Origin of the sequence: Porphyromonas endodontalis (assembly GCF_052173515.1) — a bacterium.
Classification (GTDB): domain Bacteria; phylum Bacteroidota; class Bacteroidia; order Bacteroidales; family Porphyromonadaceae; genus Porphyromonas; species Porphyromonas endodontalis_A.
The window spans coordinates 1-57,671 of the sequence record NZ_JBQMYL010000006.1 but is presented as its reverse complement, the minus strand read 5'-3'; the positions used below and the strand labels follow the sequence as shown (position 1 = coordinate 57,671).

Annotated in this window: 50 protein-coding genes, 2 tRNA genes and 1 pseudogene; 20 read left to right on the top strand and 33 right to left on the bottom strand. The window is 47.0% G+C overall.

Going from position 1 to position 57,671, the window contains the following annotated elements; genetic code table 11:
- Positions 1-42: 42 nt before the first annotated feature.
- The 11 genes from secG to ACTTHR_RS04250 form a co-directional block, all read right to left on the bottom strand.
- Complete coding sequence (gene secG / locus ACTTHR_RS04300) at positions 43-393, bottom strand: preprotein translocase subunit SecG (RefSeq protein ID WP_004332216.1); 351 nt, start codon at positions 391-393, stop codon at positions 43-45.
- A 24-nt stretch (positions 394-417) separates the two neighbouring features.
- Entirely contained in the window at positions 418-1,089 is a 672-nt protein-coding gene (locus ACTTHR_RS04295; RefSeq protein WP_281676649.1) for a hypothetical protein, read from the bottom strand.
- Positions 1,090-1,120: 31 nt separating this feature from the next.
- Positions 1,121-1,654, bottom strand: a complete 534-nt coding sequence (locus ACTTHR_RS04290) for an LptE family protein (RefSeq protein WP_004332058.1) — start codon at positions 1,652-1,654, stop codon at positions 1,121-1,123.
- Positions 1,641-2,930 (bottom strand): sigma-54 interaction domain-containing protein, encoded by a 1,290-nt coding sequence (locus tag ACTTHR_RS04285; RefSeq protein ID WP_442605310.1) that lies wholly within the window; start codon positions 2,928-2,930, stop codon positions 1,641-1,643. The genes ACTTHR_RS04290 and ACTTHR_RS04285 overlap by 14 nt, the downstream gene beginning before the upstream one ends.
- A 251-nt stretch (positions 2,931-3,181) precedes the next feature.
- Positions 3,182-4,063 carry a nucleoside phosphorylase gene (locus ACTTHR_RS04280; protein ID WP_314942149.1) on the bottom strand — a complete coding sequence of 294 codons (882 nt, stop codon included), beginning with the start codon at positions 4,061-4,063 and terminating at the stop codon, positions 3,182-3,184.
- A 27-nt stretch (positions 4,064-4,090) separates the two neighbouring features.
- Positions 4,091-5,167 carry a hypothetical protein gene (locus ACTTHR_RS04275; RefSeq protein WP_442605309.1) on the bottom strand — a complete coding sequence of 359 codons (1,077 nt, stop codon included), beginning with the start codon at positions 5,165-5,167 and terminating at the stop codon, positions 4,091-4,093.
- Complete coding sequence (locus ACTTHR_RS04270; protein ID WP_004332139.1) at positions 5,167-5,901, bottom strand: SIMPL domain-containing protein; 735 nt, start codon at positions 5,899-5,901, stop codon at positions 5,167-5,169. Before ACTTHR_RS04270 ends, ACTTHR_RS04275 begins: the two co-directional genes overlap by 1 nt.
- Before the next feature lie 104 nt (positions 5,902-6,005).
- Complete coding sequence (gene trxB, locus ACTTHR_RS04265) at positions 6,006-6,950, bottom strand: thioredoxin-disulfide reductase (protein ID WP_281676653.1); 945 nt, start codon at positions 6,948-6,950, stop codon at positions 6,006-6,008.
- 14 nt (positions 6,951-6,964) lie between these two features.
- Positions 6,965-7,852 carry an ACP S-malonyltransferase gene (gene fabD / locus ACTTHR_RS04260; RefSeq protein ID WP_442605308.1) on the bottom strand — a complete coding sequence of 296 codons (888 nt, stop codon included), beginning with the start codon at positions 7,850-7,852 and terminating at the stop codon, positions 6,965-6,967.
- A gap of 22 nt (positions 7,853-7,874) precedes the next feature.
- Entirely contained in the window at positions 7,875-9,329 is a 1,455-nt protein-coding gene (locus ACTTHR_RS04255) for an aminoacyl-histidine dipeptidase (protein WP_442605307.1), read from the bottom strand.
- Between the two features lie 26 nt (positions 9,330-9,355).
- Positions 9,356-10,429, bottom strand: coding sequence for a lysylphosphatidylglycerol synthase transmembrane domain-containing protein (locus ACTTHR_RS04250; protein ID WP_442605306.1), 1,074 nt, complete (start codon positions 10,427-10,429; stop codon positions 9,356-9,358).
- A gap of 91 nt (positions 10,430-10,520) precedes the next feature.
- On the opposite strand from ACTTHR_RS04250, the gene rsmA reads away from it, so the two are divergent.
- Positions 10,521-11,318 carry a 16S rRNA (adenine(1518)-N(6)/adenine(1519)-N(6))-dimethyltransferase RsmA gene (rsmA, locus tag ACTTHR_RS04245; protein ID WP_442605305.1) on the top strand — a complete coding sequence of 266 codons (798 nt, stop codon included), beginning with the start codon at positions 10,521-10,523 and terminating at the stop codon, positions 11,316-11,318.
- A gap of 350 nt (positions 11,319-11,668) precedes the next feature.
- On the opposite strand, the gene ACTTHR_RS04240 is transcribed toward rsmA, so the two are convergent.
- The 19 genes from ACTTHR_RS04240 to ACTTHR_RS04150 all read right to left on the bottom strand — a co-directional run bounded on the left by ACTTHR_RS04240 (position 11,669) and on the right by ACTTHR_RS04150 (position 33,270).
- Positions 11,669-13,708 (bottom strand): transketolase family protein, encoded by a 2,040-nt coding sequence (locus ACTTHR_RS04240; protein ID WP_442605304.1) that lies wholly within the window; start codon positions 13,706-13,708, stop codon positions 11,669-11,671.
- A 38-nt stretch (positions 13,709-13,746) separates the two neighbouring features.
- Positions 13,747-15,129, bottom strand: a complete 1,383-nt coding sequence (locus ACTTHR_RS04235; protein WP_315076044.1) for an MFS transporter — start codon at positions 15,127-15,129, stop codon at positions 13,747-13,749.
- A gap of 11 nt (positions 15,130-15,140) precedes the next feature.
- Positions 15,141-16,466, bottom strand: coding sequence for a bifunctional folylpolyglutamate synthase/dihydrofolate synthase (locus ACTTHR_RS04230; RefSeq protein ID WP_442605303.1), 1,326 nt, complete (start codon positions 16,464-16,466; stop codon positions 15,141-15,143).
- 18 nt (positions 16,467-16,484) lie between these two features.
- Positions 16,485-17,753 carry an adenylosuccinate synthase gene (locus ACTTHR_RS04225; RefSeq protein ID WP_442605302.1) on the bottom strand — a complete coding sequence of 423 codons (1,269 nt, stop codon included), beginning with the start codon at positions 17,751-17,753 and terminating at the stop codon, positions 16,485-16,487.
- Positions 17,754-17,782: 29 nt separating this feature from the next.
- On the bottom strand, positions 17,783-18,328 hold the full coding sequence (locus tag ACTTHR_RS04220; protein WP_115321252.1) for a Fur family transcriptional regulator: 546 nt from the start codon (positions 18,326-18,328) through the stop codon (positions 17,783-17,785).
- 347 nt (positions 18,329-18,675) lie between these two features.
- Complete coding sequence (locus ACTTHR_RS04215) at positions 18,676-19,329, bottom strand: YiiX/YebB-like N1pC/P60 family cysteine hydrolase (protein ID WP_442605301.1); 654 nt, start codon at positions 19,327-19,329, stop codon at positions 18,676-18,678.
- A 173-nt stretch (positions 19,330-19,502) separates the two neighbouring features.
- Positions 19,503-20,018 carry a hypothetical protein gene (locus ACTTHR_RS04210; protein WP_276774042.1) on the bottom strand — a complete coding sequence of 172 codons (516 nt, stop codon included), beginning with the start codon at positions 20,016-20,018 and terminating at the stop codon, positions 19,503-19,505.
- Between the two features lie 261 nt (positions 20,019-20,279).
- Complete coding sequence (locus ACTTHR_RS04205) at positions 20,280-20,882, bottom strand: manganese efflux pump MntP (protein WP_442605300.1); 603 nt, start codon at positions 20,880-20,882, stop codon at positions 20,280-20,282.
- Positions 20,883-21,013: 131 nt separating this feature from the next.
- On the bottom strand, positions 21,014-22,552 hold the full coding sequence (locus ACTTHR_RS04200; protein WP_442605299.1) for a PepSY domain-containing protein: 1,539 nt from the start codon (positions 22,550-22,552) through the stop codon (positions 21,014-21,016).
- Between the two features lie 23 nt (positions 22,553-22,575).
- A complete protein-coding gene (locus tag ACTTHR_RS04195) occupies positions 22,576-23,271 on the bottom strand; it encodes a YjjG family noncanonical pyrimidine nucleotidase (protein WP_442605298.1) in 696 nt (231 codons plus the stop codon).
- Between the two features lie 195 nt (positions 23,272-23,466).
- A complete protein-coding gene (locus ACTTHR_RS04190; protein ID WP_276774050.1) occupies positions 23,467-24,321 on the bottom strand; it encodes a hypothetical protein in 855 nt (284 codons plus the stop codon).
- Between the two features lie 12 nt (positions 24,322-24,333).
- Positions 24,334-25,092: a 16S rRNA (cytidine(1402)-2'-O)-methyltransferase gene (gene rsmI, locus ACTTHR_RS04185; protein ID WP_276774052.1), complete on the bottom strand. Its 759-nt coding sequence runs from the start codon at positions 25,090-25,092 to the stop codon at positions 24,334-24,336.
- Positions 25,093-25,331: 239 nt separating this feature from the next.
- Positions 25,332-26,531 (bottom strand): methionine gamma-lyase, encoded by a 1,200-nt coding sequence (gene megL, locus ACTTHR_RS04180; protein WP_004331988.1) that lies wholly within the window; start codon positions 26,529-26,531, stop codon positions 25,332-25,334.
- A gap of 264 nt (positions 26,532-26,795) precedes the next feature.
- On the bottom strand, positions 26,796-28,982 hold the full coding sequence (locus ACTTHR_RS04175) for a heavy metal translocating P-type ATPase (protein ID WP_442605297.1): 2,187 nt from the start codon (positions 28,980-28,982) through the stop codon (positions 26,796-26,798).
- Positions 28,983-29,051: 69 nt separating this feature from the next.
- The gene (locus ACTTHR_RS04170) at positions 29,052-30,020 is read right to left on the bottom strand and encodes a ketopantoate reductase family protein (protein WP_442605296.1); all 969 of its coding nucleotides are present in this window, start codon (positions 30,018-30,020) and stop codon (positions 29,052-29,054) included.
- 12 nt (positions 30,021-30,032) lie between these two features.
- Positions 30,033-31,376, bottom strand: coding sequence for a PhoH family protein (locus tag ACTTHR_RS04165; protein WP_004332162.1), 1,344 nt, complete (start codon positions 31,374-31,376; stop codon positions 30,033-30,035).
- Between the two features lie 213 nt (positions 31,377-31,589).
- Positions 31,590-32,393: a nitrilase family protein gene (locus ACTTHR_RS04160; protein ID WP_442605295.1), complete on the bottom strand. Its 804-nt coding sequence runs from the start codon at positions 32,391-32,393 to the stop codon at positions 31,590-31,592.
- Between the two features lie 22 nt (positions 32,394-32,415).
- Positions 32,416-32,958, bottom strand: a complete 543-nt coding sequence (locus ACTTHR_RS04155; protein ID WP_442605294.1) for a lysophospholipid acyltransferase family protein — start codon at positions 32,956-32,958, stop codon at positions 32,416-32,418.
- Positions 32,959-32,976: 18 nt separating this feature from the next.
- Positions 32,977-33,270, bottom strand: coding sequence for a hypothetical protein (locus ACTTHR_RS04150; RefSeq protein ID WP_276774062.1), 294 nt, complete (start codon positions 33,268-33,270; stop codon positions 32,977-32,979).
- 828 nt (positions 33,271-34,098) lie between these two features.
- Between ACTTHR_RS04150 and ACTTHR_RS04145 the strand changes: the two genes are divergently transcribed.
- From ACTTHR_RS04145 to ACTTHR_RS04135, 3 genes are all read left to right on the top strand, one after another.
- Positions 34,099-34,185, top strand: a tRNA-Ser gene (locus ACTTHR_RS04145).
- A gap of 238 nt (positions 34,186-34,423) precedes the next feature.
- Positions 34,424-35,014, top strand: coding sequence for a hypothetical protein (locus tag ACTTHR_RS04140; RefSeq protein ID WP_276774064.1), 591 nt, complete (start codon positions 34,424-34,426; stop codon positions 35,012-35,014).
- A gap of 288 nt (positions 35,015-35,302) precedes the next feature.
- On the top strand, positions 35,303-36,616 hold the full coding sequence (locus ACTTHR_RS04135; protein WP_442605293.1) for a HEPN domain-containing protein: 1,314 nt from the start codon (positions 35,303-35,305) through the stop codon (positions 36,614-36,616).
- Positions 36,617-36,881: 265 nt separating this feature from the next.
- On the opposite strand, the gene ACTTHR_RS04130 is transcribed toward ACTTHR_RS04135, so the two are convergent.
- Positions 36,882-37,226: a hypothetical protein gene (locus tag ACTTHR_RS04130; RefSeq protein ID WP_442605292.1), complete on the bottom strand. Its 345-nt coding sequence runs from the start codon at positions 37,224-37,226 to the stop codon at positions 36,882-36,884.
- A gap of 37 nt (positions 37,227-37,263) precedes the next feature.
- Here ACTTHR_RS04130 and ACTTHR_RS04125 point away from each other — a divergent pair.
- Both ACTTHR_RS04125 and ACTTHR_RS04120 read left to right on the top strand, forming a co-directional pair.
- A pseudogene (locus ACTTHR_RS04125) lies at positions 37,264-37,877 on the top strand (IS30 family transposase); the annotation flags it as partial.
- Positions 37,878-38,019: 142 nt separating this feature from the next.
- A tRNA-Ser gene (locus ACTTHR_RS04120) sits at positions 38,020-38,106 on the top strand.
- 368 nt (positions 38,107-38,474) lie between these two features.
- On the opposite strand, the gene ACTTHR_RS04115 is transcribed toward ACTTHR_RS04120, so the two are convergent.
- Positions 38,475-39,257, bottom strand: a complete 783-nt coding sequence (locus ACTTHR_RS04115) for a hypothetical protein (RefSeq protein WP_442605291.1) — start codon at positions 39,255-39,257, stop codon at positions 38,475-38,477.
- 257 nt (positions 39,258-39,514) lie between these two features.
- Complete coding sequence (locus ACTTHR_RS04110; protein WP_004332192.1) at positions 39,515-39,775, bottom strand: SemiSWEET family transporter; 261 nt, start codon at positions 39,773-39,775, stop codon at positions 39,515-39,517.
- Positions 39,776-40,300: 525 nt separating this feature from the next.
- On the opposite strand from ACTTHR_RS04110, the gene ACTTHR_RS04105 reads away from it, so the two are divergent.
- From ACTTHR_RS04105 to ACTTHR_RS04040, 14 genes are all read left to right on the top strand, one after another.
- Positions 40,301-41,014: an outer membrane beta-barrel protein gene (locus ACTTHR_RS04105; RefSeq protein WP_442605290.1), complete on the top strand. Its 714-nt coding sequence runs from the start codon at positions 40,301-40,303 to the stop codon at positions 41,012-41,014.
- A gap of 175 nt (positions 41,015-41,189) precedes the next feature.
- Positions 41,190-42,317: a sensor histidine kinase gene (locus ACTTHR_RS04100; protein WP_442605289.1), complete on the top strand. Its 1,128-nt coding sequence runs from the start codon at positions 41,190-41,192 to the stop codon at positions 42,315-42,317.
- Positions 42,314-43,105 (top strand): LytR/AlgR family response regulator transcription factor, encoded by a 792-nt coding sequence (locus ACTTHR_RS04095; protein ID WP_304284471.1) that lies wholly within the window; start codon positions 42,314-42,316, stop codon positions 43,103-43,105. Before ACTTHR_RS04100 ends, ACTTHR_RS04095 begins: the two co-directional genes overlap by 4 nt.
- Before the next feature lie 24 nt (positions 43,106-43,129).
- The gene (locus ACTTHR_RS04090; RefSeq protein ID WP_442605288.1) at positions 43,130-44,539 is read left to right on the top strand and encodes a TolC family protein; all 1,410 of its coding nucleotides are present in this window, start codon (positions 43,130-43,132) and stop codon (positions 44,537-44,539) included.
- A 12-nt stretch (positions 44,540-44,551) separates the two neighbouring features.
- Positions 44,552-45,631 carry an efflux RND transporter periplasmic adaptor subunit gene (locus tag ACTTHR_RS04085; RefSeq protein ID WP_442605287.1) on the top strand — a complete coding sequence of 360 codons (1,080 nt, stop codon included), beginning with the start codon at positions 44,552-44,554 and terminating at the stop codon, positions 45,629-45,631.
- 4 nt (positions 45,632-45,635) lie between these two features.
- Positions 45,636-48,767 (top strand): efflux RND transporter permease subunit, encoded by a 3,132-nt coding sequence (locus ACTTHR_RS04080; protein ID WP_442605286.1) that lies wholly within the window; start codon positions 45,636-45,638, stop codon positions 48,765-48,767.
- A gap of 12 nt (positions 48,768-48,779) precedes the next feature.
- A complete protein-coding gene (locus ACTTHR_RS04075; protein ID WP_040579917.1) occupies positions 48,780-49,103 on the top strand; it encodes a PG0541 family transporter-associated protein in 324 nt (107 codons plus the stop codon).
- Positions 49,104-49,546: 443 nt separating this feature from the next.
- A complete protein-coding gene (locus ACTTHR_RS04070; RefSeq protein WP_442605285.1) occupies positions 49,547-50,308 on the top strand; it encodes an Ig-like domain-containing protein in 762 nt (253 codons plus the stop codon).
- Positions 50,309-50,324: 16 nt separating this feature from the next.
- Positions 50,325-50,816, top strand: a complete 492-nt coding sequence (locus tag ACTTHR_RS04065; RefSeq protein ID WP_442605284.1) for a TlpA family protein disulfide reductase — start codon at positions 50,325-50,327, stop codon at positions 50,814-50,816.
- A gap of 82 nt (positions 50,817-50,898) precedes the next feature.
- Positions 50,899-52,629: a DUF6029 family protein gene (locus tag ACTTHR_RS04060; protein ID WP_442605283.1), complete on the top strand. Its 1,731-nt coding sequence runs from the start codon at positions 50,899-50,901 to the stop codon at positions 52,627-52,629.
- Between the two features lie 42 nt (positions 52,630-52,671).
- Positions 52,672-53,511, top strand: coding sequence for an Omp28 family outer membrane lipoprotein (locus tag ACTTHR_RS04055; protein ID WP_442605282.1), 840 nt, complete (start codon positions 52,672-52,674; stop codon positions 53,509-53,511).
- A 58-nt stretch (positions 53,512-53,569) separates the two neighbouring features.
- Entirely contained in the window at positions 53,570-55,288 is a 1,719-nt protein-coding gene (locus ACTTHR_RS04050; RefSeq protein WP_442605281.1) for a T9SS type A sorting domain-containing protein, read from the top strand.
- Positions 55,289-55,840: 552 nt separating this feature from the next.
- Positions 55,841-57,100: an Ig-like domain-containing protein gene (locus ACTTHR_RS04045; protein WP_442605280.1), complete on the top strand. Its 1,260-nt coding sequence runs from the start codon at positions 55,841-55,843 to the stop codon at positions 57,098-57,100.
- Positions 57,101-57,213: 113 nt separating this feature from the next.
- A partial coding sequence (locus tag ACTTHR_RS04040; protein ID WP_442605279.1) for a hypothetical protein occupies positions 57,214-57,671 on the top strand: 458 nt, incomplete at its 3' end.

Here is a 57,671-nt window from a genome sequence, read left to right as displayed (position 1 = left end):
AAAGGGAGGAGGACTAATCCTCCTCTCTATGAAAAAAGTAGATTACTGCTGAGGAGCTTCGGGCGCAGGAGCGGCTGGCATTTCACCTCCCAAGTTGGGGAGCTGTTGCTCAGGAGTTTCTTCTACTTTCTGCTCTATAACACTATTGATCCCCTGATCTTCCTTGAGACTTGTATGGAGGAAATGGGTAGAAACGATGCTTAGAATGGCGATAGCTCCAGCCAACCACCAAGTAGCTTTTTCTAGAAAATCGGTCGTCTTACGAACCCCCATAATCTGATTGCTTGAGGCAAATCCGGAGGCAAGACCCCCTCCCTTTGAGTTTTGGATAACTACTACGAGTATAAGCAAAACAGCTGCTAAGAGGATGAGGATGGATAGGAAAACAAACATTGTACTTACGTGTCTTATTATATACTATTCTCTATTACTTATTTCTTGTAGGCGCTCTAAGAACCTAATCTGATCTGCAAAGTAAGCGTTTTTTTCTGGATTCTTGGTCATTATTGCCCGTAGAATATCAAGAGCACGGTCATAACGCTGCTGCTGAATGTAGATTTTGGCAAGCGTTTCTGTGAAAAGAGGGCCTCTATCCTCCTCTTCTACTTCCTCTTGAGTGGGCAAAGAAGAGGCTTGAGACTTGGGAAGCACCTTCTCCCTCTCCTCATAGTTCTCGGCGGTAGGAGCTATAATTCCACGCTCTAGGGCGTCAAAGTAGTCACCACCGGTACCAACGCCTTCGCCCAGCGAGACGAGTGTATCACCGGAGTGTGAGGAGCCTATTTCTTCTAGGAAACGATCTATGGAAGAAAAATCGCCCTTGTCCGATTCGGCAACAATGGGGCTCTGAGGGATATATCGCTTCTCCACAAGAGCGTATAACCTACTACGGGAGGGGAGAGAGATTGCCCATTTTTTTAGCTCGGAGAAGTAGCGAAGGTCTTCGAGAAGAGCCAGGTTGTATAGGTATAAAAAGATGAAAGTCTGTGCATAAGGATAGGCTTCTACCAGCTGTCTGAGCTCTGGTAGCGTCTCCTTATTCAGCGTATTGGGTGCATTGAGATAGGTTCGTAACTCTTGTGCTGTCATGTGTCAAGTCCCGAGGAGTAATAGTTGAGAATTACCAATCCTCTGCCGTAGCATTGAAGATTTGCTTGGTGATATCGTCGGTGAGCTGTCGCACCAAATCGTCTTGCACTTGCGAGAAGAGACTACTGCTATCAAACTCTGTATAGGCAGAGAAAGTTTTGTCGAAATTTTTCTTTGGATTCGCATTATTCTCGAAGTGTACAGAGACAGTCATCGTAAACCGGGTCATGGAAGCAAAGGCGTCGTCCTGCACCGCAACAGGGGTAAGTTCGTACCCAACGATAGCTCCCTCTATGCTAAAGTCTCCGGCTTGAGCCACCTCCTCCAGACGAGTTTGGCGGCGAAAGAGCTCGCGCAACGCCTCTGTGAAGGTCTGACTAAGGGGCGGATAAACAAGGGGAGCTTGGTTTATAAACTCCGAGATGGAGACCGTTTTAGTCTGGTCGTAGTCGATGGATGTACCCGTAAACTTATACGAAATCCTACAAGAAGAGAGGGCGAGTAGCAAAGAGAACACTCCTAGCACTCTTGTTGCATGCCGGCGCATAAGACTATTCCAAACCATATTCTTTTATCTTGCGAGATAGTGTGCGAACAGAAATCCCGAGCATGTCGGCAATTTGCTGCCGTGTGTGGGACGACTTCTGCAACTCAAGAGCTTGTGTAATAAGTTGCCGCTCTGCCTCTTCTAATGTAATAATCCCCTTAATGGGGGGCTGAGAAGGAGGGAGAGTCTCTTCTGCCTCTTCCGGCTCCACCACTTCGTCGTAATCGATAGCGTGCTCTTGGCTGTGCGTGGAGTATGGGGGGAGCAATGTATGCGAAGCGTCCTCGTGCCTGGGAGAACAAGCCTCGGTGTGCTCCACCATTTGTATAGTTCGATTCGTCTCCGAAAGGGGCGCGCCTTTCATCTCGTTTACCGTCTGTTTGAGCTCGTTGAAGTCTCGACGGAGATCAAAAAGTACTTGATATAGTATCTCTCGCTCATTGGCAAACGTTTGCTGATCCACACTCTGCTGCACTCCCGATACTACAGGATGGAGATCTTGTAGCCCTGCTGCCGAGAGGTAATTGCGCAGTACCTCCGGCTCCACAAGTCGATTTTGCTCAAGGATACTCATACGCTCGGTAATATTGCGCAACTCGCGGATATTACCCGGCCAGCGATATGTAATAAGGATATGCTTGGCATCTGCGGATAGCTCCAAGGGCGGCACCTGATACATAGAGGCGTAGTCCGAAGCAAATCGGCGGAACAAAAGAGCAATGTCGTCCCCTCTCTCCCGTAGAGGTGGCACTAAGATGGGGACTGTATTTAGACGATAGTAAAGATCCTCTCTGAAGCGACCATTGCGTATAGCATCTGCCATATTTACATTCGTAGCAGCTACAATGCGTACATTCGTCTTGATGGGTTGACTTGCCCCTACAGGGATAAATTCTCCGTTTTCTAGCACACGTAGCAAGCGAGCCTGAGTAGCTAGAGGCAACTCCCCGACCTCATCCAAAAAGATTGTCCCCTCGTTGGCTTCTTCAAAGTAGCCCTTACGATCCGCCAACGCTCCCGTAAAAGAACCCTTTCGATGCCCAAAAAGCTCCGAGTCGATCGTTCCCTCCGGAATGGCTCCACAGTTGATTGCAATGTAATTCTTGTGCTTACGGATGGAGTACTGATGCACGATTTTGGGGAAGAACTCCTTACCTACACCACTCTCCCCCGTGATGAGGACAGTCGCATCCGTAGGAGCAACCTGCACGGCTGTGCGGATGGCTTGGAGCAATTTTGGGGCGTTACCTATAATTCCTAGGCGTTGCTTTACTTGTTGTACGTCTACATCCATACTTCTACAAAGGTACAATATCTCTTGGCTAATCTAGCTATATTTCTTGGCATACGTTCAGGATTCCTACCCGACATTGCGGAGAAAAACGCACTCCATTCGGCGGAGAGAGCGGGGATACTCCTAGCCGCAAATTCTTCTTTTCTCATCAAAAAAGAAAGGGGAACGGGGGATAAAAGAAGGCTACCCCTCCTATCTGTCAAAAGAGGGATAGCCTTTAGTTCTCAGGGAGGGAAGCCCTAGTACAGAGCTTAGATGCGCTCGAGTACGAGTTGGATAAGGTCGTCGATACTCCCTTTATAGTCGGTATTCATGTTGAGATTTTGCCGCCCGGCAATAATGCAACATACCGTCATAGCCTTATGCCCTAGGAGGGAAGCAATGCCACTGAGAGCCGAACTTTCCATCTCAAAGTTGGTGATTTTATATCCCTCGTAGCGGAAGTCTTCTATTTTTTTGTTCAGATTTTCGTCTGCAAGCGGGAGGCGGAGCTTACGTCCCTGTGGAGCATAGAATCCATTACAAGCAATGGTACTCCCCTTGATAATGCGTCCGTCATTCCCTACAATGCGCTCTAGTAGCTCAGCATCGGCTGATACAACGTAGGGTTTAAGGCCCTCTATTTTCCAATCAAGCTGTTGGGTCAAAGCCTTTTCGTACGCAAGGTCTCGTACTCTTTCTGTCCCATCATAGAAGTAAATAACACCATCAAAACCAATGGCTTTTTCACTTGCCACATACGAACCGATTGGGCTCTCGGGTTGAAGCCCTCCTGAGGTACCAATGCGTACCATTGTGAGCTGACGGAACTCGTCGCGCACGCAACGCTTCTCAAGATCGAAGTTGGCAAGAGCATCCAATTCGCTCGCTACAATCTCAATATTATCACCCCCAATACCATGGCTTTGTACCGTAATACGCTTACCCTTGTAAGAGCCGGTTATGGTACGAAATTCGCGGTTTTGCACATCGCACTCTTGGCTATCAAAATAGTTGGCAATCATGCCCACCCTATCGGGGTCTCCGCAAAGGATGATTTTATCGGCAAGCTGCTCGGGTTTGAGATGAAGGTGAAATATCGAACCGTCTTGATTGACAATAAGCTCCGAAGAGGGTATAATACGTTTTTCCATAACCTAATGAGGATAAAATAAATGTAGCTATTGATTTTGTGCTGTTGCTCTCCAAGGGTTTAGAGAGGCGGCCGGCCGCTTCTCTTGGAGAGTATTAAAGGGGAGCAGGGTATGCTCTTCGTTGATACGGAATGTATAGAGGTTTACTTTCCCCGGAGGGCAAAAGCGAGTAGATGCGAGCACTCCTACCCCTCGTAAATCGTCGTAAATGAGAAAAAGATCGTCCTGGGGAGAGTTGAAAGGCATCCCCAAGAGAGAAGGTGCTTGATAGTTGCCCGTCTCCGGGTCTCGCCGTGAGAGATAGAGGTCATATCCCCCAATTCCCTCGCTGCTTTTGCGCGCAAATATGAGCGTTATGCCATCCTGACGTAGGATAGGATAGCACTCGTCATTGGGTGTATTGAGGGCCTCTAGAGCATTCTCTTCTGCCATACGCCCCTGCAATTTTAAGACAGAAAAAATATCAGAATCGCCTCGGTGTTCCAACTTTCGTGCGTAAAAAGACTCTAGTCCAAGCGCGGTTTCGTAGACCCATCCCTCGGCATTGAGCTGCCCTACCTCGCTTCTATAATCGGAGGCAAGGCGCAATTTTCCCCACTCCGTAGAGAAGTATTTTTGGGGCAAGACAGGCAGGGCATCGAGCGACATCTGCATGCTATCTACAATCTCTAGCCTCTCGCTCTTGTCGAGCATCTGCCGAGCACGTTGGGCTTGTTGCCTTAGAGTGGTTACCTCGGGCGTCTCCGCTTTAGGCGAAAGGCGGCCAAGAGTGGAAAGCGTCTCCTCAAAGAGATAGTTGGCATAATAGGCTTGAGCCAAAAGCGAAGCAGAAGGACGCGACTTCTTATTCGAGTGCGATAGCAACAGATCTAGAGCCTCTTGGTACTTTCCCACCTCCAAAAGCAAGTAGGCATATTCCTCTTTGAGCGCAGTATTGAGAGGGGATTGCTCCACAAGCACACCATAGGCACTATCAGCTTTTGCCCAATCTCCCATCTCTCGCAGTGCACGGGCTTCCTGCAGAGATTGTGCAGAAAGCCCCACGGCACTAGCTAGAGAAATACCTGCCCACAGCAAAAGGGCGGTTAGAGTCTTCGTCCGCATCAGCGAATTTTATAGGTATTCTTAACTGTAATAGAGGCTGTTTTGTACTTGCTTGAGGTATTGAAAGATCCGCCCCAACTGTAGTCTTCGTCACTGTATTGCCCTACAATCTGGAAGACGCCCATCTGCGAACGTTTCAGTTTTCCCACTTTGCAATTGCTCCCCTCAGCAATAACACCTGCGCGAGCAAGTGCATCTTCCGAAGATTCCTTGAGCATTTCCAGCTTGAGGTCGTTGAGATGCGTATAATAATAGCTTGGATCTCCCGAAGTTATCTCTATACCTTGGTTGATGAGTTCCGTGATATTGCGAGACAAAGCCTCTACTCGGTCAATATCTTGCGAGGTAATAGTAACCGTCTGAGAGAGGTTATATCCTGCAAATACCTGGCGATAGTAGTTATTGCCATCAGTCACTTGGTCATACATTTTGGAAATCGAAATCCCACTAAACAAGTAGGAAGAGTCTGGGATATCATTCTTCTTGATAAAATTCCGCACCTCTTTCCCTATCCGTTGCAAGTCTTGATACCCCTCAGAGGAGCTGTAGTCTTGTACAGAATAGGTAGCTGTCCACACAATAAGATCGGACTTAAAGTTGCGCTCGGCAATACCCGTAACCGAGATTTCACTGGGGACCTTGCGGATGCGTGATACTTGATAAGCTGCAAAAGACAATCCCAGAACAAAAGCAATCCCAAGGATACTAGCAATGATGATTTGTTTTTTTTCCATGGCGTTTACTAGTTTAATAATTAGAGTTTATATTCTGTTCTTTGTTAGGGGGAAGCCCTCCACCTTGAGTAAAACTCGTAGTGAAGGGGTTCCCTTTTAGGTTGTTACAGATTATTATCTATCAAATACTTCTCAGCCTCTAGAGCTGCTTTGCAACCCGAGCCTGCTGAGGTAATAGCTTGGCGATAGCGGGGGTCTGCCACGTCGCCTGCTGCAAACACTCCGGCTACGCTGGTCAATGGAGAACCATTGATTGTAGCTATATAGCCGGCATCGTCAAGGGCAAGTTGCCCTGCTAAGAAGTCCGTATTGGGTTTATGCCCGATGGCCAAGAAAAATCCATCAATGGCAATGTCTACCAATTCTTCGTCTGCTTCGCCCTTACGCTTAACGAGGTGTGCCCCTTCTACTCCGTCATCCCCGAATAGCCCCAACGTGTTATGTTCAAAAAGAACCGTAATCTTAGGGTTATTGAGAACGCGGTCTTGCATTACCTGCGATGCACGGAGATAGGGTTTGCGAACAATCAAATAGACCTGCTTAGCTAGCCCTGCGAGGTAGATAGCTTCTTCGCAAGCAGTATCTCCTCCTCCTACTACAGCCACGGACCTATTGCGGTAGAAAAATCCGTCGCACGTAGCGCAAGCGGAGACTCCCATACCGGCGTACTTCTCTTCATCGGCTAGCCCGAGGTACTTAGCAGCAGCCCCTGTGGCTATGATAAGAGTATCGCAAGTAAGGGTGGTCGCATCGTCTATTGTTACTTTATATGGCTTCTCAGAAAAATCTACCGAAGTAGCTACACCCGTACGTATGTCGGAGCCAAAGCGAAGAGCCTGTTGCTTGAGTTGCTCCATCATTTCGGGCCCCGTGATCCCCTCGGGATAGCCTGGGAAATTTTCTACTTCCGTAGTGGTGGTAAGCTGGCCTCCGGGCTGGAGCCCTGAATAAAGCACGGGATTGAGATTAGCACGAGAGGCGTATATGGCTGCTGTATATCCTGCAGGACCGGAGCCTAATATAAGACAGCGAACATGTTCGTTATTCATACACTCCTCCCTCTTTATTGGTCTCGTCCTTCGGTAACTACACTTGGAGCAATCTTCTTGATAAGCCCTTGCAATACACTACCGGGGCCTAATTCTACAAAGCGTTCCGCCCCATCGGCCACCATTTGTTGTACAGAAGCTGTCCAACGCACGGGCGAGGTAAGTTGCTTTACAAGGTTGCTCTTGATCTCTGCAGCGTCGCAAACAGCCTTGGCTACCACGTTTTGGTATACCGGAGCTTTGGGTGCTGCAAAAGTGGTTGCTTCGATAGCTTGAGCCAGCTCTTCGCGAGCGGGTTCCATCAGCGGAGAGTGGAATGCGCCACCCACCTTGAGGGGGAGAGCACGTTTAGCACCTGCGGCCTTGAGCAATTCACAAGCACGCTCAATACCCAGCATTGAACCGGAAATTACGATCTGACCGGGGCAGTTGAAGTTCGCAGCTACCACTACTTCGTCCGTGATGCTCTGGCATACCTCTTCTACTTTTTCGTCGGGTAGACCGAGGATTGCAGCCATAGTAGAGGGCGTCTTTTCACAGGCTTTTTGCATTGCCATAGCTCGTTTAGAGACTAGGGTAAGCCCATCTTCGAAAGAGAGTGCCCCTGCAGCCACAAGCGCGGAGAACTCTCCCAGCGAGTGACCTGCTACCATATCGGGTTGGAAGTCTGCTCCCAAAGCACGTGCCATTAGCACCGAGTGCAAGAAAACCGCAGGTTGCGTTACCTTGGTTTGCTTGAGCTCTTCGTCCGTACCTCGGAACATGATTTCTGTAATATCGAAACCTAAAATCTTATTGGCTTCATTGAATAAACGCTTGGCTTCGGCGTTGCCCTCATAAAGAGGGAGACCCATACCAACAAATTGTGCCCCCTGACCGGGGAATACGAATGCTGTTTTCATTTAATTATAAAGGGATGTGGGGTTATACAAGTTCTAGGGTTCTGACAATGACCTCGTACGTGCGAGCTACAGAGTCGATATGTACTTTTTCGTCGGGCGAATGGGGGTGACGGATCTCAGGTCCAAAGGAGATCATATCCATATCGGGCATAACACCCTGGATGATACCACACTCTAGCCCTGCGTGCATTACCTTAACATCGGGCTTCTCGTGGTAGATTTCCTCATATACCTTGCTCATTACCTCCATGATATGCGACTTTGCATTGGGTTGCCACCCTGTGTAAGGAGCAGCCAACTCCACCTTAGCCCCCATGAGTAGGAAGGCACTTTCGATGCTTGATGCCACCCACATCTTGCGGCTATCCGACGAGCTACGTACCAAGAACTTCACCTCCACAAGTCCATCACCTGCGCGCACAATGGCTAGGTTGGTAGAAGACTCTACCGTATCAGGGAAGCTCTGGAGCATCGAAATGGGGCCATTTTGGCAAGCCTCGAGAGCGTTGATAAGATTGTCTTGAATATCCTCGGGAAGAATATTGGTAGGCATATCGCACTTCTCTACCTTGAGCGAGATCTTATCTTCGATTCCATCAAATTCTTTGGTAAAGAGAGCTTCGAACTCAGCCACATACTTGCAGAATTCTTCAGCATCTTCAGGCGCGATGGTAAGCACCGCAAAGGCTTCGCGAGGGATAGCATTACGCATAGAACCGCCCTCTAGAGAGGCTACACGCACACCAAACTCTTCTACAGCACACTTGAGGAAGCGAGCCATCAGCTTATTAGCGTTGGCACGACCGATATGGATATCCACTCCGGAGTGACCACCCTTAAGCCCGGAAAGGGTAAGGCGTACTGCCTGATCTTCTTGACTTGTTGTCTCCTGATCTTTGTATTCGAGGCTTACGTTTACGTCAATCCCCCCGGCGCAACCGATGTAGAGATTTCCCTCTACTTCGGAGTCGATATTGAGGAGAATATCCCCCTTGCAGAAGCCGGATTTGAGGCCATTTGCCCCATCCATCCCTACCTCTTCGTTGATGGTAAAGAGGGCTTCTAGTGGACCATGCTTTAGGCTATTGTCCTCTAGAATAGCGAGAGCAAGAGCAACCCCAATACCGTTGTCGGCACCAAGCGTTGTACCTCTAGCCGTCACCCACTCCCCATCTATGTAGGCATCGATAGGATCTTTGGCGAAGTCGTGTTGTACATCACTATTCTTCTGAGGAACCATATCTACGTGCCCTTGTAGGGTAATAATAGGCTTCTTTTCCATACCGGGAGTGGCAGGTTTACGGATAAGCACGTTGCCAACCTCATCTTGTAAGGTCTCCAACCCGAGTTTTTTGCCTGCTTCAAATACATAACGTGTTACCTCATCCATCTGCCCTGTGGGGCGAGGAATCTGTGTAAGGTCGTAAAAGTATCTCCAGACAGCTTCAGGTTTAAGCGTTAGAATGTCTTTTGCCATAATCGTTTCTATATTATGTATTCTTACTATTGAGTTCTACTATAATTTCTATTGAGTAAAGGTATAACTAAAATTGCGATTAGCCCAATAAGGGCGTTACCTAATGTTTGTGAGGTGTGTACAACGAGGGCAAATGAACCGGCATCACTGCGCTCAACGCCCACAGCCGTGAGGGTTGTGATAACCATAAAATGCCAAGCTCCGATACCCGACTGTACGGGAGCCGCCACCCCCAAGCAGCCCATTACAAAGGCAAGTAGCCCTACATTGATCCCTAAGTCTTGAGTAAAAGGGAAAGCAAAGAAGGTGAGATAGAAGGCCACAAAGTAGCATCCCCAAATGCCAATGGTATAGAGGATAAAAAGACCCCGATGCGGCATAAAACGAATGGAAAGCAGCCCTTCCCACATATCTCGTAGCCCCTTGCAGATTTTTGCACCCCATCGGCTTCTCTTGGAGAGACGCCAAAAGAGGTAGCCGAATACCCCTACTGCCAACAAAGTCAAATAGAACAATGGAGAGGAAACGAGGTGCGACACCTTGAGAGAGAGATCGGGATGCTCTACAAAATAGCCCCTTAAGAAATCGGAGAATCCCCCAATGGCCATCAAGACAATAAGCCCCAGCACGATCATATCCATAAGGCGATCCATCAGCAGAGAGCCAATGAGCTTTGCCATAGAGAGGGATTCGTAGCGAGATAGGGCGGCACAACGCCAAACATCCCCGGCTCGAGGGAAAATGAGATTAACCGCATAACTCCCAAGTACCGATAGAATGGTATTCCTCAAACGAGGTGCCGGAGTGCTAAATGGGTGTACAAGCAACTTCCAGCGCACCCCACGAAAAACATTGCCTAAGGCCTCTATCAAGATGGATAAAGCGATAATTCCCCAACTAATGGAGTTGGAACGCAACTCCCTCAGAAGCTCCCCGAAGTCGAAGTTTCGGTAGACAACCACCATCAAGGCAATGCCCAAAGATAGAGACACCGCCAAGCGCACCCAACGCTTTCTGCTGCGATGGGCGGAGAGACCGAGGGCAACGCTCTCGGAGCCTTGAGCTAGGGGATGATCCACTCTTGTAGTCCTTTTATTCATCAGGTTGGTGCGTTTTACCCCCGTTCTACGGCAGAAAAACGCTACCTTCGTAGCTGCTAACACTACAAATATACTCTTTTTTCGCAGTACTATGAGTAAAGTTCGTGCCAAAAAGGCCCTGGGGCAGCACTTTCTAACCAACCCATCGGTGGCTCGTGCCATTGCCGAGAGTGTACTCTCGTGGCGTGATATTCCTATCCTAGAGATAGGGCCGGGTATGGGCATGCTCACAAGGGAACTTCTGGACCTTGGACTGGAAGTCTATGCGCTTGAGATTGACACCGAGTCGGTGGAGTACCTACAACGTAATTTTTCGTGGTTTGCCCATGGCGAGCACCTTACCGAAGGGGACGTACTCAAACTCCCTGCCGACGAATTGATACCGGGGCAACCTCAAACTCCATTCGTACTCATAGGCAACTATCCCTACAACATATCCTCCCAAATTTTCTTCCGTCTATTGGAGCTACGAGACCGCGTGCCCTGCTGTGCCGGGATGCTCCAAAAAGAGGTGGCAGAGCGGCTTACGGCCCCTCCCGGAGGACGCGATTATGGCATCTTATCAGTGCTTCTTCGTTGCTGGTATCACTGCGAATACCTCTTTACGGTCAGCGAATTGGACTTCGATCCCCCTCCAAAGGTCAAGGGCGGGGTGCTCCGATTGGTACGTAACGACAGGAAGGAACTACCCGTGGACGAAGAGATCTTTAAGAAGGTAGTAAAGGCGGCTTTCTCTCAACGAAGAAAGACACTCCGCAACTCGTTGCGGACACTTTTCCCCGAGGGGTACGACTTCTCCGACCCTATTTTCACGCTACGGGCTGAGCGGCTGGACGTAGAAGACTATATCCGTCTTACCCAAGACTACATAAAGACGCTACCCGAGTAGCCCCCTAAGGCGGCTTACAAGCGTCTCCTCCAGAATCCCTAGAACTTCTAACCCCTCTCCCCTAGGATCCGATTTGCATTCCATGGGAGAGGGCTCTTTTTATTCGGCAGGTGATGTTTCGTTTGCCCAGGGGTGATTTTTTCAGCACCCACATGTTCCCAAAAAGCTCAGCCGGAAAAAGAAAAAATTCCACCCAAAAAGGGAGTGGGAAACTGACTGAAAAATAAAAATTTTCTGCCCAGGAACGGAAAAATTTTCACCCAGCAACCGAGCAGGAAATCAGCCTAAAAAAGGGCTCTCCCACCCCATGGCAGAAGAGCCCCTACTTATTTTCGTTGGGAGAAAAATCCCTATCGTCTCTGCAACAACGTGCGGATCTTCTCGGCGACAGCCTCCGGAGTAAAGCCTAGCTTTTCGTCCAAGACCTTATAAGGAGCTGAATAACCGAAACTTTCCAATCCGTGGATTACGCCATTCGCACCCACCAAGCCCTCAAGGTTAATGGGCAAGCCTGCCGTAAGTCCAAAACGAGGCATCCCCTCGGGGAGCACCTCACGGCGATAGCTCTCAGGCTGATCCATAAAGAGCCCTTCGGATGGAATAGAAACGACACGTAGCTTGCGCCCTTCGGCACGGAGGATGGTAGCAGCAGCTTCGAGTGTAGCTACTTCGCTACCCGTTGCAACGAGAGCCATCTCTGCCCCCTCGTCGTCACTTACGATATATCCCCCACACATCATACGCACGGCACGTGCATAGGGAGTAAGCCCTTCGTTGGGTAGGTCGTCGATATTCTGGCGAGAAAGGATCAAACCCGTAGGAGTTTGGTCGTTTTCCATAGCCATCTGCCAAGCTACCGTAGTCTCATGCACATCGGCAGGACGGAGTACCAACATTGAGCGTTGTCCGGAGTGGTTGTGGAGTTTTTCCATCAAACGGATTTGTGCCTCCTGCTCTACAGGTTCGTGCGTTGGTCCATCTTCGCCTACACGGAATGCATCGTGCGTCCAAACGAACTTGACAGGCACCTGCATCAAGGCAGCCAAACGAATCACCGGCTTTTGGTAATCGGAGAAAACGAAGAACGTACCACAGGCCGCAATTACCCCTCCGTGGAGCATCATACCCACACAGAGAGCCGCCATCGTAAGCTCAGCAACACCGGCCTGCAAGAAGCGGCCGCCATAATTATTGCGGCTCATTGCCTCCGTTCCCTTGAGGAATCCATCAGTTTTGTCTGAATTGGAAAGGTCTGCCGAAGAGACGATCATATTAGGTACCCGAGCAGCAAGTTCTTTGAGCACCGTGGCCGAAGCCGAACGAGTAGCCTGTCCACTCTTTTGCTCAATGGCAGCCCAATCGATTACAGGAAGTTTGCCATCGAACCAATCCTTCATCAGAGCAGCATCTTCGGCATTAGCCTTCTGCCACTGAGAGAATGTAGCATCATATTGCTTCCAAACCTGACGCAACTCTTCGTCACGCTTGCGGTACAAAGCCTCTACTTCGGGAGCGATAACAAAAGGATTGGCAGCATCGAAGCCCATAGCTCCCAGTGTCTTTTCGATAGAGACACCGGCCTTGCTAAGGGGTTGCCCGTGCGTAGGAATGCGATCGACAATCTCACGGTCCTCTGCATCTAGCGCCTTGTAGGCCATGCAGGTCTTACCAATAATGAGGGTAGGACAGCCCTTTGTCGCCAACGCTTCGTCCAACGCCTTGCGGATTTCTGCCACATCATTTCCTTTGATGGTGAGCACCTTCCAACCCCACGCTTCGTATTTACGCGCCACGTCTTCGGTGTCTACCTCATCCACCATCGTAGAGAGTTGTACATCGTTGGCATCGTAAAACATCGTGAGATTATCGAGGCCCAAGTGCCCGGCTATGCGCCCGGCACCCTGCGAGATCTCCTCCTGAATACCACCATCTGAGATAAAAGCATAGATCTGCTGCGGCATAACTTCTGAGCCAAAGCGGTGACCCAAAAACTTTGCTGCAATAGCAGCTCCCACGGCGAGCGTATGCCCTTGCCCCAGAGGTCCGCTTGTATTCTCTATCCCACGCTCTACATCGCGCTCGGGGTGACCCGGAGTTGCACTTCCCCATTGGCGGAAGGCTTCGAGCTCTTCGAGAGAAAAGCGACCCGTAAGAGCCAGCTGTGCATAAAGCATAGGCGACATGTGACCGGGGTCGAGGAAGAATCGGTCGCGCGCCCAGCGCCCGGGACAATCGGGGTCGAAGCGGAGATACTCCGAGAATAGCACATTAATAAAGTCGGCACCACCCAAAGCTCCCCCGGGGTGACCGCTCTTTGCCCTCTCCACCATGGAGAGAGCAAGGCAACGGATGTTGTCTGCTGCCTTATTCATGACGTCTATAGAGTTCATAGCCACAAGGGTATTACAAGTTCTGATTCAAACGTTTATTATTTCTTTTTGTTGGGCAATTCGAGTCCATAACCCTTCTTCTTATCGATTGCCTTGAGGTACAAGCTCAAGAGAAGAGCTGCTACACCGAACGAAGCAAAAATAAGCATGGGCAAGCGGTAAGTCCCTGTCTGGTCTAGTACCTTACCAATTACAATGGGTACAACCATGAGCCCTACGTTTTGGATCCAGAAGGTAGCCGAATAAGCCGAACCTAGTACCTTGCCATCAATAAGCTTAGGCATAGAGGGCCAGAGAGCCGCAGGTACAAGGGAGAAAGAGATACCCAACAAGACAATAGCCGAATAGGCAATAATGGTAGAGGTAGTATCCCCTGCTACAAATGGATAAAGAGCAAAAATCGTATGGCATACAATCATCAACACAGAGCCAAGCATAAGCATGGTAGCGCCCTTACCCTTGAAATCGAGGAAAGCTCCAAGGAACGGAGTAATGATCATAGCCCCAATGGGGAAGTAACTAAAGATGGCAGAAGCCGTCTCAGCAGAGAGCCCAAGGTTTGTCTCCAGCATGTTGGTGGCAAACTTTTGGAAGGGGAATATGGCAGAATAGTAGAGCACGCAAAGAAGGGCAACAACCCAGAAGATACCACTCCCAAAAACCTTTGTCAAGTCTTTGAAACGGAAAGGTTCTTCCTCTTCTGCGCTAGCAACATTACCCAAAGTCTTATCCAAACGGGCATCGAAAATACCATAGATAAGATAGAAAAGCAACCCAATAGAGAGGAGGATAAGGCAGAGGATTACAGGAGCTTGTACGCTACCAAAATGCTCAGCGATGGGCGCGGACATACGGAATACTGCGAAGACACCGAGGCGGGCAACAGCCATCTCCAAGCCCATTGCAAGAGCCATTTCTTTACCCTCAAACCACTTAACGATGGCACGCGATACCGTCACACCACCCATCTCGCAGCCGCAGCCAAAGATCATAAAGCCAACGCAAGCGAGCTTAGCCGAGGGGGGCATCGAAGGCATGAATGAGTTGAACAACTCAAACCCAAATCCGCCATTGTTGAATGTAGTACTCAACGCATAAACTTTAATAAGAGCACCAAGAACCATCAAAGCTCCCGACAATACAGCCGTAAATCGTACCCCCATTTTGTCCAAAATAATCCCGGCAAAGATGAGGAAAAAGAAGAAGACATTGAGGAAGAACTCACTAGAGCCGTAAGTCCCGAATACGGTAGACGACCATCCAAGCCCCCCTTCTTCTGCTGTTTTCTCCAGCATGGACTTGAGAGGAGATAGTACATCTACAAACATGTAGGCGAAGAACATGGTCAGGGCGATGAGGATAAGCACCGTCCACCTTGCCCACGCCTTGTCACGAAGCGACTGTTGAATTGCTTGAGTCATAAGTATGAGTATTAATAATTAGTATTGAATACGGATTCTAATGTGTGGGGATAGCACTTTTTGAGTGCCTCAGCAACGACATAGTTACTGCCCCCTATGTATATAAGGTCTTGGGGAAGAGCCTCTTTTTGGGCAGCCAAACACCCCTCTTCTATGGAGGGAAATACAGAGCCCTCTAGACCTATGGAACGAGCCTCCTGAGCCAACTCTTCGGAAGACAAAGCCCGATCGCTCGTTGGTTGTACGAAGTAATAATGAGCAGACGTGGGGAGCAGACGAAGCACCGAATGCCAATCCTTATCCGCCACCATACCAAAGACGATATGTAACGCTTGGTACTGCTCTTGTTTTAACTGCTCCACCACAAGACGAATACCGGCCTCGTTGTGCCCTGTATCGCAATAGGTATCGGGCTGAGAAGCCACCTTTTGCCATCGTCCTAAGAGGTGCGAATGCTCCACAACATGCGCGAATCCCTCTTCCACGGCAGCCCTAGGGATTTGAAATGATTGACGAGTAAGGATATCAAGAGCAGCCAAGATAGTGCGTGCATTGAGCCGCTGAGCCGCTCCTCCCAACTCGCCCCAAAGGGTGCCATAATCACGAGTATGAAGCAACCATCCTCCCCTATCGGGCTCGGCATCTTGCAACACATCGCTATCCTCTGCAAAGTAAAGAGGGGCATCTAACAGCTCTGCCTTTGCGCGAAAGACGGGGCGAAGAGACGCACTCGCCTCCCCCACAAGTGCAGGGACGTTGGGCTTGAAAATCCCCGCCTTCTCTCCTGCAATTTCCTCTAGTGTAGAGCCCAAGAACTGAGTATGATCGAGGCTGATATTGGTAATGATGGAGAGCTCCGGAGTGATGATATTGGTACTATCAAGTCGGCCGCCCATACCTACCTCTATAATGGCAACATCCACTTTTTTTGCTGCAAAGTGATGCAGCGCCATCAGGGTTGTTAGCTCAAAAAAGGAGGGAGAGAATCGCTCAATGAGGGGGCGTGTTCGTTCTACAAAATCCACCACGGAACACTCCTCAATGGGCACACCATCAATGCGTATGCGCTCCCTAAAGTCCACAAGATGCGGTGAGGTGAAAAGCCCCGTCCGATAGCCGGCTGCCGAGAAGATTGCCGCCAACGTACTCGAAGTCGAGCCCTTCCCATTGGTACCGGCTACATGGATATAGCGAATACCCGAGCCAAGATGGGGGCTACCTATAGCCTCCGCCATAGCCAACACTCGCTCCAGACCGGGCTTGTAGGCACTCCCTCCTTGCTGCTCAAATTGGGGCGTGGCAGCAAAAAGGTAGTCGATCGTTTGCTGATAAGTCATGTACGATGCTAGCGATTATTAGCCTCGCACGATAGTTTGTTTTCTGTCGGGTCCTACGGATAAAATAGCAATGGGCACCTCTAATTCTCGCTCTAAGTAAGCAACATAATCGAGGAAAGCCTTAGGCAATTGCTCCTCACGATCGAAGGCCGTAAGGTCACACTGCCAACCCGATATTTCATCGTAGATAGGCTCTATTTCCTGCTCAATTGAGTAGGGGAAGTCGCGCGTTTCTACGCCATTGATACGATAAGCACGGCATGCTTTGATAGTAGCAAAGGTGTCCAACACATCACTCTTCATCATGATGAGTTTGGTCACGCCATTGAGCATAATCGTATAACGAAGAGCTACAAGATCAATCCAGCCACAGCGCCGAGGACGCCCGGTAACGGCACCAAACTCATACCCACGCTCTGCCATCTGACGGCCATCTTCGTCAAACAATTCTGTAGGGAAAGGCCCCGCACCCACTCGAGTGCAATAGGCCTTGAATATACCATAAACGTCGCCTATCGCACGAGGAGAAACGCCCAATCCGACACAGCTCCCTGCACAAATCGTATTACTAGAAGTTACGAAAGGATAGGAACCGAAATCAATATCAAGCATAGAGCCTTGTGCTCCCTCTGCCAAGATATTTTTGCCGGACTTCAATGTATTGTTTATCACAAACTCGCTATCCACAAAGCGGAACTGGCGGAGGTATTCTACTGCAGCAAAGAAATCGGCTTCTGCCTGTGTTAGGTCGGGCACCTCTACACCCATACCGTGCAACATGCCCAAGTGACGCTCTTTGGCTCGCTTGTAATTAGCCTCAAAATCGCCCTCTATATCCCCAACGCGTACGCCATGACGGCTTACCTTATCGGTATAAGTGGGGCCAATTCCCTTGCCTGTAGTCCCCACTTTTTGGGCTCCCAATGCCTTTTCACCAGCGGCATCCAAGAGACGATGAGTAGGGAGTATAAGGTGTGCCTTACGGCTAATTACGAGACGATCTTTGAGGGGATGACCGCTATTGAAAAGACTCTCCACCTCTTCGCGGAAGAGCACAGGATCTAGTACGACCCCATTGCCAATGATGTTGATTTTGTCCCCTTGGAAGATACCGGAAGGCACCGAGCGAAGTACGTACTTCTCCCCTGCAAACTCCAGGGTGTGACCGGCATTGGGTCCCCCTTGGAAGCGTGCCACCATATCATAGCGTGGAGTGAGTACATCCACTATTTTTCCCTTACCTTCGTCTCCCCATTGGAGCCCTAACAAGACGTCTACTCTTCCCATACTGTATCAGTATTTACCCTATAGGTATTTTATTTCTTATTATCGTTCGCCTTCGATTTCTTCGCAGGCTTGCTTTTTTTTGCTGTATCCTTATCCTTGCGTTGAGCCACGTCTGTACTATCGGCCAGACTGCGATTGGTACAATCCTTGCACTCGCCAAAAACGACCATTACGGCTTGCGTTGGCGAAAATCGGGGGGGCTTGACATACTGCATCTGCTTTGAGAGATTCTCCTGACGGAACAGATTAAGCTTACCGCACTCGCTACAAAGCACAAGAGCATACCCCTTACAACGCCATGCCAAGATGTAATTGGCTCCTAAATTACGCGTTAGATGAATGAGAATGCCGCAGCGGCATAAGAGATCAATAGCGCTATATACGGTGCTTCGGCTGATCTGCTTTCCTTCCGCTTCGCGCAATCTTTTGTAGACACTATCGGCATCAAAAGGTTTCTCTAGTTGGTAAACATACTCCAAAACGATGTTACGCGTATAGGTCTCCTTGAGGTCGTGCGCCTCGAGGTATTCACGCATAATGGCACGTAGTTCGTCTAAACTAAGCTCTCGTTTCATTCTCTTTGTATGAGTATCTCATACCAAACTCTAGGGTGCAAATATACAGCCTTTTGGTGAGACTTTAGGGTAAAAAGTCGGACAAAGTCAGCTCACGAATGGAGAATCTCAGATCCAAACATAAAAGGAAGGGGATGAGCCAAAAATCAGCACTCCCCCCTCCTCTATTTCTACCCAACCCTACTACTTTTCCGGTCTCTATCCCATCCTTTTCTCAATACAGGCCTAAACCTCCCTCCCAACCTGCCCAAGACTTTTTGAAGAATAGGGTAAGAAGGGAAAAAGTACAGGGCAAGAAATTTTGAAAAACCAGCCTACAATCGGAGCGATTCTAGGCTGTTATTTTCCTACTGCGGCGTCCCTTCTCCTCGAGCAATCTCGGGCAAACCGGCAACAAGGTCATCCAAAAGAAAAAGCATCTTGCCCGTATTTGCAATCTCAAAGGTGGGCTTAATACAATCTACCGCAGGCAATACTCTATTAAAGCAAAACGCTACATACTCTGAGCAATAAAGCCGAGATGGATCCGTACTATCGAAGGCTGTATCGAACGTTATCTTCTGCTTAACACACTGCAATGCGTTTTTGCAAAACGAACGTCGCTCCTCCTCATCCAGCAAATTTCTGTAAACAGCCCAGCGAATCGAGTGATCGACAAAGCTCTCTAGCGGCTCTATTACAGGACCATCCATCCCTCTAAAAGAAGCCAACTCAGCGTGTAGCACAAACCATTCTCCCCTATGGAGATAGAGAATACCACAGTGGCTGAACTCTTGATTACGGGAGGCATGCTGACGAAAATACTCGGAGCTACTACCATGCCCTAAGCGCAAGATCAGGTCACCCGAACGCAACAAATCCAAAGGAGGGAGCTCCTTGGCTTTCTCTTCGGGCTCCTCCTCTTGGATGGCAGATACACTAGGAGAGCAGCCCACTAGGGCAAAAAGGAGAAGAGACAGAATCCCTATCCAACCTCTCTTTGTGCTATAATTCGTGTTCATATAGTACCGGATATAAGAACCCCTATCACTCTAAGACCTTTCTAAACTCAACTCTCAAAGAACAAGAGTAGCAGTCAAACCTTAGAGTGGTAGGGGTTATAATTCAGAGGAGAGAAAAGTACCAGGGTGTACCCCCATAGAGCACAACCACCTCCTCTAGAGGTCTCGTGGAATTACTTATTTTCCTTGTCGATTTTGTCAACTTTCCACTTTCCACCTTCTTTTACGAGTACAAGGGGAAGTTCGCCCTGACCAGCTTCCTTCTTGTTAAGAACCCATACGAAAGCAGAGTCGCCACGTACTTCAGACTTCTTAACTTCGAGGTCAGCTTCTGTAAGCATTACTTTTTCCTCCTTTTTAGGAGCAGGAGCTGCTGCTTCAGGAGCTTCGGGAGCTTCCGTGCCTTCTACAGCTTCGGGATTTTCAGTGTTATCTTCTGTACCTTCAACGGCTTCGTCTTCCGTTGCAGCTTCGCCTTCCATAGAAGACATATCCTTCATGCTTTTCATGAGATCTACCATCTGAGCACCATTCTCATTAGCGAGAGCCTTAGCAGCGTCATAGTTCTCATTGTTAAGCTCCATCACGAACTTAACAGCTACTTCTTCGGGTGTTTCGCTCTTGCTGCAAGCAGAGAATAGTACGAGCGATGCGAGCGCAACAGCGCATAAGGTTGCAAATTTCTTCATAATTTGTTCATTCTTTTTGCGGAACGCTTTCTCCTGATTCTCCGAAGGCACCTTTTCTTATTGTTTTTTGCGGTACTCTTCTAAAGCATCAAAAGAACCCGCCCCAGTGTTCTTACTTATACTTGCCCGCAAAGGTAAACATAATATTCTACAAATAGACTATTCTACCTAAAATCTCTCAAAAGAAGTAGAGGGAAATGGTCAGAATCAACACTACTATTACAGAGTAAGAAGTCTAAAATTCGTAGTGTAAGAGGCATTTTAATAACCCAAATGCAGATGTTCAATGAGCACTTTCACTCCAATGCCGATAAGTACCCAGCCCCCAAACAGTTCTGCCCAAGAGATCCATTTGAAAGGGATTTTGCACCCCACATAAAAGGCGAACCCCGAGGCCAAGGCCGTTACAATGCCTATAACAAGAGCATATAAATGGATGGGGATTGACATGAACGAGAAGCTAAAGCCTAGTGCTAAAGCATCAATACTCGTGGCAAACCCCATCATCAATAGATAAGAAAAATAGCGCAGGGTAAGTGTAGCTCCCTCTCCCTTATACCCTTTGATCTGCTGTCCATATCGAGCCCGAGCAAAGGCATCATAAATCATGTGCCCCCCTACAGCTACCAGCAATATGAGCACTACCCAATGATCGTATTCATCAACAAGGTCAATCGTCTCTGCCCCCACGCAATAGCCAATTGCGGTAACCCCACCTTGCAGTACTCCAAAAAGTAATGCAATGGTTGCAAGTGTACCCCAAGAATGTTTGCACCCGCGGCTAATACCTTCACAGGCTGCAACGGTAGCGGCATCTATCGCTACAGCCAAAGCAACAAGCAGTGCTTGCAAAAAATGGAACATGGATTTTATACTCGTTTTCTCTCGATTTCCTACTCCAAATGTACAAACAATGTGATAATAGCTCGGAGAAGGAGATACTATTTCAGCCTCAAACATTCTACGGTGGAAGTTGAAAGGAGAGAGAGCTAGGACTAATTTGTCGCTCTCGAACGACGCTTACGCATCTGCTTTCGTGCCCGACGGAACCCCGAAATAAGAAGCCAAAGAATCATACTCCCTGAGACAAAGATCCAGAGAATCCCAAGCGGACCGAAGAAAACATAGAGCCGCCCCGTATGCAACTCGAGCATCGTATGAAAGAGAGAGATACGCCCTCGTCCCATCTCCTTAGGCTGGGAGATCTCACGGCACGGCACATCATACTCAAAAGCAATCCCCTTCTTTCCCCCCAAATGTGACGAATATCCCGAAACTTTATGATCTCCGATGGGCATCACACCTTGGGGTGCAGGCGGCTGTTCCGTATAGAGATCTAAAACAGCTCCACTCTCCAAATCCCAACGAAAAAGCCCCATAAAAGAGCCGACCAACAGCGCATGTGGATTATCGGGAGCAACCTCAAAAACATTGGCTCCCATCACGCTTACAGGGGGTGTGTTCTCTATTTTTTCTAGCGGAAGACCTAAGCGTTTACAACGGAATATACCCTCACTCGTGGAGAGGATCCACTCTTGTTTTTCGGGGACGTAAACCAAGCGACGTAAAGCATCGTGCCAAGGATTATTCGCACTATGGAGCGCAGTTGTGGGGATTGTTGGCACTTTTACCTTAGCTACCGCAACCAAAAGGGGAGGACGAAGGAACATGCCCGATACCACAAGAACTAGAAGAGGGATAAATAACCAATAGCCCAGCAACAAATGAAGTTTATACTGGCGTTTGAGACCACGCTGCAGGCGACGCGTTCTCTCTTTCACTCTAGCTCTGCGCGCTGCTCGTACCCGCTTCTGTATTCTTTTCATCCAACGGGGATAAACAAAAATAACGACCCCGGAGATCGAAAGGAGCAACATAATGAGTCCCAAAGCATCCACAAAAAGACGGCCTAAGAGGTGGAATAGCTCGCCTGAATGAAGCGCCCAAAGCGTGCGAAAGAGAGTCGCACGATGAGGAGAGACCTCAGGGGACTCGGGGAGAGTAAGGGTGCTAAATTGCTGATAAGGGAGCTGTAATACAAAAAAATGAGACCGCCCCATCACTACAAGAGAGTCTCCCTGCAACGCGAGATCCGTGAGACGTTCAGTGAGCGGGAGAGGCATCTCCTGCCATTCCTTCCCCTGCCAGCGGTAGAGAGCATCTTGAGAAAGAGCAAAAGTACCATTACGGCGCGAATGCAAAATGCGACGCATCTGATAGCGATCCGCCCCGCTGGGCAACCCCTCCATCATGCGAGAGAAATTGCGTCCTCCATCTTTCGTAAGCCAAACACCCTCCCCACCATAGAGCAGAATTGAGTCTCCGGAGAGAGCCGTAGAGCCCACCGCCGCTCCTTGCGTCCAACCATCTACATGATAAGACGACGGCAAAAGAGAGCGCGAAAGATCAAGCGAAGCGATCGGCTCTCTATGGTTAAGAAGAATACCCGAAAGGCTAAATGCAATGAGAAAGAAACAGAGAACTAATCCTCCCCAACGGTGGAATTGTTTCTCTATGGAGCCTTTTTTCTTCATATAGTATAGGAGGAGTAAGGGGATTACAAAAGCTGGAATAACTCCTTAAGATGCCCAATAATATGGCGTGGGGCGTACCCTTCCATCGAACACTCTAGCCCCTTGGGATTAAACCAAATAGATGGCATACCCACATTTTTAGCCCCTACAATATCCGCCGGCCAACTATCCCCAATCATCAAAGACTCTGCACAGCGACTATTGGTAGTCGAACAAGCGTAACGGAATATAGCAGCATTGGGTTTGTTTACACCTGCGTCCTCACTCAATATCATGCGATGGATGTAAGGGAGAAGGCCACTGCGCTCTACTTTGGCATACTGCACCTCCCGAAACCCGTTCGACAAAATGTAAATACGGTAGTAGCGATGCAGATACTCCATCACCTCCAAAGCACCCTCCACAAGGCGAGTTTTGGTTGCCGTGACCCCTAAAAACCGACGATTGAGGGCGAGAATCTCTTCATCCGACAGGGAGGCAAGCCAAGGCATTGGCTCCCTCATTCGGCGTAGAGTAAGGGTATACTTATCTATTTTATCGTGCCGATACAATTCCCACAAACCCTCGTTATGGATCCAATACTCCTCCCAAAAGGCATCGTAGTCGGGAACAAATTGCTGCCAACCCTCCTCTAGGTATAGCTCTCGCAGGCTCTCCTTATTATTGTGATAGGTGTCCCAGAGCGTATCATCAAGATCGATAAATAGGTTTTTAATCATGCGGATTGAGAGTTTGTGACATAGGAAATAACAAGCGAAAGGGTGGCGAGGTTCGAAACAAAGAAAACACTGCTCCCCCTTCTCCAGAGGGTACAGGGTCCCTTATTTCTAACGAAACACAGCCACCCACGCAGTATGGTGAGGGCTGTGCTTAGGCTCTAAGAGCCGTATTTTACTCCTGTAAAAGAGTCAGTATCAATAGGTACGTACTACAAGTACCTTAGAAAGACTCCAGAAATTCTGAGGATCGATGATTTCAAGAGTAAGCTGCTTATCATCCCCTGGCGAGAGTCTATAGCTGCTTGAGGGGTGGTTGGTAAGAAGCTCTGCTTTCTTGCAGTAGAGAGGGATACGAGCCAACTTACGGAGATCCACTTGACGGAAGTAATCGGAGGTATAATTCTCTGTAGCAACCTTGCCATTTACGAGAATACCCATTTCCTTAAGGTCATTTTTGGTACCAACGCAGTAGCGTACGGTATTGAGAGAAGCGTCTTGAGATGCAATTGTTTCGGACTGCTTTTCGGTAGTAGTAGCTAGAGCTTCTACATTTTGATTGAGGTCGTTGACCATATCATCAAGGTCCTTTATGGCAATATTCTTACGTTGCAACTCTTCGGTAAGACGGCGAATCTCTTTCGTTTTAGACTCCAATTCGCTTTGCAAAGCCTTAATTGTCTTTGTCATTACGGCGTTCTTTGAGCCGAGAGCCTGGAGTTTAGCATTAAGACGATCGATGTCTTCTTTATTTGCTTTGAGCTTCTCAGTAATCATCTGCATGCTGCTCTCTACACGCTCCTTCTGACTTGTATTCATCTCGCCATTGGCAGGAACATTGATCACCCCCTCCATGGCACTAATTTCCTGGAAGTTAGCAAGTACACTACTGATGAGTTCGTCCATTTCCTCTACTTGCGTCTCGAGGCTTTTGTTTGCCTCAGCAATAGAGTCAAGCTCGCTCTTTCCGCCCTTGTTTCCCTTGCAAGAAGTCATAGAGAAGCAAGCAGCCATAAGGAAAGCAAAAGCCGTTACTAAGATTGTTCTCTTCATTGTCTTTACGATTTAGTTACTATTCAGATTGTCATTCTCTTCGCGAAGCTTATCGCGATAGCTTTTATGTATTTTCTTTTCGTGAGGTGCCCCTGCGATCAGGAGAACGAACTCTCCACGTGGGCTCACCTCCGTGAAGTGCTCGATGAGTTCTTGGAGAGTTCCTCGGCATACCTCTTCGTACACCTTTGTCAGCTCTCGCACTGCTACGGCCTTGCGCTCACCTCCACACACCTCGGCAAATGCTTGTAAAGTTTTGAGCACTCGGAAAGGAGACTCGTACAAAATAACAGTTCTCTCTTCCTCCGCCAATGCCTGAATGCGTGAGTGGCGACCCTTTTTCTGGGGCAGAAAGCCCTCAAAAACAAAACGACTTGCATCTAATCCGGAGACAACTAAGGCGGGGACAAATGCCGTAGCTCCCGGGAGGCACTCCACCGGCACCTCAGCTTCTATGCAAGCCTGTGCCAAAATAATACCCGGATCGCTAACACCGGGGGTGCCGGCATCACTAATCAATGCCACATTAAGCCCCTCTTGGATACGTGCAACCAGAGTAGAAGAGGTCTTAAACTCATTGAATTTATGATGACTCTCCAGGGGCTTTTTGACGTCGTAATGCTTGAGAAGAACGGATGACGTACGCGTATCCTCAGCAAGTATAAGATCAGCACTCCGCAACACTTCCAAAGCTCGGAGTGTAATGTCTCCGAGGTTCCCTACAGGGGTAGGTACTATTGTCAGTTTGCCTTGTGCTCCGGCTGTACTCATCTTTTTCTCCTCTATCCACAGCCCCTTGCAGCATCAGCTCCGCAAAGGACTTTCGTCCGCAAATGTACAAAAAGCACGTGTATTCCGCTACTTCTCACAGACAAACTCTCCCAGAGCGAGATGAGAAGACTTGCAATAAAGAACGAAAAAGGGGGTGTAGTTTCCATTTGCAACTACAACCCCTCGTGGGGAAAGATCGCCTCCAAATAGGGGGAATCTTCTATCTAAACAGCTCTAAATCAAAGTTGATCGAGAGCCTGTTTGAGGTCAGCAATAATGTCTTCTGCATCTTCGAGACCAACGGAGAGACGAACCATACCTTCGGAGATATCGGATGCGGCACGCTCCTCGGGAGTATAGGGAGAGTGCGTCATAGAAGCAGGATGCTCAATAAGAGTCTCGGTATCACCAAGGCTAACAGCAAGGGCAGCCAAGTGTACAGAGTTCATCAGCTTACGACCAGCCTCTAAGCCACCCTTTATCTCAAAGGCAATCATAGAGCCGGGCTTCTTCATATATTTATCGGCAAGAGCTTTTTGGGGGAAGCTAGCCAAACCGGGATAAGCGATGCTCTCTACCTTGGGGTGCTTCTCTAGGAATTCTGCCACCTTTTGGGCATTTTCGCAGTGGCGATCCATACGTACATGGAGCGTTTTGATACCGCGATTGATGAGGAAAGCCTCGAACGGACCGAGTACAGAACCCGTCAAGTCTTTTACCCCGAGAAGGCGTACTTGATCAATATATTCTTGTGAACCGCAAACGAATCCGGCAATAACGTCGCCGTGACCATTGAGGAATTTGGTTGCTGAGTGTACTACGATATCAGCCCCAAACTCAAGGGGACGACAGAGATAAGGTGTGCAGAAAGTATTATCGACCATCACACGCACTCCCTCTTGGGCGTGGGCTATCTTGGCAATAGCTTCGATGTCCGAAATGTACATATTGGGGTTAGCAGGCGTTTCCACATACACCAATTTGGTATTGGGGCGCATCGCTTTGCGTACATTCTCGGGGTCACGCGTATCTACAAATGTAACGTCTACGCCATAACGCTTGAGACCATGCTCAAGGAAGGCATAGGTACAGCCGTAGAGAGTTTTGCCGGCTACAATGTGATCGCCCTGCTCTACACATACCCATATTGCTGAGGTAATAGCTCCCATACCCGAGGAGGCACTCATACAAGCCTCTGCACCCTCTAGAGAAGCCACTTTCTGCTCTACTGCAGTGAGGGTGGGGTTCCCCAATCGGGTATAAATATAACCTCCTTCTTCGAGGGCAAAGCGGCGACCGCCCTGCTCTGCATTATCAAAAACGAAGGTAGAAGTTTGGTAGATAGGAGATGCCAATGTGCCATATTGATTTTTTTCGGCACCTACGTGCACGGCGCGTGTTGCGAATCCGGTTTTCCGGAGTTCTTCGGGGTTCATCATAACAATACGATTGATCTATGATAGTTTATACATTTATGGCGAATACCGGAGGAACTTATCTTCGCGAAAGATACTCCCCAGATTCAAGGGCGAATTTAGCAAATAAATCTCAAACCGAAGCCTTAGCAGCTGATATATACCCTCTGTGAAACGCTCAAAAAGTCTGCCCCAGAGATTTTTCTCTCCAGGGCAGAAAAAAATTTTTTCTCAGCCTATATGCCACTAGACTTTTGGGCAGGAAGGAAACAAATCCTAGGCTGCAACTTATTTCTCTCTCCGCAGTCTTCTCTTGAGCAACAGACTATTGGTCACCACAGAGAGGGAACTAAATGCCATAGCCGCCCCTGAGATGGCGGGCGAAAGCAAGATACCCCACGCAGAGTAGAGCGCGCCGGCGGCAAGTGGAATGGCAATAAAATTGTAGAGCAGTGCCCAAAAGAAATTGGCGTGAATGGTACGAAGACTGCGCTTGGCAATCTCTATCGCTTGGGACAATAGGCGCAAATCGTTTTGAGCGAGGGTGATATCTGCCACAGACACGGCAATGTCGCTCCCCGAAGCAAAGGCAAGACTCACATCCGCTTCGCCCAGAGCTTCGCTATCATTTATACCATCTCCAACCATAGCCACTACGGCACCCTTTGCACGAGCCTTGGCTACAATCTCTAGTTTTTCGTGGGGAAGAAGGGCTGCGTGCCACTCCTCTATCCCCGCCGCTTGGGCTGCCGTCTGAGCGGCTCCGCGGTTATCACCTGTAAGCAAGACGACCTCAATGCCGCGCTTTCGTAGGTCAGCAACAGCTTCCCTACTCTCCTCCGTTACCCGATCTGCCACCAAAAGGCGAGCCACGACCTGCTCCTCTCGGGAGAAAAAGACCTCGCTCCCTTCCACCTCGGGATGGGGAATAGCTCCTACAAAACCGGCATTGCCAATCCGATAACATACCCCTTCGGAATAAGCCTCTACGCCCTTGCCAACAAAAGTCTCTACGCTATCTAGAGAGGGCAAAACGAGGTCTTCGGGAAGAGCGGCATGCGCCACAATAGCGGCCGCTAGAGGGTGGGTACTCTGTTGCTCCATGGCAACGAACAAAGGCATTAACCCCTCGGGAGAAACGCCGTCTGCCCACGTCTCCTCCACTACCTCGGGATGCCCCGATGTAATAGTACCTGTCTTATCAAGAAAAACGTGCGTTACTCGGGGCAATACCTCCATCGAAGCCGCCTTCCGGATCAGGATATGCCTCCGTGCTGTCTCGCCTACCATCACTGTAAGGGCAGTAGGAGTAGCCAAACCCAATGCGCAAGGGCAGGCAATCACCAGCACAGAAATGGCACAACGCATCCCCCAACGCCACGCATCAAGCGGGTCTCCCAAGAGAAGCCAAAGAAGCAACGTCAAGAGGGATAGCCCCATAACAACAGGAACAAAAATAGCCGCTATACGATCGGCAATACGGCGAATAGGCGGCTTATCGGTCTGCGTATGACGCACTGTTTCTATAATCGTTCCTAGGATGGTATCGCGCCCCACAGAAGTAGCCTCCATTGTAAAAGCCCCCTCGCGGTTGAGGGTACCTGCAAAGACGGAGCTACCCACCACCTTTTCCACAGGGAGGGGTTCTCCACTGATCAATTGCTCATCGACGGAGGTTGTGCCCTTGAGCAGTACACCATCCACAGGGATAGCTTCTCCGGCTCGCACACGGATACGATCTCCCACCTTTAGGGTCTCCACCGGCACTTCGGTAGCTACTCCATCGCGCATTTGCAACGCCCACCGCGGTCGACTCTCCACAAGGGCAGCCACAGCGTCCCCCGTCCGTTGCGTGGCTCGCTGCTCTAGCCATTTCCCCAACAAGACGAAAGCGGGAATCATTACAGTGGCATCAAAATAGATATGTGCGTCGGTAAAAATCCCCCATCCCCCCAAAAGGGCAAGTACTCCGGAGACAAACGAAACCGTAGTACTGAGTGAAACCAAGGTATCCATAGAGAAAACCCCATGTACAATCTGCCGAAGGGCAGCCCTATGGTAGTCTGCAGCAAAAAAGAAATAGACCGAAGCCGCAGCAAGAGCCATGCCCAACTGATGCACAAGGTGGGGAAAGGGCAATAACATCAAGAGCATCATAAGGAGGGTAGCTACCCAAGCTCCTATGAGATTGCGCCGCATACGCTTTGCATCCTCAAGGAGAGCCTTGCGGTGCTGCTCGGCCAGTTCGTACTCCGTATCAGCTAAGATAAGCTCGAAACCTACCCCCTCCACCACTTTGGCAAGAGCTTCGGGAGAGGTCTCCGTAGGGCGGTAGCGTACGTGTAATATCCTCTCGGTATAAAGAACGGCTGCGCTCTCTACACCTACAGCATGTGCCACAGCGTGCTCCACTTTTTCAGCACAGGCGGCACAGCGCATCCCCACTACGGGGAAATATCGTTCGTTGGGTTGCATTGTTAAGGAGGTCAAGAAAAAGGGAAGATTCGCCCCCTCTCTAGAGGGGCAAGTCTTCTCATATAAAAATCAGATGGAGGCGGAGGCAATACGCTCTAATAGGGCATGATACATTTTCCGATAGAGCGGCGTAGGAACCCCTAGGCGTTGCCCCTCTCGCACGACGTAGCCCACAAGGCTTTCCAACTCCGAGCGATGCCCTGCCAAAATATCGGAGTGCATTGAGGTAGTTGCCTCTCGTGGCATTTTCTCCACAGCCCGATAGCCTTTTTCTTCGAGAAAGAGATCTTGCTCCCAGCCCGCCACGCGGTAAAGCGAAGCCAGCTCACTCATTAGACCTCGGAACTCCTCATTATGTTCATCTTGCACCCTACCGATGGGCATATCAAAGTAGGCAGTTGCAGCGGCAGAAGGGCTAAGCATCAAAAACTTCTCTCGCAAATAAGGCGCCATCTCACGATAGAGACGACACTTGATACCTGCCGCCTGCATCAGGGTATAGAGCCATTCGGCAGTAGCCCATTCGGCCATCGAAATACGACTATTGAGAGCCTCGCTAGCCCCAAACTTCAGCACGTTACTATCCGAACGTACCACAATCTCACCCGGAGCCGTGCGCCGCCCCGTGATATGGCATACCCCGGGGAGGATCAAATTATTGGGCAAGGCTTGATGTATGGCAGGGGGCACATCCAAACCATTATGGAGTGGAACGATTGCGGTAGAGGGGGTGATAATCGGACGAAGTTGCTCTATATTCTCTAGGGCATCGTAGCTCTTTGTTGCTAGGAAAAGCACGTCTGCCGTGGGCAATTCTGACGCAACAGAGGAGACCCTATATGGGTGAACCGTGGAGTCTATCGTAGGGGAGGATATATGAAGACCTTGGCTCTTTACCTGCTCAAGATGCTCCCCGGGGCGCATAAAGAAAGAGGTATGTAGGGCTTGCATCTGCTCTGTATAAGCAGCAAGCATTCCGCCATAATAGCCCCCTATGGCTCCTAAACCTGAGACAACAATATGCATAGGTTGAGACATAACAGTGCCGTATTAAAGAAGATTGGAAGCTATTTCGCTCAATTCGCTACGCTCCCCTCGGATAAGATTGACGTGGGCAAAAAGTTGCTGCCCCGTCATCTTGTCGATCATATAAGCCAAGCCGTTGCTCTCAGCATCGAGGTAAGGGGAGTCTATTTGCTCCACATCCCCCGTAAGCACCACCTTGGTATTCTCTCCGGCTCGGGTTATGATGGTCTTGACTTCGTGGGGAGTAAGGTTTTGCGCTTCGTCTACAATCAACAAAGAATCCGATAAACTACGTCCACGAATATAAGCCAGAGCCTCAATGATAAGTCGGTTGTCGTGTTGCATTTCTTCAATGGCACGCACCTCGGCACTCCCGGCTCGGAGTTGATTTTTTATGAAGTTGAGATTATCAAAAAGGGGCTGCATGTAGGGGGTAATCTTCTGCTTCTCATCCCCGGGGAGGTAACCTAAGTCTTTATTGGCAAGGGCTACGATAGGGCGAGCAAGCAGTATCTGTTGGTAGCTTTCTCGCATGCTAAGGGCAGCGGCTAGAGCAAGAAGAGTCTTACCGGTACCGGCCTTCCCCGTAAGCCCCACCAACTTGACATTGGGGTCTGTAATTACATCAAAAGCGAAAGCCTGCTCCGCATTACGAGGGGTAATCCCGGAGCGAGTAACCTTGTCTACTTTGGTGACGCGCCCCGAAAAAGGATTGTAACGCACCATCACACTATTGCGGTCGCTCTTGAGGATAAAGCACTGATTGGGTTGTAGTTTGGAGTAGAAATCCAACTCCTCCACAGCGATACCCTCGGTACGAGAGTAGATCGTATCGATCAGCTCGGCAGGTATATCGGTGTACTCTTCGTGCGCAGCGTCGAACAGCGAGCGAGTGGGTACCTTATCGTTGATATAGTCTTCTGCCTGCATCCCTAGGGCGCGCGCCTTTACCCTCAGATTGACATCTTTTGTCACGAGGATGGTGGGTTCGTCCTTCTGCTCTGTATTCAAAGTAAGAGCACAAGAGAGTATTCGGTGATCCGCAATACGCTCAGAAAAAGCCTTTCTCACGACCGGATGCTCCAAGCCATCTATCTTGATATAGAGACGTCCTCGTCCCTCGCCCAGAGGAGCCCCCTCCGTAAAAAAGCTCTCACTCTCTAGCGAATCTAAAAAACGGGCGAAGGCTCGGGCATTATGATTGATCTGCTCCGAACCCTTCTTAAACTTATCCAGCTCTTCGAGAACTGTAATGGGGATGTAAATATCGTTTTCCTCAAACTTCTCGAGACATTCGTAGTCGTGGAGGATTACGTTCGTATCGAGAACGAAATTCTTCTTGGTCGATTTTTTCTGTTTTACAGCCATAGTCTTAGTTTGCTTTTAGCATCCTGATTCCGTTTTGGCAAGGCGAGAAGTCTGCAACACCTCAGCCTTACGTCCCCTAAAGGTACGTAATTATTCCTAAGAAAAAGCCCCTCCCAGCAACAAAATGCAGCCATGGAAGAGGCAAAAACACCCCATAACAAAAAGGAGAGGAGCACAAATCACCTCTCCGCAATGGGTAATTAGTAAAAAATCTCAGAGGGTGGCCCCTACGATTGAGAACTCATCCGCATCGAGATAAACAGGGAATTTCTTGCGAAGTTTATCCAAGGGAGCTCGCTCCAGGGTGGCTATTTTCAGTTCGATACGACGCTCTTCTAGGGCTGCCAGCTCCCTGCCTTTGGGGTCGATAAGAGCAGAATCTCCCGTGTAGACCAACCCCTCGGCATCGCGTCCCACACGATTAACGCCACACACGTAGGCCAAGTTTTCCATAGCTCGGGCGCGCAACAAAGTACTCCACACAAGCCTACGTGGCTCGGGCCAATTGGCTACATCTATCAAGAGGTCGTACTCATTGGCTCTATTGCGGCACCAGACGGGGAAGCGCATATCGTAGCAAGCGATCAGAAGAATGTTCCAACCCCGATACGAAAAAACATGCCGCCCCCCTGCCGGAGAGACCTGTTTAGCCTCCCCTCCCATACGGAAGAGGTGTCGTTTATCTTGGAAAAACTCCTCTCCCTCGGGGGTGATAAAAAAGATCCTATTAAAGTATTTATCTCCCTCCTTTACAAGCAAAGAAGAAACCACAGCCACGCCATATTGCTGCACCATGGCGCGGATGCTCTGCAAGGATGGAGAGTCCTCAAAAGGCTCGGCAATAGCCTCTAGGTGCATCGAAAAACCTGTAGTCATCACCTCCGGGAAGACGACAATCTCGGCACCTCCTTGGGCTGCTTGAGCGAAAGTCTCACGCATCACTTGGAGATTTTCAGTGGGATTTTCCCATACTATATCACACTGCGCGAGAGCTAGAGTTAGGGTCTCTTGGGCCATATTGAAGGGTAAAAGAGAGATGTTATTGCTCTACAAATTTCTTGGGATAACGAGCCTGCTCTGAGTGATAACGACTCCGGATATAACGAATATCAGCCTCTTCGTCTCCCGTAGGATAGAAGGTTTCGAAGATCCCCAACTCTCGTCTCTTATAATCAATCACCGCCAACTGAATGGGGATGTTTGCAGCACAGGCAATCCGATAAAAGCCTGTCTTCCAACGCCCAGTAGCGCTACGTGTCCCCTCCGGAGTTATAGCAATGGATAGTTTGGGACTCTCTTTAATCCGCTCCGCCAGCTGCTCGACCATAGAACCGGAGCGCGAACGATCCACGGGAATACCTCCCATCGATTTCATAATCCCACCCAATGGAAAAAAGAACCAATCCTTTTTCATCAGGAACCCCGCATGCCTACCAATGGCAGAGTAGTAGAGTTTGCCCAATATAAAGTCCCAATTACTGGTATGGGGAGCCACACAAATGATACTCTTAGGAGGATTATCCGGAGGGGTGATCACCCTCCAGCCAAATACTCCCAAAAGCCACGAAGCCAAGTTTTTCAATGTATCGCGGCCCCTATCTTACTTATCGAGACTGATATACTTCTCCAACTCAGACTCTACAGCCTCTATTTCTTCGTTATATTTAGCCTTGAGGTCTGCATAAAACTTCCTTACCAACTGAGGATTTTTTGCCCCATCGGGAGCCCCGATCTTAGCGATTGTCTCGTCGTGCAAGTCTACTACACGATTGAGCAATAGCTCTAGAGCAGCAAGTTCCTCTTCCTTTGCATCGAGAGAAATAAAAAGAATATCGTCAATTAGGAAGTCTGTAATTTCTTTGATTCCCTTCTTAAGTTTGCGACGTGATGCCATAGTGTTATTTGTCTATATCAATTATTATTGTACAACCCTCCTCCCTAATTTATAAGGTGAAGGCTCTTCCACAAAGGTAGTGCTAATTAGCCAATAATAGCCCATACTTCCCACGGACTTCCCCCCAACCGCCCTTTGCCCCCTTGGCTTACCAAGCAACCCAAACACTCTCCGCCCCGAGCAAACAAACCAGCTCAAACCTACTTCCACTCATCCCCCACAGGAGCCGCTAAATATTTCCACCTATTTTCGCTCTCCGAAATCAGCCTAAAATGGAGTGGACTTCTGCCCAAAAAAATTTTCATTTTCACCTGATTTCCTAGGCCATTTTCAGTCTAAAACTTTTCAGAAATCAGCGAAAGAAGTCAATGCGTGAGGGTGTAAGGCGAAATTTCAGTCACAAATAGCCCAAGATACACCACTCCCTTTCCTCTATTAAATGAACCAACCCCTATTTCGAATAATATTCTTTACTATAGAAATAACAATGCTATATTCTATATATCAACCAATTATAGGACTAGTAAACTATTCACTAGAAAATTAAAGAGGGAGAGAGTATCTATATCTCAATTTTTTTCCTACCTTTGCATCGTGTTTTTCATGGTATTAGATTTTAAGGTTAATACGAGTGAGTTTGTCGGGAGACAAGCTCACTTTCTTTTTATACCCACTATACCCACTTTCTAGTCTCTCGAAAGCAGCTCTCCAAACCCTGATACACCTCTATCTCCTCAAAAACGAACTATTATAGCGGGAGACTTGCGTATTCAAAAAGAAATAGTACGTTTGCAACGTCAAAAAGGGAGTGCCCCTTGATTGACGGAAGGAAGTGTGGGTGAGTGGATGAAACCACCAGTTTGCTAAACTGACGTACGGGCAACCGTACCGGGGGTTCGCATCCCCCCGCTTCCGCAATAAAGAGTGTAGATCAACGTGTTACGTGGTTTACTCCCTTTTTACACCTATAAATTTGAACTTCTTTGAGGGTCTCTTTTGACTATATTCTTCCTAGTTATTGTTTTGACAGAAAAAGGTTGAGACCTGATAAACTTTCAGAAAACTCTCATCAGAAGACCTATAGTGATTAATTGAGTATATTTGAAGTTGATTTTTGTGTCACCTCATTAAGACATTCTATAGGAGCTTGAATATGAAGAATAAAGCACAATCTGTAGAGCTAAATATTACAGACTTAGCGAATGGTTGGCTAAAGACATATAAGCTCGACTATAAGTTGGAGCAGGAGAGTCTCAATGCTGAGATTGACAAAGCATTGACTAAGTACTTCACCAAAAACGGAGGTGTTGGAGCCAATCGTCCTGACACAAAGCTACTCCTTCAAGACAAACAACTAAACTACTATCCAGTCCTCATTGAATACAAAGGATATAGGGTCAAACTTGATGCTCTGGATCAGGTAGACAATAAGAAGTCTAAGAATGAGCCAAACTTCAAGAATATCAATGGGTATGCTGTGAATGGCGCCATCCACTATGCCAACGCCATACTTCTCCATACTAGCTATACCTATATAATCGCTATCGGAGTAACAGGGCACAAATACGAGAGAGGCAAACTACAACACGAGATAGGAGTCTACTATGTTTCTAAAAGCAACTTAGGAGCTGGTCAGAAGGTAGGTGAATATACCGCCCTCTCCTTTCTTAAGGAGGAGAACTTCGATGCTTTTATAGAACGAGTAAAAACTTATCGCTCACTTCCGATGAGTTGCAACGCCTGAAAGAGCAACGTGGACAATCGAAAGATTCAGAGAGATAAGATTTTCTATCTTGTATCAACGAGGAGGTAGACTTTTCTAAAATGGGAGCTTCATTTCTGCGATTCAAAAGTTGGTGATCAAGGATATCGTTCCCTATGCCGACAGAGGGACTGAAGCGACAAAACAAGTAAATAAAAGAGAGAGGTGAGCATAACTAAATTACAAACAGAGTTATGCTATAGATAATTCATCATATCTAATCTAACAAAGTATATTGATCTTCTATATTAGTCATCACGTCAATAGCATATGAACAATAAGTTAAATGAGCCTATTTATGGGTACTGGCATTTACCTGAATTGAATGAGAATTCACTGCCTGGCGTCTTAGCGCAAAACTTAGATGGAGGATTTGTTCTAAAAACATTTGGAGGATTTCATAACAAAAAAGGAAATCTGGCAACATTGAAAGAAGAGACTTTCATCACTGTGATACATGGAGTTTCGTCTGAAGATAAAAAGATATCCTTATTTCAGGTGGATGTTTCTTTTAGATGTAATTCACAGAGCTCTTATGCTATTTATGAGTATCATTGTCGCTCAATTTTAATTGGAAAACATATGTTGTCTAAGGAGGAAAGAGTTTTCAATAGAGTAAAAGTAAGAATCAACTTACTCTCATACTTTGCACCGCCCCAATATGTAAATGCTTACATAAAGGAGAACGATGCCATACAATCCTCATTTCTTCTAACTAAAAAGAACGGTGAAGATTACTCTGAGAGATCTAAAGAAATAATAGTCAGTCTGAGAGAAGAGGGGTATAAACATTATGAATTAACAAAGACTACCGAAGAGCGGACAACTGTGTTGATATTGGAGTCAAACGAGAAGATGAGTTTAAATGAATTAAAATATCAGGTTCGCCTATTTACTAATCTATTAACTATAGCTTGTTTATACGAGGTTTCTGTACAAAGGTTCGATTTCTTTGATTTTGAAGATCTAATTGAATATACGACAGATCATTCCACACATACAGAGTATAACTATTTTGAAAGAGGTTTTGTTAGCAACCCTTACGAAATCGGCAGTAGGAATCATTTTCTATTTTCATTCAAACAGATTCAAGATAATTTTAGTCTGTTTATCAAAAACTGGTTTCCTCTTGCAGAGGACATAAATACAATTTTATATTTTTTCATCGATACTCTTACAGAAAAAATAATGCATCCATATAAATTGTTCTCGAATGTCATTAGGTCTGTAGAAGGATTTTACATACGTCGTAGAAAAGATGTGAGCGATTTAAAACAAATTATATATGATCTGCTTCAGGAAAATAGAGATATAGACCTTGTTCGACAACAAAGAATTGACGTGGATAAGATAAAAGATACAAGAGACTACTTAATGCACTTGTTGCCCGAAAATAAAAAGGAAAAACGAATGACAGAAGAGGAAACAATTCCAGTTGTCTTCCAATTACAATTGTTATTGACTACATGCTTACTGAAAGAATGTGGGTTATCTCAGGATACGATTAATAGAATCTATAAAGAGTCATACTCCTTTTTGATATTCCAATGCGAACATCTTTGCCGAGGAGCTGATGTGAATTGAATGAAATATATTGCAAAAAACAGATAGTAAAAGTGAGCCCCAAGTATTCGGGTCTCTCTGTTGTTATTGGGTTAGTTGTTACTGGACTTTCTCTTGTTCGGCTGAGAGATCTTGTTGGAGGAGAAGGTATTCGGCTTGACATTCGACAGCTGATTCGTAATTAGAGACACGCCCTTTTAGTCGCTTGGTTTGGGATCCTGAGCGATCTATTTCAAAGATGCTATCGAGCTGGGCAAAGGATTTTTTACTCACGGCGTACTCCATCCTAAGGATGCGGTATCTGAGGGCGTAGCTTTCGAGGAATTGATTGAAACTGTGGAGATAGATAACAGCCGATAGTGCAAGCGATGAGAACGATAGATATACCCCAAATAAGCCACTCCATCCAGTGTTTGACATCAAAGAGGTAGTATCTCTTGACCTCTGGAAGAGATTGAGTCCCTTCGATTTTCTCACAAAGTGTGGCGAAGCTTTCAGTCTGCTTCTCTTGGTTCTTTTTAATGCCATCTTTGATTTCAGTAACACGTTTGCCAAGAACAATAGCGACATCTGTCAGTTCTCTTTTGAATTGACCATCCATCTCAAATTCTTGCCCAATGACACGTGCCATGTATTTTCTAGTTGTAAGTGCAACGCTTAGATAAACAAAAACCTCCCTATACACCTTGCTCCATAAGGACAAAGAGAGCGGAGGGGACCTCTATCGCCATACGAGACAGCATCTAAAATACCACCACAAGCCTTTAGCTTCTCCCCCCAAAAGGGAAATGGGAACGGCGAAAAAGTATAGACGAGAGACCGGACTGAATCGATCGTAAAGAGTGTTTTAGAGATTTCGAAATGGATCTTATCATTGGACCTCATCAACGAGAAGTCAACCTTACCCTGACCGAGAAAAAACGGGGTATGCCATCATTGAAAAGCTGCCTAATGGCAAAAATGCCAAGGCGTTGGCTCGGATCGTTAATCGGAGTTTGGATTACTTCAAAAGGATGGGGATATTGCATTCCATAACCACGGACAACGGATCGGAATTTATGGCTTTTAGATCCATTGAGAGGGCGCTCCGTGTTCCTGTCTTTTTGCCAAACCCTATTGTTCCACAGATAAGCCCCATGTTGAATTGCTCAACGAACTCATGCGAAAATACATACCCAAAGGGACTCCGTTCAAAGACATCGATGAAAAACAAATACGAAATATCAGGAGACTGCTAAACAACAGACCTAGGAAAAGTTTGGACTTTAAATCCCCGAATTAAGTACTAGCATTACTTTTGTGACACTGTTGCACTTGATACTGGAATCTGCAATCTGCACTATTATAGCGAGGGATCTTGCGTATTCAAAAAGAAATAGTACCTTTGCAACGTCAAAAAAGGGCGTGCCCCTTGGTTGATGGAAGGAAGTGTGGGTGAGTGGCTGAAACCACCAGTTTGCTAAACTGACGTACGGGCAACCGTACCGGGGGTTCGAATCCCCCCGCTTCCGCTTCAAGGCTCCGAGAGCGTTCCAAACCTCTCTATCAAAGCAGCTTTTAGAAAGTAGAAAATCGTTGTAAAACTAGGTTTTACAACGATTTTTCTTTATGTATAGCCAACGATATGAAGGTATAGACCTATGCTTTGATAGTCATCAATCGATCATTTTGTGCTACAGAAACTATGACATAAAACATCAGCAGTCAAAAACATAGCAGTGAAGGCAAAACTAAAACCAATGCGATATTAGGCTCTATCTCTGCTACTTTGCACGAAATCTATCAACTCCACTCAATAGACGGTTACCTATCGTTGGATAAGATTGAAGCTCTTTACTATGGAAGAGAGTAATCGACATCTCTTATTTATAGCACCCTCTTAAAACGAAAGGTCAATACCAACATCAAGAGTATTATAATCTTTGCGCACGGGTACAATGGGGGCAGTATCGTAGATGAGTCGATAGGCTCCGCGTATTCCTATCGTAGGTGTAATGCGGTATTTGAGGTCGACAGCTCCTCCAAAACGAGCCTCCTTTAAGTAGCTATCAGGCTTCCCCTGGTGAATGGCCGTCGTTATCAATTCCCAACGTTCACCCAACTGATGTTTGAAACTGAGAGACAAGTGGCTTTTAATACTACGGCTGTATGCATCCGTTCCTGCAAGGGGGCTAGTGGCTGGTTGTTCCCACTTTTCAAACTCGTAGAATAGCCCCACGGTTGCAAACAAGAGGCAGTTAGCACTATTTACCAGCCGGCAACGCGACTGCAACCCCGTAGAGACCTTAAATTTCATTCCCCTACTTTCTGCCCATTGCGACTCGGCGTAAGGATAAATCTCAAAAGAACGATTCAACAAATAGCGGTATTCGGCATGTACATACCCTCCGCTTACGGTTACTTTATCGCCGTAGGTAGAGAGCTCAATCTTATTAATTAGATTGATTACTTGACCATGCTTTACCAACAAATTGAGATTGGCAGTGTTTTTGAAGGTGAATACATTCTCCTTTTCTGTCTTGAATTCCAGTACGGGTAATAATGTTCCTTGTATTCTTTTGGTGCTGTCTATCCTCATTGTGAGATTCTCAGAGAAGAGCATTTGCGAATACATCGAGGGTAGACTCGACAAGACCAATAGAAAGCAAAGTAATAGCTTCATTGTTGATCTATAAAATGGTTTCATTGTGATCTATAAATTATTTGGGAGTTAAAGTAAAAAGACCATGAAAGCGACTTGGTACACAGAAGAAAGGGAATCTGAGCTTTGCAAGCAACAACACAGGCAGCGTTCCTAATTATATAAAACAACCCTAGGGATGCCTTTAGCACACCCCTGAGGGCTCTTTAAATAACTTGTTCCATCACCGGATCGTCTATTGTCCGGTCATCCGTTCTTCGTTGAATCAGTAAAATCTTTTACATGGCTGTGAAAGAGGCCAAGAAGCCACAAACAATCCCTGGGAGGTTGGCTATAACGATAGGCCAATCCTTCTTCTTGCGAACAAAGCCATATGCCACCCATAGTGTGCAGTTGATACCCGCCACCATTGGCTGCAGCCAGTCGCCTTTATGTCCGGCGAGGTTAGAGCCAATCTGTGGTATATAAGAGATGTACATTGCCATTGCCGTTGCAGTAGCTACCCACCCGAGGATAGATAAAAACTTTTCTTGATTCATATTACTACTATATTAGTTCTTACACATGGCAAAAGTAGCATTTCCAGCCTAATCAAAGCATATATCCAACGAAAAAACATATGAGGGAAATATCTCACATAAGTAGTTTCCCCTTGTGCCGACAAAACGAGCAAACGAGGGGTTTCCCTCTTGTCTTCATCCGGGTCCTCGTAGCCACCCAAAGCAGACACACCCATGCAAGCCGGCACGTTCTTACCTCTATCCGAGAGAAAAGATTGCATCATACACATCACGACGTCGCCCTTGTGGTTTAGGTTTTGCACCAGCACCGGCACACTCCTCTCCGTCACTTGCGTTTAGCTTCTTGTGCTCCATCTTTTCTGCCACAGTCGCAGTACAGAGGTGTTCGGCAGGTATTTAAGTCGTTTGGGTCAATATCTGATTGGTATGGGGTTTTATTCTTCCTACCTTTGCGATGTAGTTGATGCACCTATTGCGATCGGATAGGTCATACAACAGAATAAAGATGAGTAATAAATACAACGAAAGTAAAAAGAAGAAAGTATGAGACGTAATATTATTGCTATCGCAGCAAGTGTAATCATGGGGATGGCAGCTACTTCAGCCATGGCTCAGGCTCCTGTGTCTACAGATTATGGTGTAAAAGCGGGTGTAAACTTCTCGGGTCTTGCCTTAAGCAACGACTTTCATGTTCTTAAAAGCCAAATGAAACCGGGAGCCGACTTTGGTGGTTTCATGAGAATCAACCTACACTCCAACTTCGCTATCCAACCCGAGCTTGAGTTCTTCTACAGAGGGATAGGTCTAAAGGCAGAGGCCGGCCCTGTATCTTTGGAAAACAAGATCAACCAATGGGGGATGCAGATCCCCATATATGCCCTAGGTAAACTGCAGTTGGGTAATGGGCTTCTGTATGGTGGTGTTGGGCCTTATGTTGGGATAGGATTCTCCGCTAAAACAGACGAAATTAAGAAATTCAATAACCTAGTGAAAATTGACCCAATTGACCTGTACGAGAAGCACAACGATAAGTCGGCTCTCCAAAGGTGGGATGTAGGTATTGCTTGCCAATTGGGTTATGAGTTTGCCAATGGCATCCAGATCAATGCCGGTTATAAGTATGGTTTTATCAACCAGATTGATGACATTAAGACCTCTATAAACAATGTCACATCTAAGCTTGGTTTCCCTCTACAGAACGCCGCCTATAAGGCTCATGCGAGTGTGGTTACCGTAGGCTTAGGCTATCGCTTCTGATTTTAGAAGCCCTAAAAACAGCGAGTCTTATCCCTTCACCCTAAATACGAAAAACGAAGGGTGTGAGATAGGCTCGTTGCTTTTTCTTTCTTGTGCGAGAAGACCGGGAAAGCTCAACATACAAACATAAACGCAACTTTTTGGGATACAAAGTATCCATAAAGACAGAAGACTTATGACGACACCGCGCATAAAACGCCGTTTAAGACAGCGACGAAGTAACGGATTTATATTTTTAAGAGATGAAAAGAAGAGTGTATTACTAGCTACACTTATCATCAGTTTCTTGCTTGCGTTTGTGATGCTGTCGTCTTCTATCTATTACTACAGCTTGCTTGATGCCGGCAGGGAGTTTGACCTAAGAACCGTCTTGTCGGTGAATTCTATCGCCTCACTACTCGTCAACATGGTCTTCTTTTATCTATTGTTGAGCATCCAATCCTGGGCAATCAATAGGTATGATATACGACAGTACCAGCTCTGGCTGATATTATTCGGGCTGTTGATGGGAGTGGTATTACTATCGCCCTATTTGTCGCGATTGCAGTGGTGGTGGTTTAGAGATATTCTTAATTATCATACTTATGCCACGGTGCAGTATGCTAAGGATCTCGTCATATTGGTAGTAACCTTCCTTTTTACTATGACCATTTATTTGATGAAACAAAATCACTTGGCAGTAGTTGGGATGCAGAAGTTGGACTTTGAGAATCTGCAAAACAGGTACACGGCACTGAAAAATCAGACAGATCCGCACTTCCTTTTTAATTGTCTCAATACGCTCAATGGTCTAATCGGCAGGGATGACAGGCGGGCTCAGGAGTATGTGCAGGAGTTGGCGATGGTATTTAGGCATACGATGCGCGATAAAGTGGTGGTACGGCTGTCAGAAGAGTTAGAGTTTGTCAAGTCGTATCTCTACTTGATGTGCATCCGCTATTTCGATGGTCTTAAGGTAGTGTGGCATATTGATGATAAATATTTGGATTACTATGTCATACCCTCCGGTCTGCAGATTTTGGTGGAGAACGCGATCAAACACAATATCGCAAGTGCCAAAATACCATTAACTATATCCATCAGTACGAAAGAAGACAAGATCGTAGTAGAGAATAAACTGCAACTAAGAGAGCAAAGTACATCAAGCAGTACGGGAGTAGGACTGGATAATCTGATGGAGCAATATCGTTTGGTATTTGGCAAGGATATTGACATTGTCTCAAAGGATGGACAGTTCTCCGTTTCACTACCATTGATAAAGAGTTTAGACCAATTAGAACCCAAAGCCAAATCTCTAATATGAAAGTAATAATCGTAGAAGATGAGTATTTTACCGCCAAAGGGTTACAAACGCTACTCACCGAAACAGACCCAGACATAGAGGTATTGACCATACTCCAGAGTGTATCTGAGTGTGTAGAGTGGTTCGAAAGCCACCCGGAGCCCGACTTGGCTTTTATGGATATACATTTGGCGGATGGTCAGGTATTCTCGCTCTTCAAGCGCATCAATGTATCCTGCCCCATCATCTTTACCACGGCTTATGAGGAATATGCGCTCAAAGCGTTCGAAGTCAATAGTATTGATTACCTACTCAAACCAATCAAACAAAGCGACCTCCAAAGAGCCCTAGACAAGATCAAAAGATTTGGTCAGAGTGGAAAGAAGGTGTATAACCAAGACCTGATGGACAAGATGATTGAAGCACTCAATAAGTCGCAATTGAGTTATAAGAGCCATTTTTTGATTCCCTTTAGAGATAAACTTTTCCCGATATCGGTAGAAAAGATCGCCTACATACGCTCGGAAAGCAAAGCATCTGTATTGGTGACCATCGATAAGAAGGAGCACTTTATAGACCTCTCTTTGGAAAAGATAGCACAAGATTTAAACCCCAAACTATTCTTTAGAGCCAATAGACAATACATCGTAGCACATAGTGCAATACAGAGTATGTCTGTATGGTTTGGGGGCAAGTTAATGGTAGCACTCTCCGTAGAAACCCCTGAGAAGGTCATAGTAAGTAAAGCGAAAAATAGAGAATTTAAGGAGTGGTATCAGGGAGCTTATGGATCCTCTACCAAGCTATAATAAGACAACTAATACGCGCAAATCATGATTCGAACAGTCAACAAAAGAATGGTCTTCTTTCTGATCACGACTGTTGTTCTCTCCATGGGATTGAAGACAGAGGCACAATCCCAAGCTCTAATGTCTTTGGAGCAGTGCAGAGAGTTAGCCTTAGAGCACAACAAACAGATACAAATGGCTCAAGCTGATGCTGTAGCCTCTGACTATTTAGTGCAGTCGGCTAAAACAAAGTATTTACCTCGCATTGACTTCGCCGGGGGATGGGTCAATCCGGGAGATAGACCCCTCCGCCCTTTTGCGATCAACTTCAATATCCCGGGGGTGACACCTCAAGGACTTTCGATCCCTCTTGACTTTATAAGTGTCGCTCCTAAGGAGGTGTATACGGGAGGCTTTATACTACGCCAGCCTATCTTTATGGGATTTAAAATTGTAGAGGCAAACAAGATAGCTCGCTACACATCTGAGCTTCTGCATGAGAAAGTAAAAATGGAGGAAGCAGATGTCTTGGCATCTGTGGATGAAGCTTACTGGAGAGTAATCTCTGTACAAGAGAAGGTGACTTTGGCTAAGACCTACAAATCCCTCCTAGATCATCTCGGACAAGACTTAGAAAATCTCTACGCCGAAGGCATGACAACTAGGAACGAAGTATTGAAGGTTCAGGTCAAGAAAAATGAAGTGGAGCTCTCTTTGGTCAAAGCGGAAAACGGCCTTGAGCTCTCCAAGATGTTGCTCGGACAAATCATAGGAGTAGATGCTAATCAAATAGAATTAGACACCGGCATTATCAGTGAGGAGCAACTGAGTAGTCGCCTCTTAGCGCTTACAAATAACGATACCATTGAGCGTGCCGAAATAGTGATGCTTCGCAATAAGCTCGCGATTACAGAGTCGGCAAGAAAGATGGTGAAGTCGCAATTCCTGCCCAACATCTTCCTCACAGCAGGATACAACTGGATACAACCTAATCTCTACAAAGGATCTCAAAATAACTTTGGCGGAGACTGGATGATAGGCGTGGGAGTACAGATCCCGGTGCTAACTTGGGGCGATAGATTACACCAAGTACACATGGCAGACCAACAAGTGGCCAAGGCAAAGTTAGAACTGCAAGACTCCCAAGAGAAAATCAACTTGCAGATACAACAAAATAGATTTAAGCATGCTGAGGCTCTTAAAAGGATGGAACTAACAAAGCTCTCTAAGGAGCAAGCTGAGGAAAACCTGCGAATTACAAAAAACAGCCTCTTAGAGGGGATGAACAGCATAAGGGATATTTTAGAAGCTCAGGTCATGTGGGAAAAAGCCAGCTCTGCCGATATTGATGCAAGAGTAGAAGCTGCCGTAACATTGTCTCAATTGGAGAAGTCTACCGGCGCTCTCTATAAGTATGCCGAGGAACATAGTCTTGTTCACAAACAAAATAGATAGATAAAAAACAATATGCATATCAAAGGAATTAAGAGCTTCTTGCTCCCAACGGTGTTGCTCCTACTTATCGGCACAACTACCTCCTGCAACAAAAAGAAAGATAAAGATCAGGAGTCCGATGCGGACAAAGTTGTGCCCGTGACCATTATCCAAGCCAAACAAATGACATTTACCCCAAAAATTCGTTTTTCGGGTACTGCCGAGGCATCTAAAAGTGCGAACCTCGGAACCGCCCTACCAGGGAGGATAGAGCGGATACACTACGGCAAAGGGAGCTTTGTTCCGAAGGGAGCCCTCATCGTGGAGATGTCCGACGAAATGCTATTACAGGCACAGATCGAAAACGACGCCATCAAACGCGACTTCGAGCGTATTACCCGTTTGTTAGAAAAGAAGAGCATCAGCCAAATGGATTACGACCACGTCAAGGCTAAGTACGAGGCCTCCGTGGCCAAAGTGGCTATGCTCAAAAAGAATACTTCCATTACCGCCCCATTTAGTGGCATCATCACTGATATTTTGGTCAATGAAGGGGAGACGTATACATTCACACCAAGCCTCAGCAATGAGCTTAAGTTGGAAAGCGGCATCATAGAGCTTCGCCAAATCAATCCTCTCAAAATAACCATTGAAGTCAATGAAAAGGAACTCAATTACATAGAAAAAGGGCAGAGTGCTACCATAATTTTTGACGCTTATCCGGATAAACCGACTGAGGGTAAAATATCTTACCTCTCTCCCGCACTTTCGCCAATGACACGTACGGCAGCTGTTGAAGTCAATATCCCTAACAAAGACAACCGCCTAAAACCCGGTATGTACTGCAATGTCTCTATTACTCTACCGGAGAGAGAAGGTCTATTCGTACCACTCAATGCCATATACCGCTTGGCCGGGACAGCCGAAGAATTCGTATTCAAAGTCAATACCGAAGGCACCGAAGTTAGTCGCATCCCGGTGACTCGAGGGGAGATTAACGACGGTTGGGTATACATCGAAAGCGATGCAATCAAGAGTGGAGATTCAATTGTAGTAGATGGCAAAAATAAGCTCAACGACGGCTCCAAAGTGAGTGTTGTAAAAAAGAAGTAAGTCTATGAAGCTTCCTGAATTTGGCGTAAAAAGGCCTATCGCGACCGCAATGCTTTTTGTGGCTATACTAGTGATAGGTGTATTCTCTCTGACAAAGTTGCCATTAGACCTGATGCCTAACATGGAGTTCCCCTCCCTTACAGTCATCACGGTCTATCCCGGAGCTTCGGCAATGGAGGTGGAGGAACAGGTTTCTAAGCCCCTAGAGGCAGTACTCTCTTCTGCCGAGAATTTGGTCGAGATCAAATCCATCTCTAAAGAGAATGTATCGTTTATACAGTTGAGGTATGAGTGGGAAGAAGATATTACAGCGGCGGCAAATAATGCTCGAGATCTATTGGAGCTAGTCAAGTCCCGAATGCCGGCTCAAGCCTATACTCCAATCATCTATAAGATCAATGCATCGATGATGCCGGTGATCGGTTATGCCATCAATGCAGACGAAAACTACAACGGTCTAGAAGAGATTGTAGAGGACCAAATCGCTTCTACGCTGAGAAAGGTAGATGGCGTAGGTACGGTAATCTACCTAGGGCAGCCTGAACGTGAGATCCGAGTTGAGATAGATCCTATCAGGATGCAGGGCTATGGTATGTCTGTGACTCAGCTCTCCATGATGCTCAAAGCCAATAACATCAACGTGCCTTCTGGCTTTGTAACGGAGAGTGCTTACGACTTCTCTGTACGCATGCCCAGTAAATACGAGAGTGTACAAGAGCTTGAGAATACTGTTATCAAGGCATTCAAAGGAAAGGTGGTACGCCTCAAAGATGTTGCTACCATCAAGGATACTTTTAAGGAAACTAATGCGTCAGCCTTCAATCATAGGGGTAGAGGTATCGCCCTATTGATACAGAAACAATCAGGAGCCAATACCGTAGATGTCGCCAACGCCGTACGTGCAAAGATAAGCGACATACAAGGTGAGCTACCCTCGGACGTGCAAATCTCTGAAGTGATAGGTTCGGACGAATTGGTAATCTCATCTATTAACAACCTCAGTTCATCTATTTGGTATGCCCTGATCTTCGTCACCTTGGTGGTATTGCTTTTCTTGAGAGAATGGAAATCTAGCCTCATAGTATTCCTGACGATGCCGGTATCATTGATCTCGGCTTTTATCGTCATGAACATACTCGGCTATACCATCAACATATTCTCCTTGGTGGCGTTGGTAATTGCGATTGGTATGGTAGTCGACAACGCCATCGTAGTACTCGAAAACATCACACAGCACATAGAGCGAGGGGCTATGCCTAAGCAAGCTTCAATGTTTGGTGCATCCGAGATGGGATTAGCTATTGCCGCATCTACCCTAACCACCATTGTGGTATTCCTCCCTTTGGTATTTATGGGTGGTATCGTTGGCGTAATGTTTAAGCAATTAGCCGTCCTTACGGTTACCTGTCTGATCACCTCTCTCTTCACAGCATTAGCTCTGACCCCAATGCTCTCAAGCGTATTGCTCAAACCGGCCCCACGTAGCAAGGAGAGCAAAAAACATGGCAAACTCTTTAATTGGAGCGAGCGTATGTTCCAAAGGGTTGAGAGGATATATCGCAACTTTCTGGGCTGGGCTGTATTCCATAAGGGCATCACCCTTGGCTCTGCTCTGGTCGTCTTCGTCTTAGTATTGTTATTAGGAAAGGCTGTCGGTACCGACTACATCCCCGATATTGATGCCGGCTCTATCTCTATCCAGTTTGAGACAGAGCAAGGCACATCACACTCCTTTACTGAGCAGATAGGTAATGAGATCATACAACTGTTGCACGACAATGTGCCGGAGGTTGCCGAAGGGGGACTCGCAAGTATTACCGGTCAGACCCAAGACGGAGTTCTTACGGCAGTAGGATTTAAAGAGGGTAAAAATATTGGTACGATCTTCTGCCACCTCAAGCCCGTCAGTGAGCGTAATCGTAGTAGCCAACAGATCGCCGATGATATTCGTCCTCTGATTGAGGCGATACCAGAAATCGAAAAAGTAACCGTCTCAGGAGGCAGTGCTATGGCTACTGTTCTAACGGGAAATAAAGCTCCTATAGAGTTTATCATCTTTGGGAAAAACATGGATCAACTGAATAAGGTGGCATTTGACCTTGAGAAAAAAGTCAAGGAGTATTCGGAGTTTACCAATGTTGAAGCATTAGTATCGGCAGGCAATCGTGAGGTTCATATCATAGTTGACAAGGACAAAGCCTCTCAGATGGCTCTCAATCCCGGGGTGATCGGTATACAAGTGAGAGAAAACCTCTATGGTGCCAACGCGGGTGCCTACACCGAGGATGGTACTGACTACGATATTAGGATACAATATGCTTCTGACTATCGCAATTCTATCAAGAAGCTCAATGAAATGCAGGTAACGAATCTGCTGGGGCAGCAGATACCATTGATTGCCGTTGCAGATCTCCAAGAAAAGGAGGGGCCAATACAGATTGAGCGTCTTACCCAACAAAGGTATGTCAAAGTTACTGCCGACCTTAATGGGATTTCACTCGGAGATGGAGCCCAAAAGGCAAAAGAGATCATCGCCGATACGCAGATCCCTCAAGGTGTAAGCATCTCATTAGGTGGTCAGATAGAGGATCAGAGCGATACCTTCTCTTCGCTTACGATTATCTTTATCATAGGTCTAATGTTGGTATTTATGGTGATGGCAGCTCAGTTTGAGTCTCTTTTGGATCCATTTATTATCCTCTTTGCCATACCATTTACATTGGTCGGTATCATTCTAGCATTCCTCATTACCGGGACAACTCTGAGTGTGGTAACGTTTATCGGACTGATCATGTTAGTTGGTATTGTAGTGAATAACGGTATCGTGCTGGTGGACTACAGTAATATGCTTGTACGGCGTGGGTATAGTATCCGAGACGCCGTGATGGAGTCCGGTCGCTCTCGCTTGCGTCCCGTATTGATGACCTCAATGACTACAATACTCGGGATGCTGCCAATGGCATTAAGTACCGGTATGGGAAAGGAGATGTACGCTCCTCTCGGTATCACAATCATCGGAGGTTTGCTAATCTCTATGCTTGTAACACTGATTTTGGTACCTACTGCTTATGCATTTATGCACCAACGTAGGCTCTACAGGGAGCGTAGACTATTTAGGATGAGACGAAAACTATAGAAAACAACTGATATGACACTTATATATATCACATGTAACATCAGTATGCTGGAGCAGATAGAGTCGCTCCTTCACGAGCTAGAAATTGGCGTGTACCAAGTCATTCCGAAAGCATTGGCTGAGAGCGACTTTGACATCCCTCACAAGGATACTGCCGTATGGCCTAGTTTTAATGCTTGCCTATTGGTGCAGGAGGCGGAATCCTCTAAGTCCAACGCGCTCTTAGGGCGCATTGCGAAAATGAACGAGCAGGCATACAACAACAGCGAACTCGTGAGTGCCTACCTCTGGCCCGTCGAATCTTTCGTCGCACCGAAACCCATAGAATCAGTATAGGAGGACTCGCCTTTGATGGCAACTGTAATTAGTTCCGATAGTGTCTAGAAGATACTTAAGGATAACGAAAAGTAGGGCTGACTTCTTCTTTTGGAGTCAGCCTTTGAATTTTCTCTCTAACTACTTTTATCGGACAGCAATAGTTCCGATACTCTTTTATCAGAATGGCAACACCCAAGTGTCTCTACGACCTATTGTCTTCGGAGACAACAGGTATTACACAGACTCATCTTTAGGGCTCCATAAGCCCCTCCCTAATATATTGCGTAATAAGTATTGCTATTTACAAGACATTTATTACCTTTGGGCAGTCTCTTTTAGACAAGACGAAACCTCTAATGAGCAATGGAGAGTTACTTTTTTGAGAATGACCCGTATAATAATAAAGGACAGTACAAAATAGGCAGTATAATGTTTAACCCTTATAACCATTAATTACCCAAATGAAACTAACGAAATTCGCCGTCGCACTATTGCTCGTCGCGCTATCGCTCCTAACTTCCTGTGGGCCCGATACGATAAACACCCCTGTAGAAGTTACCAACCTTACGCTCTCTCCCGCCACTGCAACACTATTAGAAGGAGAGACTCTACAGCTCACAGCAACGACAACACCGGCAGGTGCCAAGGTAACCTATACAATTGATAATCCCTCTGTAGCTACAGTCTCAGAGACAGGCCTCGTCAAGGCAATCGCTCCAGGCGTCGCAATTGTCACCGCTCAAGCAGGAGATAAAAAGTCCACTTGTACGATCACTGTTGCCAAAGCTTCTGAGGTGATGTTAATAAACAAAATAGACAATAAGAAGTATATTGCCGGTAGCACGATAGATTACAAAGTCTCTGCATCAACGGAAAAAGCAGAGTCTTATGACCTACAATTGGACTTTAGTGTGCGGAAGACTGCTAATTACAACTTCTCCCTCTCTTTTGCCAAAGAGACTTCCGGAACTGTATGCTTAGGCTCCTGCGAAGCTTTTGAAAATCAGACCTCGTTTAAGAAAGACATAAAACTGACTGCCGACGAAGAAGAGGTTCCCTATGAGAAGGAGAAAGGAGCAACAACCCCTATATCTACTCATATAGATATCCCCAATCCAATAGTGGGACAAACCTATACAAATACTATTACGATCACCCTCACTCCTAAGGCTGGTGGAGAACCTCTTATTTGGACAGTGAATTTAACCGTAACAATTATCTAGTCAATTCCATAAAACTATGAAACATCTACTATCTATCCTACTCTTCTTTCTAATTGTGCCAGTAGCACATGCACAACTTCCTCAGGTCGAGCTCAAAGATCTACAGGGGAAATCAGTCAATACGAGCAAACTGAATAATGAAGGTAAGCCTTTTATTATTTCATTCTTTGCTACCTGGTGCAAACCTTGTCTTCGTGAGCTCAAAGCTATCAACGAGGTGTATGAAGATTGGCAGGAAGAGACCGGTGTCAAGCTTGTTGCTGTATCTATTGACGAGGGACAAAATACCGATCGTGTAAAGCCTCTTATGGATGCGCTGGGCCTTGAGTATGAGGTATTACTAGACCCCAATGGAGACTTCAAGCGGGCTATGAATGTCAATATGATTCCCCATGTCTTTGTAATTGATGGGAAAGGGAATGTCGCATACGCTCATACCGGTTATACCGAAGGCGGAGAGCAAGAGCTTATCGCTAAAGTACGGGAGCTCCTAAAACCGGAGGAATAATCAAAGTCTTCCTTAGAGTTTTCCTCCGACCTCTTTACAACTAGCAATAGACTATTTTATCTTCTTATACCGCACAATACGTATGCGACAGATACTACACCGTACTTGGCACCTCATCACTATCTTTTCGGTGAGTGTGGGGGTCTTCTCTACGCTCTCCGCTCAAGATAAAAGAGAGTGGGCACCATGGGAAAAGTTCAAACCCTCTTTTAGCGTGCAGAGCGACATGCTCTTTTCTCTCGACGACAAAGCGGCTGGGAATAAATCGTGGATGGGCAATAGCTACGTAACCGGTACGCTCCGCAACAATTACCTGGAGCTAGGGCTCCGCTATGAAGATCTGCTCCGTCCGATGCCTGGGCATGAGCCGGAGCAGGGGCGTGGTATCCCTCACCTACACCTCAAGGGATATGTCGGCAAGTATGCTGAGGTCACCCTAGGAGACTTTTATGATCAGTTCGGTTCCGGCATCCTTTTCCGTAGCTATGAAGAGCGGACGCTGGGTATTGACAATGCTGTCAGAGGAGCCCATGTATTGCTTACCCCTTATGATGGGATACGCATCAAGGGTTTTGTAGGACAACAACGCAACTACTTCGATCGTACCGCTCGTCTATTTACCAACGAACGCGGATACATCCGTGGGGGAGATGGAGAGCTCGCACTCCAGCAGTGGGTTCCGTCCATGAGAGATAAGCGAATGACCTTGAGCGTAGGGGGCTCCTATATAAATAAAGTGGAGGGAGATGAGATTATCCCTGTTGCCACTCCACCGGGCATGACTGGAGCAATGCGTCTCAACCTTCCTAGGCAAGTACATGCCTTTGGAGGGCGCGCCAAGTTTTCTGTAGGGAACTGGTTTTTCAATGGAGAGTATGCCTATAAGAGTAGTGACCCTACGGCGAGTAACCACTATATCTACTCTCCGGGATCTGTCGCCATGCTCTCTACTTCGTACTCAAGAAAAGGTCTAAGCCTCTTACTACAGGCCAAACGAAGCGAAAACTTCAACTTCCTCTCAGCACGATCCTCAGTAGGTACCCCTCTTCACATCAATCACCTCCCGGCCTTTACGGCAAACCATACCTATACACTTGCAGCACTTTATCCCTATGCTACCCAACCCGATGGAGAATGGGCTTTTCAGGGAGACTTCCGCTACACAATCCCTAGAGGATCTCTACTAGGGGGCAAGTATGGTACCGGGATACGCATTAACTATGCCCATGTACGAGGCCTAAAGAATGTGGGAACAGATCGATTGCCTTTAGATGCTCCCGAGAAAGACCTATATGGAACAGATGGTTATTCACATCCTTTCTTTGGTATGGGTCAGCTCTACTACTCAGACTTGAATATTGAGCTGAGTAAGAAGTTTTCTCGGACAGTCTCAATAACTTTCAACTATTACCACCAGATATACAACCAACAGGTGGTTGAGGGGCATGCGATCAATAATCCGCTCGTCTATAGTAATATATTTGTCCTAGATGGGAAGTTCAAACTAGCACCAAACTACACGTTACGCACCGAGCTACAGTACCTCAATAGCCGTCAAGCAGAGGGTAGCTGGCTCTTCGGTCTTGCGGAGCTCTCCATAGCTCCCAAATGGATGATCTCTCTATCAGATCAATACAATATGACCGTGACCAAGCAACACTACTATATGGCTACTGTGGCTTATTCCGCCGGCAACCATAGACTACAACTAGGCTATGGCCGCACGAGAGCCGGTATTAACTGCTCAGGAGGGGTGTGTCGTTATATGCCCGAGACAAAAGGGATCTACCTAACCTACAATGGTACTTTCTAGCCCCAAAGCTCTTTTGAACATTCAACATTTGCCAAGATTATAATGATGAAACTCCATACATTTTCCCTCTCTCTAGCCACACTCCTTACGGCATTGGTTGTGGCGTGCAGGCCTATTCCGGAAAAAGATCGACTAATCCCCAATGAGGTTGATCACTCCAAGGGTCGCTCCGTCCTTATTGAGGATTATAGCGGCGTTGGCTGTGTCAATTGTCCCATAGCGGCAAAAGCGATAACCGAAGCGGTCTCAGCCCATGGTAATAAGGTTGTTATCGTGGCTCTACATGGTAGCAACACCCAAATAGGGACACGTCCCAAAGAAGACCCCAAAGGGTTGTATCATGCAGATGCTGCAACTTATCTAGAGCGACTACAAGCCGGAGGTTCACTACCCATAGCCACCTTCAATCGGAGGCCATTGGCAAGTAACGGGGGGAAGACTTTTAGCCCTATGGCGACGAAATGGGCGGCAGAAATGCAGGCTATACGTGAGTTGCCCCAACTCTACAAACTTGAGCTTCAAGTCTCAAATCAAGATCGCAAGATCTCAGTGCAGTGCAGCGCATCCGCTCTAGACCTATCGGAGGAGCTCTCTGCTTCTCTCAAAGAGCACCAACTTTACATACAACTATGGCTCGTAGAAGATCATATTGTGGCACCGCAACATCTAAAGAAGGGCTTAGATAATGAGTACGAGCATAACCATATATTCCGTCAAGCACTTAATGGAATTGATGGGGAGCCCTATGATTTAGGAAAGACGTACAACCATACCGGTACCATAGATCGAGAAGTTATACAGCCCAAGAGCTGTGCTGTGGTAGCCATCCTCTACGATCATAAGACCGGGGAAGTCTATGAAGTGCTCAAGAAAGCTCTCTGAAACAATGCAAGAGACATACATAATAAAGATCAAATAACAAACACTAATTCGGTTTCATATGAAAAAAGTTATTACACAGTTGGCCGTAGGCGTTACTATGCTTACCGGCATGCTGGTGGCTACGACTGATGTTGTGGCACAGCAATCTTTCTTAACGTCTGGTGTGCAGCTCCGTAGTGCGACACAACTTCGCGCAGGGGAACCCCAACCCTTAAAGAGCTCAAAGTATGTTGCTAAGGACATTAATGACAAAGAACACGACATTGATGCTATCCTCAAGTCGGGCAAAGCCATCATGATTGACATCTCCGCCGTATGGTGCGGTCCTTGCTGGGGACTACACCAGAGTGGAGCCTTGGAGAGACTCTACAAGAAATTTGGTCCTAAGGGAACCAATCAGATAGACGTCTTTTGGGTCGGTGGAGACTCTCAGTCTACCGTTAATAGAATCCATGGTAAGGGTGGTAACACACAGGGAGACTGGACCAAAGATAGCAATGGGACCCCCGTGCCTTATCCCCTATTTGCAGATCCCCAGATGGCTTCGGCTTTGGGTATACCTGTTAAGGGATTCCCAACGCTCGTACTCATAGGGCCAGGCAACAAATGGATAGAGTGTCGTGGTGAAGTTCAAACGAATGATCCGGATTTCAAGGAATTTAAGAAACTACTCGCTCTCTTTATGACGGAGAATGATAAGCCCGAAGCACTTAGCATCTCGGGGGTAACCGATCTCTATCAAGGTGAGACACAGACCATGAAGCTTGGCTATAGTACAGTTGCTCCTATTACTTCGGTTAAGTGGGAGGCTCCTGCAGGAATCAAGCTAACGAAAGTAAACGACACAGAGTATAAGGTAACAGCCGAGACGCTAGGCTCCTATGAGATTTCTGCTACAGTAACCAATAAGAATGGTGATGCAAAGGAATCTATCACAGTTACAGTCTCTGCTCCTATCTCGACTTTCCCCTTCTCCTGTCCTATGGATACCAAAGATAAGCTCGACAAGGGATGGAGATCGTTAGACCTGGATGGAGATGGACTCGGATTTGATTCGTACATGGGTAAAGGCCTCATGGCTCGTCTTGGACTTTCTTTCAAAGATCCTAATACCAAAGTAGGTGCAGAAAATAGCGAAGACTGCCTGATCTCTTTCGGTAAATTCTATCCTACAGAGTTCAACAAAGGTAACTTCTCCGGCGATAATATTGATGCGAAAAACGAACTCCTTTCTGCACCGCTCGCCATCCCTGCAGATGCTAAGGCTCCTACATTCTCTTGCTATATCACGACGCTCTTCACCGCCAATAATCCTGATAAACTCAAGGTTATGGTTACAGAGCTTAACGGAACCGCTGTAGAACTTTTGGCACCACAGTCGGCAGAAGGCAGTGGCTGGACCCTAATCTCAGCAGATCTCTCTGCGTATAAGGGTAAGACAATCCTCCTCACCCTCGTACCCGTAGTCAATGGGGTTAGTGCTATCCAAGTAGACCAACTAAGGGTAACAATGGATGGATCGACCGCTGTAGATACACCTACACTCAATGTAGAGACTGTCCTCTATCCCAATCCTGCAAAGGAATTCATTACAGTACAAACTCGCGAAGGTAGCACGATAGAGCTCTTCACTCTTGATGGTGCGCGTGTAGCTGTCTCCAAAGCTATAAGCGGTACAACATCAATCGCTGTAAGTCAATTGCCCGCAGGCACCTACATGGCTCGCATTACAGACAAAGATGGCAATAGCGTATCGCGTCCTGTACTCGTACAATAGGCAGCTATTCGCGCGAAAGCACTTTCGTACAATGAGGTATGCCATAGCGGCGTATATCAGACGGGGGAAAGCCCTTATGATAGAATAAATAAAGTGTAAATAACTGCTGTAGTATCCTCCTCAACAATGGTAGCACACCCTAGGGTGTGCTACTTTTTTATAGGGACTAAAGTTTGACGAAGAAAGGACAACAGCCGGTAAGGGTAAATGCTTCGCAATCATTAGGTAGTGGAGCTAGTGTCTAGGAAATGTGTAAGGCTTGTATCCTATGGAGTGAGTAATACTCTTACTACTAGACAAATTTTTAATGATGGCATAGCTTCTCTTTCTCGCACTTAGAAGAGGGGTACCTTATTGTTAATAAGTATAATCCCGAAGTGCCTCCAGCCCACTTCTAATCCCCCCCTTTACAGCCAATGTACGGATAGGTCGCCCCTCAATTCTTTTCCATACAATCATATTTGACATCGAAATCTTTACAAAAAGGCTGGCAAATCAAAATAAAAGTAGTACCTTAGACTGAGAAAACTATTTTTCATAAATACAAGCTATATGAAAGCAAAACAATCTATCCTACTAGTGCTCATCGCGCTTACGATGACCCTGTGGACAGCCTGCAACAGGTCCACTCCAAAACCTCAGCAGAAAACCACCATCACGGTATCTCCCGGTAAAGTGTCTCTACATGTCGGAGAGACTCAGCAACTATCCGTACAAATCTCTCCACAAGAGAGCCAGTTGAAGCCCGTCTTCCAGAGCCAGTCCCCTGCCATAGCAACTGTCAGTGAGCAAGGGCTCGTGACCGGGGTCGCTGTCGGAGAGACCACCATACGAGTTCAAGTAGGAGATACAACGGCTCTTGTCCCCGTACAGGTGGAGGAAGCCCCTATACAAGTAGCCCAAGAGATGCCAATGCTCAAGTTTGCCATACCACGCAATGACTATGAGCAGATCGAAGATCAAGAGGTAATAGCCTATGAGGCAAAACTGGGACGCACACAGCAAGAGGTAGACTATCGCCCCTCCGGCTTCTTAGGCAAGGGCCTGACGACCATTCCTGCCGTTGTCTATGGCATTCCTGTAGATGGAGATGCGGATCTCATCCTCGCCTATGGTATGGAATCGGTAGCAAACTGTGAGCGTACCCGAGCAATGCTAAATCAACTAGGCTTCTCTCACATAGAGAAGGCGAAGGTAAGCAACTATCTAGGCGATGAATTCATGGGGCTACGTGCTATCCACGACTCCAATCCAAACATTACGGTCGCCCTAATGGATATGCCGAATAAGAAGCTGGGTACCACCATGTTCATAGAGTTCGCAAAGAGACAACCGGAGAATACAATCATAGACACAAAGCATGCTATCCTACCCAATGTCAAAGACTTCCCCTCTCTAGAAAAACTAGCAACGAAAGATCCCTCCCAGATCAATGCCTTTGAAGAAGGGCTCGGGCTACGCACCTTCCGCTCCGGAGAGTCTCCACTCCCTACACACCTCTTCTACCGCACAACAGAAAGTAAGGTACAAGAGACCAATCTAGAGTTCGTCTTCTACATCGCACCTACAAAAGTTGGGTCTCTAGGCTTCATTATCACGGAGCTGCTCTGTGTTTCGAGCGAGCGAGACTTACGCTCTAAGGCACTACAGGACTACCTCAAGGCAAATGGCTTTGATCAGAACTACAAGGTATCAGAGGACGCCATCCTAACGGTCAATAATAAGGAGGGAGCACTCTGTAGGATTTCCTTAGTTCGCCTCGGGCAGGATAAGTATGTCTACCAGATGTTTTTATTCCCCCCTACTCGCTAACAATCTTCCAAACTCAACCTTATAATGGGATCCGGCTAGATATATCGCTTCTTAGCTGAGGCGGTACATCTAACCGACCCTACAACTAACCATCAATCTATAACTAAATCATTATGAAACGATTTACTACTCACATTACACTCGCCATGGCACTACTCTTGTCTATGACAAGTACAGCTCTGAAAGCGCAAATAACCGACGCCCCCACAACGGGCGAATGCGTCACAATAGAGCTCTCCCAAACCAAAGACAAGGTACTCTACGCAGGGGTCTTCGCTCCCGACAATGACGTCTGGATCGACCTCAACGGAGATGGTGAGTGCCAACCGAAAGAGCGTATCGGAAGAGATACCGAACGTCCGGCTGACTATACAGATGTCTTCTACGACGGACCTAAGACAGAGATTTTCGAACTAGTGGAGAGCGTCAAGACACTACGCATCTATGGCAAGATCGAAGCCCTACGGTTTAGCGACTCAGAGACCCACACATCTCCTAAATCTGTAGACCTATCTAAATGCACCGCTTTACGGTACTTCAAATTATACGAATGTATGGATCTAGAGAAGAT

Coding starts and splice junctions, on each gene's coding strand:
- ACTTHR_RS04165 (WP_004332162.1), bottom strand. CDS start 31,376: ATGGCTGTAAAACAGAAAAAATCGACCAAGAAGAATTTCGTTCTCGAT.
- ACTTHR_RS04065 (WP_442605284.1), top strand. CDS start 50,325: ATGAAACATCTACTATCTATCCTACTCTTCTTTCTAATTGTGCCAGTA.
- ACTTHR_RS04290 (WP_004332058.1), bottom strand. CDS start 1,654: ATGGTTTGGAATAGTCTTATGCGCCGGCATGCAACAAGAGTGCTAGGA.
- ACTTHR_RS04080 (WP_442605286.1), top strand. CDS start 45,636: ATGAAGCTTCCTGAATTTGGCGTAAAAAGGCCTATCGCGACCGCAATG.
- ACTTHR_RS04095 (WP_304284471.1), top strand. CDS start 42,314: ATGAAAGTAATAATCGTAGAAGATGAGTATTTTACCGCCAAAGGGTTA.
- ACTTHR_RS04115 (WP_442605291.1), bottom strand. CDS start 39,257: ATGAAGCTATTACTTTGCTTTCTATTGGTCTTGTCGAGTCTACCCTCG.
- rsmI (WP_276774052.1), bottom strand. CDS start 25,092: ATGAGTACAGCCGGAGCACAAGGCAAACTGACAATAGTACCTACCCCT.
- ACTTHR_RS04160 (WP_442605295.1), bottom strand. CDS start 32,393: ATGGCCCAAGAGACCCTAACTCTAGCTCTCGCGCAGTGTGATATAGTA.
- ACTTHR_RS04255 (WP_442605307.1), bottom strand. CDS start 9,329: ATGGCAAAAGACATTCTAACGCTTAAACCTGAAGCTGTCTGGAGATAC.
- ACTTHR_RS04270 (WP_004332139.1), bottom strand. CDS start 5,901: ATGGAAAAAAAACAAATCATCATTGCTAGTATCCTTGGGATTGCTTTT.
- ACTTHR_RS04105 (WP_442605290.1), top strand. CDS start 40,301: ATGAGACGTAATATTATTGCTATCGCAGCAAGTGTAATCATGGGGATG.
- ACTTHR_RS04070 (WP_442605285.1), top strand. CDS start 49,547: ATGAAACTAACGAAATTCGCCGTCGCACTATTGCTCGTCGCGCTATCG.
- ACTTHR_RS04130 (WP_442605292.1), bottom strand. CDS start 37,226: ATGGCACGTGTCATTGGGCAAGAATTTGAGATGGATGGTCAATTCAAA.
- ACTTHR_RS04220 (WP_115321252.1), bottom strand. CDS start 18,328: ATGAAACGAGAGCTTAGTTTAGACGAACTACGTGCCATTATGCGTGAA.
- ACTTHR_RS04085 (WP_442605287.1), top strand. CDS start 44,552: ATGCATATCAAAGGAATTAAGAGCTTCTTGCTCCCAACGGTGTTGCTC.
- ACTTHR_RS04235 (WP_315076044.1), bottom strand. CDS start 15,129: ATGACTCAAGCAATTCAACAGTCGCTTCGTGACAAGGCGTGGGCAAGG.
- ACTTHR_RS04225 (WP_442605302.1), bottom strand. CDS start 17,753: ATGGGAAGAGTAGACGTCTTGTTAGGGCTCCAATGGGGAGACGAAGGT.
- rsmA (WP_442605305.1), top strand. CDS start 10,521: ATGAGTAAAGTTCGTGCCAAAAAGGCCCTGGGGCAGCACTTTCTAACC.
- ACTTHR_RS04090 (WP_442605288.1), top strand. CDS start 43,130: ATGATTCGAACAGTCAACAAAAGAATGGTCTTCTTTCTGATCACGACT.
- ACTTHR_RS04230 (WP_442605303.1), bottom strand. CDS start 16,466: ATGACTTATCAGCAAACGATCGACTACCTTTTTGCTGCCACGCCCCAA.
- ACTTHR_RS04240 (WP_442605304.1), bottom strand. CDS start 13,708: ATGAACTCTATAGACGTCATGAATAAGGCAGCAGACAACATCCGTTGC.
- ACTTHR_RS04215 (WP_442605301.1), bottom strand. CDS start 19,329: ATGAACACGAATTATAGCACAAAGAGAGGTTGGATAGGGATTCTGTCT.
- ACTTHR_RS04060 (WP_442605283.1), top strand. CDS start 50,899: ATGCGACAGATACTACACCGTACTTGGCACCTCATCACTATCTTTTCG.
- fabD (WP_442605308.1), bottom strand. CDS start 7,852: ATGAAAACAGCATTCGTATTCCCCGGTCAGGGGGCACAATTTGTTGGT.
- ACTTHR_RS04100 (WP_442605289.1), top strand. CDS start 41,190: ATGACGACACCGCGCATAAAACGCCGTTTAAGACAGCGACGAAGTAAC.
- ACTTHR_RS04280 (WP_314942149.1), bottom strand. CDS start 4,063: ATGGAAAAACGTATTATACCCTCTTCGGAGCTTATTGTCAATCAAGAC.
- ACTTHR_RS04135 (WP_442605293.1), top strand. CDS start 35,303: ATGAACAATAAGTTAAATGAGCCTATTTATGGGTACTGGCATTTACCT.
- ACTTHR_RS04190 (WP_276774050.1), bottom strand. CDS start 24,321: ATGAAGAGAACAATCTTAGTAACGGCTTTTGCTTTCCTTATGGCTGCT.
- ACTTHR_RS04250 (WP_442605306.1), bottom strand. CDS start 10,429: ATGAATAAAAGGACTACAAGAGTGGATCATCCCCTAGCTCAAGGCTCC.
- ACTTHR_RS04170 (WP_442605296.1), bottom strand. CDS start 30,020: ATGTCTCAACCTATGCATATTGTTGTCTCAGGTTTAGGAGCCATAGGG.
- ACTTHR_RS04275 (WP_442605309.1), bottom strand. CDS start 5,167: ATGCGGACGAAGACTCTAACCGCCCTTTTGCTGTGGGCAGGTATTTCT.
- ACTTHR_RS04285 (WP_442605310.1), bottom strand. CDS start 2,930: ATGGATGTAGACGTACAACAAGTAAAGCAACGCCTAGGAATTATAGGT.
- ACTTHR_RS04295 (WP_281676649.1), bottom strand. CDS start 1,089: ATGACAGCACAAGAGTTACGAACCTATCTCAATGCACCCAATACGCTG.
- ACTTHR_RS04050 (WP_442605281.1), top strand. CDS start 53,570: ATGAAAAAAGTTATTACACAGTTGGCCGTAGGCGTTACTATGCTTACC.
- secG (WP_004332216.1), bottom strand. CDS start 393: ATGTTTGTTTTCCTATCCATCCTCATCCTCTTAGCAGCTGTTTTGCTT.
- ACTTHR_RS04110 (WP_004332192.1), bottom strand. CDS start 39,775: ATGAATCAAGAAAAGTTTTTATCTATCCTCGGGTGGGTAGCTACTGCA.
- ACTTHR_RS04150 (WP_276774062.1), bottom strand. CDS start 33,270: ATGGCATCACGTCGCAAACTTAAGAAGGGAATCAAAGAAATTACAGAC.
- ACTTHR_RS04195 (WP_442605298.1), bottom strand. CDS start 23,271: ATGATTAAAAACCTATTTATCGATCTTGATGATACGCTCTGGGACACC.
- ACTTHR_RS04075 (WP_040579917.1), top strand. CDS start 48,780: ATGACACTTATATATATCACATGTAACATCAGTATGCTGGAGCAGATA.
- ACTTHR_RS04140 (WP_276774064.1), top strand. CDS start 34,424: ATGAAGAATAAAGCACAATCTGTAGAGCTAAATATTACAGACTTAGCG.
- ACTTHR_RS04055 (WP_442605282.1), top strand. CDS start 52,672: ATGATGAAACTCCATACATTTTCCCTCTCTCTAGCCACACTCCTTACG.
- ACTTHR_RS04045 (WP_442605280.1), top strand. CDS start 55,841: ATGAAAGCAAAACAATCTATCCTACTAGTGCTCATCGCGCTTACGATG.
- ACTTHR_RS04210 (WP_276774042.1), bottom strand. CDS start 20,018: ATGAAGAAATTTGCAACCTTATGCGCTGTTGCGCTCGCATCGCTCGTA.
- ACTTHR_RS04200 (WP_442605299.1), bottom strand. CDS start 22,552: ATGAAGAAAAAAGGCTCCATAGAGAAACAATTCCACCGTTGGGGAGGA.
- ACTTHR_RS04175 (WP_442605297.1), bottom strand. CDS start 28,982: ATGCAACCCAACGAACGATATTTCCCCGTAGTGGGGATGCGCTGTGCC.
- megL (WP_004331988.1), bottom strand. CDS start 26,531: ATGATGAACCCCGAAGAACTCCGGAAAACCGGATTCGCAACACGCGCC.
- trxB (WP_281676653.1), bottom strand. CDS start 6,950: ATGAATAACGAACATGTTCGCTGTCTTATATTAGGCTCCGGTCCTGCA.
- ACTTHR_RS04205 (WP_442605300.1), bottom strand. CDS start 20,882: ATGTTCCATTTTTTGCAAGCACTGCTTGTTGCTTTGGCTGTAGCGATA.